General features: G+C 68.3%; 42 protein-coding genes, 1 tRNA gene and 3 pseudogenes. 20 read left to right on the top strand and 26 right to left on the bottom strand.

What is annotated here, in order from left to right:
• Positions 1-49 precede the first annotated feature (49 nt).
• From OWM54_RS28075 to OWM54_RS28090, 4 genes are all read right to left on the bottom strand, one after another.
• A complete protein-coding gene (locus OWM54_RS28075) occupies positions 50-868 on the bottom strand; it encodes a DUF1109 domain-containing protein (RefSeq protein WP_223747187.1) in 819 nt (272 codons plus the stop codon).
• Entirely contained in the window at positions 865-1,428 is a 564-nt protein-coding gene (locus OWM54_RS28080; protein ID WP_248542805.1) for an RNA polymerase sigma factor, read from the bottom strand. The genes OWM54_RS28075 and OWM54_RS28080 overlap by 4 nt, the downstream gene beginning before the upstream one ends.
• 129 nt (positions 1,429-1,557) lie before the next feature.
• Complete coding sequence (locus tag OWM54_RS28085) at positions 1,558-2,649, bottom strand: acyl-CoA desaturase (protein WP_267699502.1); 1,092 nt, start codon at positions 2,647-2,649, stop codon at positions 1,558-1,560.
• Between the two features lie 86 nt (positions 2,650-2,735).
• Entirely contained in the window at positions 2,736-4,172 is a 1,437-nt protein-coding gene (locus tag OWM54_RS28090) for a site-2 protease family protein (protein ID WP_267699503.1), read from the bottom strand.
• A gap of 94 nt (positions 4,173-4,266) precedes the next feature.
• On the opposite strand from OWM54_RS28090, the gene dusB reads away from it, so the two are divergent.
• Positions 4,267-5,289, top strand: a complete 1,023-nt coding sequence (gene dusB, locus OWM54_RS28095) for a tRNA dihydrouridine synthase DusB (RefSeq protein WP_267699504.1) — start codon at positions 4,267-4,269, stop codon at positions 5,287-5,289.
• Positions 5,290-5,305: 16 nt separating this feature from the next.
• On the opposite strand, the gene OWM54_RS28100 is transcribed toward dusB, so the two are convergent.
• Positions 5,306-6,592, bottom strand: a complete 1,287-nt coding sequence (locus OWM54_RS28100) for a glycoside hydrolase family 1 protein (protein WP_223782509.1) — start codon at positions 6,590-6,592, stop codon at positions 5,306-5,308.
• A gap of 363 nt (positions 6,593-6,955) precedes the next feature.
• Between OWM54_RS28100 and OWM54_RS28105 the strand changes: the two genes are divergently transcribed.
• The 4 genes from OWM54_RS28105 (at position 6,956) to pyk (ending at position 11,280) form a co-directional block, all read left to right on the top strand.
• Positions 6,956-7,174, top strand: coding sequence for a hypothetical protein (locus OWM54_RS28105; RefSeq protein WP_046716140.1), 219 nt, complete (start codon positions 6,956-6,958; stop codon positions 7,172-7,174).
• 98 nt (positions 7,175-7,272) lie between these two features.
• Positions 7,273-8,730 (top strand): NFACT family protein, encoded by a 1,458-nt coding sequence (locus OWM54_RS28110; protein ID WP_223747193.1) that lies wholly within the window; start codon positions 7,273-7,275, stop codon positions 8,728-8,730.
• A 154-nt stretch (positions 8,731-8,884) separates the two neighbouring features.
• Positions 8,885-9,751, top strand: coding sequence for a hypothetical protein (locus OWM54_RS28115; protein WP_223747251.1), 867 nt, complete (start codon positions 8,885-8,887; stop codon positions 9,749-9,751).
• A gap of 101 nt (positions 9,752-9,852) precedes the next feature.
• Complete coding sequence (gene pyk, locus OWM54_RS28120) at positions 9,853-11,280, top strand: pyruvate kinase (protein WP_267699505.1); 1,428 nt, start codon at positions 9,853-9,855, stop codon at positions 11,278-11,280.
• Positions 11,281-11,529: 249 nt separating this feature from the next.
• On the opposite strand, the gene OWM54_RS28125 is transcribed toward pyk, so the two are convergent.
• Complete coding sequence (locus OWM54_RS28125; protein ID WP_223782507.1) at positions 11,530-13,059, bottom strand: GAF and HD-GYP domain-containing protein; 1,530 nt, start codon at positions 13,057-13,059, stop codon at positions 11,530-11,532.
• Positions 13,060-13,231: 172 nt separating this feature from the next.
• On the opposite strand from OWM54_RS28125, the gene rpe reads away from it, so the two are divergent.
• Entirely contained in the window at positions 13,232-13,888 is a 657-nt protein-coding gene (gene rpe, locus OWM54_RS28130) for a ribulose-phosphate 3-epimerase (protein WP_267699506.1), read from the top strand.
• A gap of 9 nt (positions 13,889-13,897) precedes the next feature.
• On the opposite strand, the gene OWM54_RS28135 is transcribed toward rpe, so the two are convergent.
• The gene (locus OWM54_RS28135) at positions 13,898-14,278 is read right to left on the bottom strand and encodes a response regulator (RefSeq protein WP_046718495.1); all 381 of its coding nucleotides are present in this window, start codon (positions 14,276-14,278) and stop codon (positions 13,898-13,900) included.
• Positions 14,279-14,543: 265 nt separating this feature from the next.
• Between OWM54_RS28135 and OWM54_RS28140 the strand changes: the two genes are divergently transcribed.
• Positions 14,544-14,620 (top strand) — tRNA-Pro (locus tag OWM54_RS28140).
• Between the two features lie 273 nt (positions 14,621-14,893).
• Here the strand turns inward: OWM54_RS28140 and OWM54_RS43435 are convergent.
• Positions 14,894-15,439 (bottom strand): annotated as a pseudogene (locus OWM54_RS43435) (tyrosine-type recombinase/integrase); the annotation flags it as partial.
• Between OWM54_RS43435 and OWM54_RS28145 the strand changes: the two are divergent.
• Positions 15,387-15,536: a hypothetical protein gene (locus tag OWM54_RS28145; protein ID WP_267699507.1), complete on the top strand. Its 150-nt coding sequence runs from the start codon at positions 15,387-15,389 to the stop codon at positions 15,534-15,536. The pseudogene OWM54_RS43435 and the gene OWM54_RS28145 overlap by 53 nt on opposite strands.
• A gap of 419 nt (positions 15,537-15,955) precedes the next feature.
• Here the strand turns inward: OWM54_RS28145 and OWM54_RS43265 are convergent, their stop codons facing one another.
• From OWM54_RS43265 to OWM54_RS28160, 3 genes are all read right to left on the bottom strand, one after another.
• On the bottom strand, positions 15,956-16,498 hold the full coding sequence (locus OWM54_RS43265; RefSeq protein WP_324289152.1) for a helix-turn-helix domain-containing protein: 543 nt from the start codon (positions 16,496-16,498) through the stop codon (positions 15,956-15,958).
• Positions 16,499-16,628: 130 nt separating this feature from the next.
• Positions 16,629-18,235, bottom strand: a protein-coding gene (locus OWM54_RS28155) for an ISNCY family transposase (RefSeq protein ID WP_267699509.1) whose coding sequence is annotated in 2 segments (ribosomal slippage) — positions 16,629-17,263 and positions 17,263-18,235 — 1,608 coding nt in all. Because the reading frame shifts where the segments join, the coding sequence is not laid out codon by codon here.
• Positions 18,198-18,797: a helix-turn-helix domain-containing protein gene (locus OWM54_RS28160; protein WP_267699510.1), complete on the bottom strand. Its 600-nt coding sequence runs from the start codon at positions 18,795-18,797 to the stop codon at positions 18,198-18,200. Before OWM54_RS28160 ends, OWM54_RS28155 begins: the two co-directional genes overlap by 38 nt.
• A 536-nt stretch (positions 18,798-19,333) precedes the next feature.
• Between OWM54_RS28160 and OWM54_RS28170 the strand changes: the two genes are divergently transcribed.
• Both OWM54_RS28170 and OWM54_RS28175 read left to right on the top strand, forming a co-directional pair.
• Complete coding sequence (locus OWM54_RS28170; protein ID WP_267699511.1) at positions 19,334-24,259, top strand: DEAD/DEAH box helicase; 4,926 nt, start codon at positions 19,334-19,336, stop codon at positions 24,257-24,259.
• A 229-nt stretch (positions 24,260-24,488) separates the two neighbouring features.
• Entirely contained in the window at positions 24,489-25,598 is a 1,110-nt protein-coding gene (locus OWM54_RS28175) for a hypothetical protein (RefSeq protein ID WP_267699512.1), read from the top strand.
• A gap of 296 nt (positions 25,599-25,894) precedes the next feature.
• Here OWM54_RS28175 and OWM54_RS28180 read toward each other — a convergent pair.
• The 8 genes and pseudogenes from OWM54_RS28180 to OWM54_RS28215 all read right to left on the bottom strand — a co-directional run.
• Positions 25,895-26,137: pseudogene (locus OWM54_RS28180) on the bottom strand (transposase domain-containing protein); the annotation flags it as partial.
• Positions 26,138-26,147: 10 nt separating this feature from the next.
• Positions 26,148-28,250, bottom strand: a complete 2,103-nt coding sequence (locus tag OWM54_RS28185; RefSeq protein ID WP_267699513.1) for a recombinase family protein — start codon at positions 28,248-28,250, stop codon at positions 26,148-26,150.
• Positions 28,237-28,425, bottom strand: a complete 189-nt coding sequence (locus OWM54_RS28190) for a hypothetical protein (protein WP_267699514.1) — start codon at positions 28,423-28,425, stop codon at positions 28,237-28,239. The genes OWM54_RS28185 and OWM54_RS28190 overlap by 14 nt, the downstream gene beginning before the upstream one ends.
• Positions 28,426-28,601: 176 nt before the next feature.
• A pseudogene (gene tnpC / locus OWM54_RS28195) lies at positions 28,602-30,110 on the bottom strand (IS66 family transposase).
• Positions 30,052-30,417 (bottom strand): IS66 family insertion sequence element accessory protein TnpB, encoded by a 366-nt coding sequence (gene tnpB / locus OWM54_RS28200; RefSeq protein ID WP_267699515.1) that lies wholly within the window; start codon positions 30,415-30,417, stop codon positions 30,052-30,054. Before tnpB ends, tnpC begins: the two are co-directional and overlap by 59 nt.
• A 4-nt stretch (positions 30,418-30,421) precedes the next feature.
• Positions 30,422-30,736, bottom strand: a complete 315-nt coding sequence (gene tnpA, locus OWM54_RS28205; protein ID WP_267699516.1) for an IS66 family insertion sequence element accessory protein TnpA — start codon at positions 30,734-30,736, stop codon at positions 30,422-30,424.
• A gap of 176 nt (positions 30,737-30,912) precedes the next feature.
• The gene (locus OWM54_RS28210; protein ID WP_267699517.1) at positions 30,913-36,477 is read right to left on the bottom strand and encodes a serine/threonine-protein kinase; all 5,565 of its coding nucleotides are present in this window, start codon (positions 36,475-36,477) and stop codon (positions 30,913-30,915) included.
• Between the two features lie 285 nt (positions 36,478-36,762).
• Positions 36,763-37,941, bottom strand: a complete 1,179-nt coding sequence (locus tag OWM54_RS28215; RefSeq protein WP_267699518.1) for an IS256 family transposase — start codon at positions 37,939-37,941, stop codon at positions 36,763-36,765.
• A 185-nt stretch (positions 37,942-38,126) separates the two neighbouring features.
• Between OWM54_RS28215 and OWM54_RS28220 the strand changes: the two genes are divergently transcribed.
• Positions 38,127-38,393, top strand: coding sequence for a hypothetical protein (locus tag OWM54_RS28220; RefSeq protein WP_267699519.1), 267 nt, complete (start codon positions 38,127-38,129; stop codon positions 38,391-38,393).
• Between the two features lie 848 nt (positions 38,394-39,241).
• Here OWM54_RS28220 and OWM54_RS28225 read toward each other — a convergent pair.
• On the bottom strand, positions 39,242-39,745 hold the full coding sequence (locus OWM54_RS28225; protein ID WP_267699520.1) for a hypothetical protein: 504 nt from the start codon (positions 39,743-39,745) through the stop codon (positions 39,242-39,244).
• A gap of 192 nt (positions 39,746-39,937) precedes the next feature.
• Here OWM54_RS28225 and OWM54_RS28230 point away from each other — a divergent pair, with 192 nt between their 5' ends.
• From OWM54_RS28230 to OWM54_RS28250, 5 genes are all read left to right on the top strand, one after another.
• Positions 39,938-41,074: an alpha/beta hydrolase gene (locus OWM54_RS28230; protein WP_267699521.1), complete on the top strand. Its 1,137-nt coding sequence runs from the start codon at positions 39,938-39,940 to the stop codon at positions 41,072-41,074.
• 184 nt (positions 41,075-41,258) lie between these two features.
• Positions 41,259-41,930, top strand: coding sequence for an RICIN domain-containing protein (locus OWM54_RS28235; RefSeq protein ID WP_267699522.1), 672 nt, complete (start codon positions 41,259-41,261; stop codon positions 41,928-41,930).
• Between the two features lie 297 nt (positions 41,931-42,227).
• Positions 42,228-43,469, top strand: a complete 1,242-nt coding sequence (locus tag OWM54_RS28240) for an alpha/beta fold hydrolase (RefSeq protein WP_267699523.1) — start codon at positions 42,228-42,230, stop codon at positions 43,467-43,469.
• Between the two features lie 283 nt (positions 43,470-43,752).
• Positions 43,753-43,941 (top strand): hypothetical protein, encoded by a 189-nt coding sequence (locus tag OWM54_RS28245; protein ID WP_267699524.1) that lies wholly within the window; start codon positions 43,753-43,755, stop codon positions 43,939-43,941.
• An 83-nt stretch (positions 43,942-44,024) separates the two neighbouring features.
• A complete protein-coding gene (locus OWM54_RS28250; RefSeq protein ID WP_267699525.1) occupies positions 44,025-44,687 on the top strand; it encodes a hypothetical protein in 663 nt (220 codons plus the stop codon).
• 10 nt (positions 44,688-44,697) lie between these two features.
• On the opposite strand, the gene OWM54_RS28255 is transcribed toward OWM54_RS28250, so the two are convergent.
• Together OWM54_RS28255 and OWM54_RS28260 are read right to left on the bottom strand one after the other, a co-directional pair.
• The gene (locus tag OWM54_RS28255; protein WP_267699526.1) at positions 44,698-46,674 is read right to left on the bottom strand and encodes a DUF4157 domain-containing protein; all 1,977 of its coding nucleotides are present in this window, start codon (positions 46,672-46,674) and stop codon (positions 44,698-44,700) included.
• A gap of 169 nt (positions 46,675-46,843) precedes the next feature.
• Positions 46,844-47,386, bottom strand: a complete 543-nt coding sequence (locus tag OWM54_RS28260) for a DUF3060 domain-containing protein (protein ID WP_267699527.1) — start codon at positions 47,384-47,386, stop codon at positions 46,844-46,846.
• A gap of 174 nt (positions 47,387-47,560) precedes the next feature.
• On the opposite strand from OWM54_RS28260, the gene OWM54_RS28265 reads away from it, so the two are divergent.
• The gene (locus OWM54_RS28265) at positions 47,561-47,989 is read left to right on the top strand and encodes a hypothetical protein (protein ID WP_267699528.1); all 429 of its coding nucleotides are present in this window, start codon (positions 47,561-47,563) and stop codon (positions 47,987-47,989) included.
• 51 nt (positions 47,990-48,040) lie between these two features.
• Here the strand turns inward: OWM54_RS28265 and OWM54_RS28270 are convergent, their stop codons facing one another.
• Positions 48,041-48,862 carry a trypsin-like serine peptidase gene (locus OWM54_RS28270; RefSeq protein WP_267699529.1) on the bottom strand — a complete coding sequence of 274 codons (822 nt, stop codon included), beginning with the start codon at positions 48,860-48,862 and terminating at the stop codon, positions 48,041-48,043.
• Positions 48,863-49,076: 214 nt separating this feature from the next.
• Between OWM54_RS28270 and OWM54_RS28275 the strand changes: the two genes are divergently transcribed.
• Positions 49,077-51,056 carry an ankyrin repeat domain-containing protein gene (locus OWM54_RS28275; RefSeq protein ID WP_267699530.1) on the top strand — a complete coding sequence of 660 codons (1,980 nt, stop codon included), beginning with the start codon at positions 49,077-49,079 and terminating at the stop codon, positions 51,054-51,056.
• A 74-nt stretch (positions 51,057-51,130) separates the two neighbouring features.
• On the opposite strand, the gene OWM54_RS28280 is transcribed toward OWM54_RS28275, so the two are convergent.
• Together OWM54_RS28280 and OWM54_RS28285 are read right to left on the bottom strand one after the other, a co-directional pair.
• Positions 51,131-52,654: a PKD domain-containing protein gene (locus tag OWM54_RS28280; RefSeq protein ID WP_267699531.1), complete on the bottom strand. Its 1,524-nt coding sequence runs from the start codon at positions 52,652-52,654 to the stop codon at positions 51,131-51,133.
• A 138-nt stretch (positions 52,655-52,792) separates the two neighbouring features.
• Positions 52,793-54,889, bottom strand: a complete 2,097-nt coding sequence (locus OWM54_RS28285; RefSeq protein WP_267699532.1) for a PQQ-dependent sugar dehydrogenase — start codon at positions 54,887-54,889, stop codon at positions 52,793-52,795.
• A 346-nt stretch (positions 54,890-55,235) separates the two neighbouring features.
• On the opposite strand from OWM54_RS28285, the gene nrfH reads away from it, so the two are divergent.
• Both nrfH and OWM54_RS28295 read left to right on the top strand, forming a co-directional pair.
• Positions 55,236-55,778, top strand: a complete 543-nt coding sequence (gene nrfH, locus OWM54_RS28290; RefSeq protein ID WP_255652942.1) for a cytochrome c nitrite reductase small subunit — start codon at positions 55,236-55,238, stop codon at positions 55,776-55,778.
• Positions 55,775-57,259, top strand: coding sequence for an ammonia-forming cytochrome c nitrite reductase subunit c552 (locus OWM54_RS28295; RefSeq protein WP_223781483.1), 1,485 nt, complete (start codon positions 55,775-55,777; stop codon positions 57,257-57,259). The genes nrfH and OWM54_RS28295 overlap by 4 nt, the downstream gene beginning before the upstream one ends.
• Positions 57,260-57,322: 63 nt before the next feature.
• Here the strand turns inward: OWM54_RS28295 and OWM54_RS28300 are convergent, their stop codons facing one another.
• A complete protein-coding gene (locus OWM54_RS28300) occupies positions 57,323-57,607 on the bottom strand; it encodes a hypothetical protein (protein ID WP_223781484.1) in 285 nt (94 codons plus the stop codon).
• Positions 57,608-57,671 lie beyond the last annotated feature (64 nt).

The following is a 57,671-nucleotide window of genomic DNA, read 5'->3' on the forward strand; positions in this document are numbered from 1 at the left end:
GGCCTGTCGGAACCTGGGCACGGCTCCGAGCGAGGGAGGAGCAGGCGGCCTAGGGCGCGTGGCTGCGGGTGGGCAGCAGGGCGCGCAGCAACAGGGTGATGCCCCCGAGCGCCAGCCAGGGGACCACGTGCCCGGCGAGCAGGTGAGGCGTCGTCCCGTCGGCGCAGTGCAGGTGGAGCACCAGCAGGCTGACCCCTCCGGCCGACAGTCCGGCGGCGAGCGCGCGCACCGGGTGGTACGCGGAGCGACACAGCAGCACCAGCGTGAAGGCGAGCGGCACGGCGGTCACCGCCAGCTCGGTACCCGCGCAGCCGAGGATGCCCGCCATGAGCGGAGCCGTCCGCACCCCGGAGCCCGACAGCACCACGGTGGCGCCCACCGAGAGCATCACCGCGATGACGCCACCCCAGGGCACCGTCCTGCGATGAGGCGCCAGGGCGACATAGGCCCCGGAGGACAGGAGCGCGGTGAGCAGCAGCCCCACGCCCACGATGACGGGCACGTCGGCCCGGTTCGCCACCCAGGCCCCGTGGGCCAGCACGGCCAACGCCGTCATCGCGATGGCGCCGTGCACCCCCAGGAGCAGCAGCAGCTCGTGCCACCAGGGCCGGGCCCGGGGCCGCCGGGCCAGCGCCTCGTACGCGAAGCTGTGGGCCGCATCCAGGGACGCGCCCTCGCTCGCGAGCCGCTCGGTGGACGGCGCCAGCACCTCTCGCGCGAGGGGGTGGGAAAGCTTGCCAGGCGCCCCCATCAGGTCGAAGCCCCCCGTCATCGCCCGGCAGTCCGCGCAGGTCGCCACGTGGGACTCCAGCTCCGGGGGCAGCATCTCGCCCAGGCGGTCCATCACCCGAGAACACTCCGGCGTCATTCCATCGTCTCCGTGCGCAGGGCCGTGAGCAGCTCGCGCAGCCGCGCATAGCCCCGGTGGGCCCGCACCTTCACCGCGCTCTCGGTGAGGCCCAGGGTGTCGGCGATTTCGGCGAAGCCCATCCCCTCGAAGCGGTGCAGCAGGATGGGGATGCGCTGTCCTTCGGGGAGCTGGTCCAGCGCCTGCCGCACGGCTCGCTCCAGGCCCACGTCGCGCGGGCCGGTGCGCTCGTCGGCGACCACGGGCAGCTCGCCCTCGGGCGTCAGCTCCTCGGGCCGGCGTCCCCGGCGCTGGAAGTCCCGTGCGGCGTTGGTGGCGATGGCGTACAGCCACGGTTTGAAGCGCGAGCCTGGCTGGAAGCGCCCTCGCGAGCGCACCAGGGACATGAAGGTGTGCTGCACCAGGTCCTCGGCCGTGGCCTCGCTGCCCGTCAGTCGGGTGAGGTAGCCGCGCACCGGCCCCGCGTGGCGCTGGAAGAGCGCGTCGAACGCCGGGGGATGTCCCTCGCAGAACCGCGCCATCAGCACCTCGTCGGGGTCGGCGGCGACACAGGCGCGCACCGGGTCCTCTGCGGTACGCGCGGGCGCTGAGGCGGGTTTCATCGGCGGAGGCGGAGGCGGAGCCACGGACCGGCGCACTCTATCCCGTCACGGTGGACCCGGAAGCAAGGCGCGCCGCCGGGCTGCCGCTCACGGCTTGAGCAGCGGCTCGGGTGTGGGTGCGGAGGAGGGCAGGTGGTCCGCGGCGGCGGCCAGCGCCTCGCGCACCTTGCCCTCGGCGGCCATCTTCGCGGCGAGGAGCTGGGCCTCCGCCGCGGACCTCGCGGCGACCAGCTGCGCCTCCGCGGCGGACTTCGCGGCGACCAGCTGCGCGCGAGCCCCACCCGCGCCGAAGAAGCTCGTGGGCGCGGCCAGCTCGGCGCGCTCCTCGGCCGTGTACTTGAGGTACGAGTACTTCGTCGCCTCCGACGGCAGCCGCAGGCCCTCCACCACCTTGAACCAGGAGAGCACCTTCAGCGAGTAGTAGCTGAGGTCCACCTCCCACCAGAACCAGCCCTGGTTGGCCGTGTTCTGGTGGTAGTGGTGGTTGTTGTGCCAGCCCTCGCCCAGGGTGATGAGCGCGAGCAGCCAGTTGTTCCGGCTGGTGTCCGTCGTCTTGTACCGGCGCTTGCCGAAGATGTGGCTCAGGGAGTTGATGGTGAACGTCCCGTGCCACAAGAGGGTGGTGCTCACGAAGTAGCCCCACACCAGCATGGAGAACCCGCCGATGAAGTAGAGCGCCACGGCCAGCGCAATCGACGGCACCAGGTGGAAGCGGTTGAGCCACACCAGCTCCGGGAAGCGCGCGAAGTCCTTGATGCCCTCCATGCGCGTCTTGCCGTACTTGTCGCAGAGAATCCAACCCACGTGGCTGAACCAGAAGCCCTTCTGCACGGGCGAGTGGATGTCCTCCCCCTGGTCCGAGTACCGGTGGTGGTGGCGGTGGTTGGCCGCCCACCAGAGGACACCCTTCTGCGTGGACGTGCTGCCCACCAGCGCCAGGATGAACTGGAAGACGCGCCCCGTCTTGAAGGCCCGGTGGGAGAAGTAGCGGTGGTAGCCCGCCGTGATTCCCCACATGCGGACGATGTACAGCCCCACACACACCGCCAGGTCCACCGGCTTCGCCCCCACGACGAAGGCGAAGAGGCACATGACGTGGACGCCGAAGAACGGGATGGACGACAGCCAGTTCAGTCGCTCGTCGTCCGCTGGAGCCGCGGCAGGAGAGGATGTCTGCAAGGGAGCCTCGTGAGCGGAAGGAAGGCGGCGGACCCGAAGGTGCGCAGCCTCATCCCGCATCAACACCCCCTCCTGTCATGCCTCTGTCAGGAGGCGACGGATTGCTTCAGCTCCGTCAACCACTCCTCGAAAGCGGGCTGGCCGTGCAGCGCCGTCAGGTCCGAGTCGGACGCCGCATACGCCGCGTCCCGGAAGCCCAGCTCGCTGGCGCGCCGCAGCATGCGCATCGCGTCCGTGACGTTGCGCGCCCGGGCATGGGCACACGCGGCGTCGTACGCGATGCTCGCGCTCGGCGCGTGCTCCAGCGCCGCCTCGCCCACCGCCGCGGCCTCCGAGTACGCGCCCCGGATGAACAGCACGCGCTCGGCGCAGGAGTACGCCGCCGCGGGCTCCACGCCCGGCAGCTTGAGGGCCTCCGGCGCGCGGCCCAGGCGGATCAACGTCCCGGCGTACTCGTGCATCACCGTGCGGTCCGACGACGTCTGCCAGGCCTGCTTCCACCAATCCAGGGCGCGGGCGTCATCCCCCACCAGGGAGAAGGACGCCGCCACCGCGTGCGGCTCCACCTGAAGTCCCTGCACCTGGGAGAAGTGGTCCAGCGCCTGCCGCCCCTGGCCCTCCTTCAGCGCCACCCAGCCGAGCAGGTGGTGGGCATGGCTCGCCAGCTCCGCCGTCAGCCCGTCGCCGCCCTCCAGCACCTGCGCCCCCAGCCGCCGCGCGTCGTCCATCCGCCCCGCGTCCAGGGCGAACTTCCCCTCGCGCAGCTTCTGCGCGAGCGGGTTCTCCAGCGCGCCGCTGCTCAGCGTGCCCGAGGCGCTGGAGCCCAGCGCCTCGGTCAGCATCCGGAACGCCTGGTAGCCGTACATGGCGAAGAAGATGCCGGCGAAGAGCCAGCCGGTGCTCAGGCTGTAGCCCACCACCGCCACGCACACGAGCAGGGCCAGCCCCTGGGACACCACCATGCCCCGGCGCGGTCCGAAGATGCGCGTGGACAGGGTGTTCACCAGCCGCCCGCCGTCCAGCGGCAGCACGGGCAGCATGTTGAAGATGGCCCAGATGAAGTTGGCCCCCGCGAAGGTGCGCAGGAAGAAGTCCAGCGCGGGTGAGCCCCCGCTCAGGAACAGGTACCCCACCAGGCACACCACGCCGAGCATCAGCCCGAACAGCGGGCCCGCCACGGTGATGACCACGTCCCGCTTCCAAGGAAGGGGGCCGGGGGTGTCGGTGGGCAGGGTGTGGCCGCCCAACCAGACGAGCGCGATGCTCGGCCGATAGCCGAAGAGGCGGCTGGCCAGGGCGTGCCCCAGCTCGTGGACCAGCACGGACACGAAGACGATGAGCATCCAGGAAAGGACGAACACCCCCATCGCGCTGGCCTGCCCCAGCGCGGGAGCCCCCGCGACCTGGGCGAAGGGCCAGCCGTTCTGGGCCGCGCGCATCGACGTGTAGGCGATGATGGCGGAGACCAGCAGGTGGCTGGGGTGGACCTCGACGGGAATGCTCCCGAGACGAAAGCGGAACATGGAGACGGACCTTAACCGTTGAAGGGCGGTTGCGCAGTCCGGAGCGCACATCCCGCGACCGGTTCTTTCGATTCCGCTAGGTTCCTCAGGCCCCATGCTGCGACTCGGCCCCTTCACGCTCGCGAACCCCTACGTCCTCGCCCCCATGGCCGGCGTGTCCGAGATGCCCTACCGGGTGCTCGCCTTCCGCATGGGCGCCGCCCTGTGCCCCACCGAGCTCGTCAGCTCCCAGGGCCTGATGCGGGCCAACCAGCGGACCTTGATGTACCTGCGCTTCGACGCCCAGGTGGAGAGGCCCTACTCGCTCCAGCTCTATGGAGGAGACCCGGAGGCCATGGGGCTCGCCGCCAGCGTCGGCAGGTCCCACGGCGCCCAGCTGCTCGACATCAACATGGGCTGCCCCGTGAAGAAGGTGACCAGGAACGGCGCGGGCAGCGCGCTGCTCTCCGACCCGCCCCGCGCCGCCGCCATCGTCCGCGCCATGCGCGAGGCCTCGGGCCTGCCCGTCACCTGCAAGATTCGCTCGGGCTGGGACGCCCGCTCCCGCAACTACCTCCAGATGGCGGAGGCCCTCCAGGAGGCGGGCTGCGCGGGGCTGGCCATCCACCCTCGCACCCGCGAGCAGGGCTACTCGGGCAGCGCCGACTGGAGCGTCATCGCCGACGTGAAGCGCCACTTCCCCGAGCTGCCCCTGTTCGGCAACGGCGACGTGAAGAGCTGCGAGGACGCGCGCCGGATGCTGGAGACCACCGGGTGCGACTTCGTGATGATTGGCCGCGCGGCCCTGGGCAACCCTTGGATTTTTCGCGAGCTGAATGGAGGCGAGCCGCCCACCCCCGAGGAGCGCTGCGCGCTGGTGCTGGAGCACTTCCACGCGCACCTGGCCTTCGTGGGGGACCCGCTCGGCGCGGTGCGCTCGTTCCGCCGGCACCTGGGCTGGTACGCCCATGGCCTGGTGGGCGCGGCGGTCTTCCGGGCCCGGGTGAATACCCTGGACGCACCGGAGGCCGTCGCCGACGCGGTGCGCGCCTTCTTCGCCACCGCGGACCGCGCCTCGAACTCGGGCGCGACCTCCGAGGAGGAGCAGGACGTCGACTACCGGGCGGCGCTCGGCTGAGCGGGCCCGGAATTTCTTACAGCGGGGCCACGAGCTTCCGCCCGGTGGCCACCCGCCGGAAGTAGTCGCACGCGGGCGTGGGCCTGCGCTCCAGCGTGTCGAAGTCGACGTGGTAGAGGCCGAAGCGCGGGCCCCAGCCCTCCAGCCACTCGAAGTTGTCGAGCAGGCTCCAATAGAGGTAGCCCTGCACGTCCACGCCCTCGGCCCGCGCGGCGAGCACCTGTCCCAGGTGGGTGTGCAGGTACTGGGGCCTGCGCGTCCCGCTCCGGTCGTCGATGCCGTTCTCCGTAATCCACACCGGCTTGCCGTAGCGCTTCACGTCGCGCAGCGTCTGGAGGAAGCCCTCGGGCCAGTCCTCCCAGCCGATGTCCGTCAGGCCCCGCCCCTGGGTGTCGCGGTACTTGAACTCGATGAACGGCGGCCGGGGCACGAAGCGCAGGTGCGCGCGGCTGTAGTAGTTCACCCCCACGAACTCCGCCGAGTCGCGCGCCTCCGGGATGTCCACGCGGGTGGTGGCCACCCCCGGCATGTTCACCCGCAGCTTCCCGGTGGACAGCGCCTCATGGAAGGCGTGGTTGTAGGCCTGGCCCCCCAGCCGCACCAGCGCGCGGTCCAGCGGGTTCCACCAGCGGTCCGGCGCGAAGGCCAGCATGTTCTGGGAGATGCCCGTCTCCACCCGGCCCAGCCTCTCGCCCACTTCCCGCCGGGCCACCACGTGCGCGCGCACCAGGTTCTCCAGCGCCTTCATGGTGAGCGCCCCGTCGGCGATTCCCGGGGGGATGGCGCCCTGCAGGTAGCCGCCCAGCAGGAGCACCATGGGCTCGTTGAAGGTGATGACCCGCGCGTCCAGCCCCTCGAGCAGCGCCGCGCACCGGCGGGAATAACGGCGGAAGACCTCCACGCTCTCGGGCTGGTGCCACGGCGTCTCGCGGTGGAACCAGGTGGGGTGGGTGAAGTGGTGCAGCGTCACCACCGGCGTGAGGCCATGGGCCTTCATCTTGAGGAGCCGCTCCCGGTACCCCTCGAGCGCCGCCTCGTCGAAGCGCCCGCGCTCAGGCTCGATTCGCGCCCACTCCAGGGAGATGCGGAACGCGGTGGCCCCCACCGCCGTCGCCAGCCGGTAGTCCTCCTCGTAGCGGCTCCAGTGGTCCACCGCCCGCCCGCAGCGCGCGTGGGGCTCCTTCAATCTTCCAGCGCGCTCCCACTCGGCCCAGTCGTTCTCGATGCCGCCCTCCACCTGGTACGCCGACGTCGCGACGCCGAAGGTGAAGTCCGCGGGGAAGGTGCGCTCGGGGGTCCTCATCGTGGCCGCGCACCGTAGACGCCGACCTCCCTCGCGAAAAGCGCCGCGTGCCGCTCGGGCCTTTGCGCGGCAGCCGACAGTGCGTCCGCGCGAGCGCGGAAGCGAAGGCCTCCGTCGCGTCCGGAGCCGGAAAATCGGCCTCGCGCGCGATTCGGCGATGCGCCTCCGAAGTGTCCGCGAACCTCCGTTCGAGGCCCTCGGCACCGCTCGATGCCGAAAAATCGGCCTCGCCGCGCGATGCAATACATCACCATGCGTTGACACACTGGTGTGTCGCCCGTACCATTCACTTCAAGCACTCACTTTCATCAGGAAGAGTGCAGGGCCCCGGTTGACTGGGGCCAAATCACATGGAGGGTTCTGATGGCCGCCAAGAAGAAGACCGCGAAGAAGACCAGCGCGAAGGCTAAGAAGACGACCACCCGCAAGACGGCTGGCAAGACCGCGACCAAGAAGGCCGCGGCCAAGAAGGGCGGCGCCCGTAAGACGGCGGCTCGCGCCAAGAAGGCCCCCGCCCGTAAGAAGGCGGCCCGGGCGAAGAAGACCAGCGCGACGGCGGCCCCGGTTACGCCGGAGTCCTGAGCAGCAGGTCGTCATTCGCGGACGTCGGTTGACGTCCGGTGAACGGCTCGGCGAAACCCGCCGGGCCGTTTTTCTTTTGTCCGGACAGGAGGTTGCCCGTGTCGCTGCGTCCCGTGGAGCTCTCACAGGTGGTGGCGGAGGTGGGCAGTCAGCTGACGGGTGCGGTGGCCCAGAAGGCCTGGTGCCCCCTGCCGAGGCTGGCCTACCTGGAGCTGCGGGTCCCCGGACGCTCCATCCTCCTGTGCCTGTGCGCGGAGGGAGACCTGGCCCGCGTCTCCGCCGCCACCTCCCGCTTCCCCACGCCGGGCGAGCCCGCCCCCTTCCAGCGCTGGCTCCGCCACGAGCTGACCGGCGCGAAGCTCACCGGCGCCCGCTTCATGGAGGCCGAGCGCGTGGTGCGGCTCGACTTCGAGCGCGAGGAGGTGCGCCGTCACCTCGTGATGGAGCTGGGCTCTCCGGGGGGGCTCCTCCTCTCGAGCGAGCAGAACCGGGTGCTGATGCTCTCGGGCGAGGGCTTCGGACCCCGCCGCAATCTGTACCCAGGCGCTGCGTGGACACCGCCGGAGCCCATGCCCGCCGAGGCGCTGGAGAAGGCGCTCAAGGTCGCCTCCCGCCTGGTGCCAACAGAGGGAGAGGTGCTCCCTTATTCCCACGCGGCCGAGCGGCTGCTCGGCGCCCGCGACCAGCAGAGCCGCGCCGAGTCCATCCGCCGTCGCCTCGCGCAGCCGTACCGCGCCCGCCTCAAGCGCTCCTCGCGCACCCTGGAGAAGGTGAGGGCGGAGGCCGCGCGCGGGCCGGAGGCGGAGAAGCACCGCCGGCTGGGAGAGCTGCTCGCGCAGAACCTCTTCCGCCTCAAGCGCGGCGCCACCGAGGTGACGCTCACCGAGTACACGGAGGAAGGCGCCCAGGAGGTCCGGGTGCCGCTGGACCCGAAGCGCACGCCCAAGGAGGAGGCGGACTGGCACTTCCACCAGTACCGGCGCCTCCTGCGCGGCGTGGAGCAGGCGCGCCACCGCGAGGCGGAGCTGGCGCGCGAGGTCGCCCACGCCCAGGCCGCGCTGGAGCAGGTGGAGCGCATGGACGAGGCGATGTTGTTGGCCCAGGTGGAGGTGCTGCACGTCTCCGCGGGCGGCGAGGCGACGCCGGAGGGCCGGCCCTTCAAGGAGTACGTGGGCCACGCGGGCGCGCGCATCTGGGTGGGCCGGGGCTCGGAGGACAACGACACGCTCACCTTCAAGCTCGCGCGGCCCTGGCACCTGTGGCTGCACGCGCGCGGCGTGCCGGGCAGCCACGTGGTGCTGCCCCTGGAGAAGGGACAGGAGCCCGCGCAGGAGGCGCTCCTGGACGCGGCGCACCTGGCGCTGCACCACTCGGGGGCGAAGGGCGAGCCTCGGGGCGAGGTGAGCTACGTGCCGGTGAAGTTCGTGCGCAAGGTGAAGGGCGGCGCGCACGGGCAGGTGACGTACACGCGCGAGAAGACCTTCGTGGTGCGAATGGAGCCCGAGCGGCTGGAGCGACTGCTCAAGTCCCGTCACACCGAGGTGCCCGCTCCGTGACGGATGCCGCCCCCGGAGTGTGAATCACCCGGGGACTCGGGGCGGACGCGGTTGACGGGCTGACGGAGGGCAGGCGGGCAGGGGCCTGCGGCCTTGAGTCCGGAGCCTTGGCGGGTACGATGCGCGACGAGTGACCTCCGAGTTTTTCCGTCAGATGTCCCTGTTCCCACGCGGCCTCTCCGCGGCCAGTCGGGCCACGGCGGCGGCCGCGGAGCCGCGTGCCCCGGACGTCGTCGCGGAGCTCGAGGCGCAGCTGGCGCCCCCGGCACCCCGTCCTCCTCCGCCCCGCAACCGGGTGCCCGAGGAAGCGCCGCGCATGCTCAACGTCTCCTCCACGCGCGAGGACATGTGGAACCGCGCGGAGTCGCTCGCGTGGCGGCTGAGCGCGGAGCTGGGGATGCCGGTGAAGCTGGCGGTGACGGACAACCGCTCCACCATGGTGTCCTTCCGTCGGGGAGGCAACGCGCTGCAGCTGCGCCTGCACCACATGTTCCTGGACGCGCCGGAGACGGTGGTGCGCGCGGTGGCGGACTACGCGGGCCGGGGCCACCGCACCGCGGGCGTGCTGCTGGACGAGTACATCCGGGGACAGCAGCCGCGCATCCGTCAGGTGCGGCGCGAATCCGACGCGGACCTGAACCCGCTGGGGCGCTGTTTCGACCTGCAGGCGCTTTACAACGGGGTCAACGCGACATTTTTCGACAACGTCATCCAGGCGCGCATCGGCTGGGGGCGCATGCCGCCAAGGCGGCGTCGGAAGTCCATCCGCCTGGGCGTGTACGACCATCAGACGCGGGAGATTCGCATCCACCCCGCGCTGGACAGGCCCGAGGTGCCGGCCTTCTTCGTGGAGTTCATCGTCTACCACGAGATGCTCCATCAGCTCTTCCCGAGCACGGGGCGGGGCGGGCGCCGCGTCCACCATCCGCGCGCCTTCCGGGAGCGCGAGCGCACGTACCCGCACTACACGGCGGCGCTGCGCTGGGAGCGGGAGAACCTGGGCGTGTTGTTGCGCGGTTGATGGCTCTTCTGCTCGCTGGCTCATTTACCGGTTTACCGAGCGAAGCGACCCGTGGTGCGTGCTTGACGCCTCCATGAGGTCCACCCATCCTCCCGAGCCATATGCGACGAGCGAAGATTGTCTGCACCCTCGGGCCCGCGAGTCAGAGCCAGGAGATGTTGGAGGCGCTGCTGGAGAACGGCATGGACGTGGCGAGGTTGAACTTCTCCCACGGCAGCCACGAGCAGCACGCGGAGAACATCGCCAAGCTGCGCGCGGCCTCGCTGAAGGTGCGCAAGGCGGTGGGCATCCTGGGTGATTTGCAGGGCCCGAAGATTCGCACGGGCCGCTTCACCCAGGGCAGCACGGAGCTGAAGGAGGGGGGCACCTTCCACATCACCACGGACGAGACGGTGCCGGGCACGGACGACATCGTGTCGACGACGTACCCGTTCCTGGCGGCGGACGTGAATCCGGGGGACCGCATCCTGTTGGATGACGGCCTGCTGGAGCTGAAGGTGCTCCACACGGACAAGCAGAAGCTCATCAAGACGGAGGTCATCCACGGCGGCACGCTGAAGAACAACAAGGGCATCAACCTGCCCGGCGTGGCGGTGCGCGCGGAGGCGCTGACGCCGAAGGACCGTGAGGACCTGGTCTTCGGCATCAAGGCGGGCGTGGACTACATCGCGCTGTCGTTCGTGCGGCAGCCGTCCGATTTGGACACGGCCCGTCAGGCGATGGCCGAGGTGGGCCGCACGGTGCCCATCATCGCCAAGCTGGAGAAGCCGGAGGCGATTGCGCGGCTGGACGCCATCCTGGACAAGACGGACGGGGTGATGGTGGCGCGCGGCGACCTGGGCGTGGAGATTCCGCCCGAGGAGGTGCCGGCGGTGCAGAAGGACATCATCCGGCGTTCGAACCTGCGCGGCCTGCCGGTCATCGTGGCGACGCAGATGTTGAACTCGATGATCGACAACCCGCGTCCCACGCGCGCCGAGGCGAGCGACGTGGCGAACGCGGTGTTCGACGGCGCGGACGCGGTGATGCTGTCGGGCGAGACGGCGAGCGGCAAGTTCCCCATCGAGTCCGTGCAGATGATGGAGCGCATCATCCTGGCGGCGGAGTCCTCGTCGCGGGTGCAGGGGCTGTCGCCGCGCATCGACTCGCCGCTGGGGGTGCCCTCGCACTTCCCGGACGTCATCGCGCGCGTGGCGTGCGAGGCGGCGAGGGCGAGCAACGCTTCGCTGATTGCCGCCTTCACGCTGTCGGGTGTGACGGCGCGGCTGTTGTCGCACTACCGGCCGACCGTGCCGATTGTGGCCTTCAGCCCGAACCAGGAGGTCCGTCGGCGACTGGCGCTCCTGTGGGGCGTGGTGCCGCGGGTGCTCGAGCCCATCCAGGACACGGAGGCGATGGTGCGCCGCGTGGAGGAGGAGCTGCTCGCGCGCGGACTGGGTCGCAAGGGTGACCGCATCGTCATCGTCTACGGCGCGCCCGTGGGGCAGCCGGGGAAGATCAACAGCCTGCGGCTGCACACCATCGGCTGAAGCCTGACGCCGTGAGGACCTGGGGCTCGCTGCTTCGCGCGGCGGGCCCCATTTGTTTTCTGAGGTCAGTGAAGTGCCGTGCTTCGAGGGCCGAGTCCTGGACGAGGGCGGAGCCGGAGCGAACCGTCGCCCGCCAGGCCAGGCCAGGCCTGGACTCGGCGAGGGTGGAGCTCCTACGCCGTGCTTCGACGGCCGAGCCCTCGGCGAGGGCGGAGCTGGTGAATGAGCTGTGCCAGAGAAGCCGGTCCGCTACTTCGGCGCGTGCTTCAGGGCGCGGCGGGGAATCTCGGCCTCGACGAAGATCTTGAACAGCTCGGGGTCGAGCTGCCCGTTCTGCGTCTCCTTCTTGAGGATGTCGAGCGCGAGCGTGTGCGGCACGGCCTTCTTGTAGGGACGGTCGCTGGCGGTGAGGGCGTCGTAGATGTCGGAGATGGACATCATGCGCGACTGGACGGGGATGGTGCGCTCGGGGATGGCGCGGGGGTAGCCGGTGCCGTCGAGCTTCTCGTGGTGCGCGTACGCGATTTCGGGCACGCGGCGCAGGGCGCGCGTCCACGGAATCTGGGTGAGGAAGCGGTAGGTGTGCTCGACGTGGCTCTCGATTTCGCGGCGCTCGTCGGCGGAGAGGGTGCCGCGGGGGATGGAGAGCGACTGGATTTCGCGCGGCAGGAGCAGCGGCTGCGTCTGGCCCGCGTCGTCCTGGAAGTTCAGGTGGCCCAGCTCCGTGAGCCGCTCGAAGCCGCCCTGCGCCAGCACCGTGGGCCGGTTGCAGGTGAGGACGAACTCGAACACCTCGTGCAGGTGCTTGAGCTCCGTGTCGAGCCGCTCGGTCTCCTCGGCTTCAATCTCCGCGAGGGCCGAGTCCCCGCGCTTCTTCACCGCCTCGAACCGCCGCCGGTAGCTCTGCAGCTGCAAATCCTTGCGGGCGAGTTGGAAGCGGGCGCGCAGCACCTCGAGCTCATGCGGATAGAGCTTCTCCGCCTTGACGAGGACGTTCTCCCGCACGCCGACCTTGCCGAAGTCGTGCAGGAGCGACGCGTAGCGCAGCTCCTGGATCTCGGTGGCGGAGAAGCGCACCTGGGTATACGGGCCGGTGGACTGGTGCTCCAGCGCCTGGGCCAGGGACACGGTGAGGTCGGCGACGCGGCCCGAGTGACCCGCCGTGGTCGGGTCCCGCTGCTCGATGGCGACGACGGACGCGGAGACGAACCCCTCGAACAGGCGGTTGATCTCCTCGTGGAGCAGGGCGTTCTCGATGGCGCCCGCGGCCTGCGCGCCCAGGGCGAGCAGCAGCTCCTCGTCCTCGGCGTTGAAGGCCAGGTCACCGAGCTTGTTGAGGGCCTGGATGACGCCGGTGACGTCGCCATTCGCGTCGCGCATGGGGACGCAGAGGATGGTCTTCGTCTGGTAGCCGCTGGAGACGTCGAACGAGCGGTTGAAGCGGGTGTCCGCGTAGGCGTCGGGGATGTTGATGATGGTGCCGGTGTGGGCGACCTGTCCGGCGATGCCGCTGCCCACGGGGAGCCGGATTTCGTTCTTCGAGCCCTGGGCCACCTTGCTCCACAGCTCGTTGCGCTCGCGGTCCAGGATGAAGAGCGAGCACCTATCCGCCTCCACCACCTTGGTGGCCTCGTAGAGGATGAGCGGCAGCAGCAGGTCCAGGTCCCGTTCGGCGCTCATGGCCTTGGCCACGTCGAGGATGGACGTGAGCTTCGCCAGGCGGCGGGTGAGGTCGGGCTGCGGCGGAGTCGGCTGCTGCGCGAGGGCGGAAGAGGGCACCGGGTGGCTCCGGGCGAGGTGTGTCCTGCGGTTGTGCAGGATTCCAAGGTTGTAACACGCCCGGGCAGGTGGTCGCCCTGGGGCCCGACCTGCTTGGTTTTCTGCTTTAGAACGGACGTCGGGGAATTCCTTCGCTGTCGGGGTGGAAGGGAGCGGGGTATGTAGCGCCCCCATGAGCCGCCGCCCTGTCCGAATCTCGCCCTCGCTGTTGTCTTCAGACTTCGGTCGCCTGGCCGAGGAGGTCCGCGACATCGAAGCCGCGGGCGCCGATTGGATTCACGTCGACGTGATGGATGGGCGCTTCGTGCCGAACCTCACGATTGGCCCCGTGGTGGTGGAGGCCATCAAGCGTGCGGCGACGAAGCCGTTGGACGTGCACCTGATGATTGTGGAGCCGGAGAAGTACGTGGAGGCCTTCGCGAAGGCGGGGGCGGACGTGCTGACGGTGCACGTGGAGGCGAGCCCGCACCTGCACCGCACGCTGCAGCAGATTCGTCATGCGGGGGCGAAGCCGGCGGTGGTGTTGAACCCGAGCACGCCGTTGTCGGCCATCGAGGAGGTGCTGGGGGACGTGGAGATGGTGTTGTTGATGAGCGTGAACCCCGGGTTCGGGGGGCAGGGGTTCATCGAGTCCACGGTGGGCAAGGTGCGCCGGCTGCGCGCGATGTTGGACGCGCGGGGGCTGGACACGGACATCGAGGTGGACGGGGGCATCAACGCCGAGACGGCGAAGAAGGTGGTGGAGGCGGGGGCGACGGTGCTGGTGGCGGGCAGCTACGTCTTCGGGGCGAAGGACCGGGCGGCGGCCATCCGTTCGCTCCGGGGGTGACGGCGGGGTTCAGGCCCGGGTGCGAGCCACGGTGGTGGCGAGGCGGGCGACGCGGGTCATGAAGGTGGGGTCGAAGGGCTTCACCTCGTAGTCGTCGGCGCCGAGCTCGAAGCAGACGTGGCGGGTGAACTGGTCCTCGACGCCGCTGAGGATGATGACCTTGCACTCGCGGGTGGCGGGGTCCTGCTTGAGCTGGGCGAGCAAATCCCGCCCGTCCTGGTGCTGGTTGATGTCCAGGATGATGACGGCGGGTCGGTGGAGGCGGGCCAGCTCGAGGACGCGCTCCGACGTCGTGTCCGAGATGCACGTCAGGCCGGACCGCTTCGCCTCCCGGGCGAGGGCCGACACGATGAGCGGTTCATCATCGGAGATGAGGACGACGGGGGGCATGTTCGTTTGGAGCTGCACGGCCAGCTGCCTTCTCGGCCCAAGGGGGACTGGTGAATATATCCGGAACTACCGGAATGTCAGGACAATTGTAAGAGGGGAGGGAGGGCGAGGGGAGGGGCGAGGGTCTTTTCGGACCGCAGGAGGGAGGGGAGTGGGGGAGGGGAAAGAAAAGGTGATCCGAGGACGTTGACTCAGCCGTGTGGCTCGGGTACTACCGCCGCACTTTCGCCGGTCCCGAGGAGTACCCGCCGGCGGACGGACATATCGGGGAGTGGCTCAGCCTGGTAGAGCACTTGGTTCGGGACCAAGGGGTCGCAGGTTCAAATCCTGTCTCCCCGACCATTCAAAGGGCGCGGAATCCTTGGAGAAATCCTCGGTTCCGCGCCCTTCGTTTTTCCGCTCCTCGCCCGGTGGTAGCGGCCGGGTAGCGGAATCCGTGCGAAGCGGTGCGAAGCCGTGGGGCGCGGGAGTAACCCCGGGCCGGTGGACGGTGAACTCCGCGTCGATGACTGGGGCGCCCGGCAGGGTGTCCACGGCGGCGCGGAGGTCCTCCACCTCGAGGTGTCCGTAGGTGTCCGCAGTCAGCTTTACGTCCCGGTGCCGGAGGATGCGCTGGACGTGCTGGAGGGGGACGCCCGCGCGCAGCAGCAGCGTGGCCGTGGTGTGCCGCAGGTCGTGGAAGCGCATCGGCCGGGGGAGGGCCCGGGGCCAGAGCTTCATCCCGCAGGCCGAGCAGGTCCGTACGGTTACATCAGGGTGGCACTCGGCGTGGGGCTTGCCCTGTGCCTTGCACCGCCGGCAGACATGCTCGTAACCCTCGACCAGTCCCGCGCGGGCCAGGGCATGGCGCAGCACCTTCTGCGGGTCCGCCTCGGGCGAGCGCATCCGGCCCTGGGCATCGGGGAAGAGCAGCTCGCCCGGCGAGGCCGCCATTGCGGTGCGCAGGTAGGACACCAGCGGCTTGGCGATGGGGATGATGTCCGCGTGGCCGCCCTTCGTGGTCTCCTTGTCGTAGGAGCGGGCGATGGTGAGCGTGCCAGTGGCGAGGTCCACGTCACGCTTGCGCAGGCCGAACAGCTCGCCCTTGCGCATGCCGGTGTAGAGGGCCGTGGCGAAGAGCGCGCGCCACTCGTCGGGGACGTGGGGCAGCAGCAGGGGCACCTCCTCGGCCCGCAGCGTGGCGTGCACCTTCCGGGACTCCACGTCCTTCACCAAGTTCGGCCCCGTCCACACGTCGGCCTTTCTCGCCCGGGAGTAGACGGTGTGCAGCGTGCCGCGAAGGCCGTTGATGGTGGAGGGCTTCAGACCCGCCGCCGCCATCCGGCGGAACTGGTCCTCGATGTCCGCGGCCTTCACGTGCCGCAGGGGAATCGCGCCCAGCGGTGAGTCGAGCACGTGTCGCTGGAGGCGCTTGCGCTCGTTGTACTCGCGCTCCGGCGGGCAGCGGTTCTTCAGCCACCACTCACACAGCTCCGCGAGCGTCATCGTGGTGTCGGTGGGCAGCTCCTCAAGCCCGAGGCGTTGCCGGGTGGCCTTGCGCTCCAGCTCGTCGGCGTAGGCCCGGGCCTCGGACTTCGTCCGCGCGTCGGTGCGCACGAGCCGTCGATGGTCGGTGCCATCGGTGTAGCCCACGTACCAGCGGTCGTTCTTTTGGTAGACGGTCGCCATGGCGTTCTCCTAATCGGGGCGGGGCTTTTTCCCGCTCCTCTTGCGAAGAGGACGTGCTCGGTAGTCCCGGATACGGACTACCTGGCCTCCTCTTTCACCTCGAAGCCAGGCCCGAATGTCTTCGGGAATGAAGCGCACGGCGGCACCGAGGTGTACGCAGGGGATCGTCCGGGTTGCGACGCGCTGGTACACCCACGAGGTGGAAAGGTTGAGGTAGGCCGCGAGGCCGCGCACATCCCAGAGCGCCTCCCCGAGCGGCTGCTCGGAAGAGGGCTGGGGATGGCCAGCAGGATTGACCTGGGCGACGGCAGAAACCTTCTTTTCTTCGGACACGACGTCACGCGCGCTGGCACAAGCGCGTCCAACGACGAAGTGCCGGTCCGCCCATGCCGCGACGTTGCGTCGCGAGGACCGACGGTCTGCTCTCCGGAGGCATCCTGCAAGGAGGCGTGAGTCTCCCCCGGTCAATCTCAACTGCCATGTGCCGAGGTCAGCCGAAGCATCCCTCGCGCTGGTGAGTTCGTGGGTTCGGCCATGCCGCCGAAGAGCCACGGCCCGCCTTGGCGGCCCCTCGATATGGGAGCGGGCAGGCGATTCGCTCGGTCCGGCCCCATCCCCAATGAATTCATCCCGAGCCCGATTTCCGTCAAGGCCAACTGCGGCCCACCTCGACGCCAAAAAACTACACCGGCAAATATGGCCTGAGCTCCTCTTCGATGCCTCGGAGGTAGCCGTCCGGGTCGGCGCGGAAGCGCCGGCCCATGACGCGAGGGACGCGCCGCTGTTCCAGCTGAGCGCGCAGCGTCCGCCAGGCGTCGAGGTCTCCCGGTGCCAGGTGGGTGCCGTCGAGCGCCGGGAGCAGTTGGGCTGCAGCGATGGCGGGCAGCCGGACCCCACCGCGCACGACGAGGCCTGCGCTCCCGCGCACCCGGCCCGAGGCTCGCCGCTCGTGGAAGCGACAAGTGCCGAAGAGGTGTTCCAGGTCATTGTCGGTGCGCGGCAGCTCCGGCACGTCGTAGCAGTGGAAGAGGCCCTTCCAGTAGCGACGCGTTTCGAGCAGGAAGTGGGCGAGTGCCTGACGCAGGACGCCCTGATGACGTCGGCGTGTCCAGCGCACCATGGCGGCCAGCAGCGCGGCGAGCCGGCGTCGCACTCCTGCGGCGTCCAAGCCAGGCTCGTTCTTGAGGATGGCCGCAGTGCGTTCCACCCACCGGTAGGCCCGCGCAAGGGCGGGCCAACTCGCGGCAGTGGCCCTGAGTGCGTTGCGCAGCACCGCGTGCAGGCGGCTCAATTCTGGTGGGAAGGCCCCCCTTTTGACACCCGCTCCAGGCTCTTCTCAATGGCGCCCAGACGTCGGCGCAGTAGCAGTCCGGAAGGGCTGAGGGGTGGGCGGTGGTCGTCGGTGAGGGCGCTGCGGACGGCCGCCGCATAGGCTTGCGTGGCGCGAGCGCCCGCATCCTGACGGCCTTCCAAGGTCCGTTCGACCTTCCTCACCTTGCGCACCCGCTTCTTCAATTCCTTCTTCGCATGCCGGTCCGCCTCGTAGAGGGGACGCGCCGCTTCACGCAGGTAGTGGAAGTGGCAGAGTTGGTGCGGCACCTGGGGCAATGCGTGGGCCAAGGCGTTTCGAATGCTCCGCTGCCCATCGGACACCACGCCGACGATGGGCACCCGCCCCAGCGCGCGCTTCACTTCTTCGAGGAGCGGTACCAGTTCCTGCTCCCCGCCGGACAGCAGGGGCCGCGCCAGCAGCACCTGCCCCGACAGGCACTCGCGCACCACCCAAAGCACCTCGTGCCCCACGTCCGGAGCAAGCCCATCAATGGCAAGCACTGCCCGCCCCTGGCGTTTGAGCGCCGCTTGCAGCCGCCCGGAGTCGAGCAACGTGAGGCTGATGAGCTCGTCGTAGCGGTCGAGCAGGTTGGTGCAGGTGCGCTCGGAGACGGCGACGCCCTTGTGTCGTAACAGGGCGTGGATTTCCGGCACGCTGCGGTGCTCCCGGTAGCGCTGCGCCCCGATGAAGGCCAGCACGTCCAGGCCGAACTCGTGCTCGGGCAGCACCCAGCGCCCCTCCCCCTCGGCCCGCAACGACACGCCCTCCAGCAGGCACCCCTCTCGGTGGCACACCCGCACCTGCACTGACAATCCCACGCAGCCGGTGAGCGTCGTCACGCAGCGGAGGGAGCGCCAGTCCGCACGCGTCCGCGCGCCGCACGCCTCGCAGCGCCGACGCTCGCTGTCGACCCTCACCTCACGGGTGGCAACAGGGCGAGCAGTCGTTCGAGCCATGGTGGTATCCCCCTTCAGAAGGACAACACCTGGGGCTCAGGCCATATTTGCCGGTGCAGTTTTTTTCGCTCAACTCCTGGCGGGCCTGCTGCTGGCGAGCGGGGTCTGCTCGCAGGAAGCGGTAGGTGGGCCGGTAGAGCCGCACGCCGTGGCGGCGGCAGAAGTCGCCCATGGCCGTCTCGCGCACGCGGATGCCTGTCTGCTGGCAGAGGAAGTCAGCCAGGGCCACATGCGTCCAGTTGGCGCGCTTGAGGCCGCAGGCCCGGGGGCCCTGGCGTATCCAGCCCAGAATCGTAGGCGCCAGCTGCTCCGGGATGAGGGGCGTCTTGCCCGGCGCCCACTGAATCTTCAGCCCTTCCAGGCCGCCAACGCGGTAGCGGGCCAGGAAGCGCTGCACATTGCGCGTCGTGGTGCCCACGTCCTCGGCAATCTGCTGCTGAGGTCGGCCCCGGGCGGTCATCAGCACCGCCTGGCACCTGTCGCGCAATCGGCGGTCCTCCGTCGTGCGGAAGCACGCCTCCAGCTCGCTCCTCTGCTCTTCACTCAGCTCCAACCGGCTCACACACTTTCAACCGGCGGAGCGCGACGGATTCTTCCGAGCCGTGAATGAGGCCCTTCGCCTCCGCCGAGAACGCGCACGACTGGGTGACGCGCTTCGTGGACTGGTACAACATTGAGCACCGACACTCGGCCATCTGATTCGTCACACCCGACGATAGGCACTTCGGCCGCGAGACGGCGCTGCTGGCCCGACGCCACGGGGTGTACCAGCGTGCTCGAGCCCTTCACCCCGAGCGCTGGAGTCGAGGCACGCGCGATTGGTCACCGGTGGGGCCCGTCCGCCTCAACCCCGCGCCTAACCTCATCCTGCATCAGCAGGAAGTGAGGGACGCCGGCTGAAACCTCTCACGCGACAACTACCTTGACGCTCACCGGTCCTTGGTTCTTCTTGATGAGAGCGAGCACTCGGCCGAGCCGTCCTTCGGAGACCTTGGTTTCCCCCTGCGGTCAAGCTGGACAACCGTGGCCACTTAGGCCGATCCTCCGACCCCGGCGGCCAAGCGGCCTCGCTGACCAGCTTCAAATAGGACCCCGTTCGTGAGCGCTCTCCAGAAGATCCTCGACCAGTTCCGTGCCGTCGCCGTCACGCCCCGCGAGCGTGGCACCTACTTCGAAGAGCTGACCGTCGCGTACCTCAAGAACGAACCCGCGTACCGAGAGCTGTACCGTAGTGTCGAGACCTACGCTGCCTGGGCCGAGCGCCACAATCTCGACAAGCGCGACGTGGGGATCGACCTGGTGGCGGAGACCGTCACGGACGAGGTCCATGCCATCCAGTGCAAGCTGTACGCGCCCGACTACCGCATCCAGAAGGCCGACATCGACAGCTTCTTCACGGCAGCGGGCAAGAAGCCGTTTACGCACCGGATCATCATCAGCACGACGGTCCTGTGGAGCGAACACGCTGAGGAAGCACTCCGCAACCAGCACATCCCAGTAACGAAAATCGACCTGGCCACTCTCGAGAACAGTTCTATCGATTGGGCGCAGTTCGCCCCGCGAAAGAAGCTTGTCCTCAGGGCGAAGAAGCAACCCCTTCCGCACCAGAAGACAGCCCTCAAAGCGGTGCTCGCCGGGCTCAAAGAACACGACCGCGGCAAGCTCATCATGGCGTGCGGCACGGGAAAGACATTCACCAGCCTGAAGATCGCCGAGGAAGTTGCTGGCGAAGGCAAGCGCGTACTGTTCCTCGTCCCGAGTCTTGCGCTCCTGTCGCAGACCCTCACTGAATGGACGCAGGAGAGCCAAACGCGCCTCCAGAGCTTCGCCGTCTGCTCCGATTCGGACGTGGGAAAGAAGCGCAGCAAGGACGACGACGTCGTCCAGACGCTTGTTCACGAACTCCAGTATCCGGCGACCACGAGCGCCTCGCGGCTCGCGACGGAAATGAAGAAGCGCCATGACGCCAAACACATGAGCGTCGTGTTCTCGACCTACCACTCCATTGATGTGCTGCACGAGGCTCAGAAGGAGCACGGACTTCCCAAGTTCGACCTCATCATTTGCGACGAGGCGCACCGCACGACTGGTGCCAAGTTCGAGGATGAGCAGGAGAGCCACTTCATCAAGGTTCACGACGATAAATACATCCGCGGGAACAAGCGCCTGTATATGACGGCGACCCCGCGGATTTATGGCGACACAGCTAAGGCCACTGCCGAGCGGGACAACGTCGCCCTCTGCTCGATGGACGACGAGAGGCTGTACGGACCGGATCTTCACGTCCTCACGTTTTCTGAGGCGGTGAAACGAGGACTGCTCGTTGATTATAAGGTCATCGTACTTGCCATCGAGGAGTCGCACGTCAGCCGTCGGATACAGAATCTCTTGAAGGACTCGAATAACGAGCTACGAGTCGACGACGCCGCGAAAATCGTAGGCTGCTGGAAGGCGCTCTCAAAGCAGGGACTACTCGAAGAGATCACCGACGACACCGGCCCGATGAAGCGGGCGGTTGCGTTTTGCCAAGTCATCGAGCGCCAGAAGGGAGCCAAGGTCCACAAGGTCGGATCGAAAAACATCGCCGAGATGTTTCAGGCGGTGGTCGAAGCCTACCAGGAGGGTGGAACGGCACCCAGCGATGATGCTGCGTCGACGCATCTGCGGTGCGAGGCGCAGCACGTCGACGGCAGCATGAACGCCTCCGAGAAGGAGGCGAAGATCAGCTGGCTCAAGGCAGAGACGCCCGACGACACGTGCCGCATCTTGAGCAACGTGCGCTGCTTGTCCGAGGGCGTCGACGTGCCAGCCCTCGACGCCGTTCTCTTCCTCACGCCCCGCAACTCGCAGGTGGACGTCGTGCAGTCGGTCGGGCGCGTGATGCGGAAACCTGCGGACAGCAGCAAGAAGCGCGGGTACATCGTTCTCCCCGTCGTCATCCCCGCGGGGGTCGAGCCTCATGACGCCCTGAACGATAGCCAGACGTACAAGGTCGTGTGGCAGGTCCTTCAAGCCCTGCGGTCTCACGACGACCGCTTCGACGCGATGATCAACAAGCTTGAGCTCGAAGCAAAGGACCTTACAAAGATGGAGGTCATCGCGATTACCGACAAGATCGCGAAGCGCTCAAGTTCAAAGAAAGACGACGCGAAGAAGGAGGCCGCAAAGCGGGCGGCGAAGGGCGGGCACACCATCGGGGTAGCAGAGAACCCGATTAGGTACCCCGTACAGGATGAACTCGAGTTCGAGATTGGCGAGATCGAGCACGCCATCTACGCAAAGCTCGTCCAGAAGGTGGGTAACCGTCAACACTGGGAGGAGTGGGCAAAGGACATCGCGAAGATTGCCCGCACGCACATCGACCGCATCACCGGAATCCTTGAGAACGAAGGCAACACGCGAGAGCGCGATGCGTTCGCACGTTTCGCAGAGGAACTGCGCGATGACCTGAACGACAGCATCACGGACGGCGAGATTGTCGAGATGCTCGCCCAGCACCTCGTCACCAAGCCGGTATTTGATGCCCTCTTTTCGGGCTACAGCTTCGCGACCGAGAACCCGATATCACGCGCGATGCAGGGGGTACTCGATGTGCTCCAGGATCATCGTCTCGGCAAGGAGTCGAGCACGCTTGAGGCATTCTACGAATCAGTGAAAATGCGCGCCGAGGGAATCGAGAGCGCCCAGGGCAAGCAGAAGATTATCGTCGAGCTGTACGACAAGTTCTTCCGCAACGCATTCCCGAAAATGTCGGAGCGGCTCGGTATCGTCTACACGCCGGTCGAAATTGTCGACTTCATCCTGAAGAGTGTCGATCACCTCCTCCGCACCGAGTTCGGACAGACGCTCGGCAGAGAGGGCGTACACATTCTTGACCCGTTCACCGGCACTGGCACCTTCATCACGCGGTTGATCCAGAGTGGGCTCATCTCGAAGGAGGAGCTGTCGCAGAAATACGCGAAGGAGATCCACGCGAACGAGATCGTGTTGCTCGCCTACTACATCGCCGCAATCAACATCGAGGCCGCGTACCACGGGATCTTCGGCGGAAAGTACACGCCCTTCGAGGGAATCTGTCTCACCGACACCTTCCAGCTCTACGAGAGGGACGACCTCGTTTCACGCGTGCTGAAGGACAACAGCAAGCGACGCACGCGGCAGAAGAAGCTCGACATTCGGGTGATTGTTGCGAATCCGCCGTACTCGGTGGGGCAGAAGGATGACAACGACGATGCTGCCAATATCCGTTACCCGCGTTTGGATGCTCGCCTCCAAGCGACCTACGTGAGTCGATCAACTGGCAATCCCAGGAGTCTTTACGACAGCTATGTCAGGGCCATCCGCTGGGCCAGCGACCGCGTAGGGACCAGCGGTGTCATCGGCTTCGTGACGAATGCGGGATTCATAGACGGCAAAGCTGCTGACGGCTTGCGCAAGTGCCTCGCTGAGGAGTTCAGCAGCATCCATGTCGTTCACCTTCGGGGCAACCAGCGCACATCCGGCGAGCTCTCGAAGAAGGAGGGCGGCAAGATTTTCGGGAGCGGCAGCCGAGCGCCAATCGCCATTTCACTGTTTGTAAAAAAACCGGCATCCAATGGGAATGGGAAGATATACTTCCATGACATTGGCGACTATCTCAGCCGAGACGAAAAGTTGGGAAAGATCAGTTCCTTCGGGAGCATCGCCGGTATCGCTGAGCAAGTTGGTTGGAAGACCATCACCCCTGATGTTCATGGAGACTGGCTCGCTCAGCGCGAGGCCGGCTTCGAGAAATTCATCTCGATGGGCGACAAGTCAACCCAGGCCGCCGCAGTGCTCTTTGCCGACTATTCAAGTGGAGTTAAGACCAACCGGGATGCGTGGGCATACAATGCGTCGAGAAAGACAATGCTCCACGCCATGGCTCGCATGATCGCCTTCTACAACGACGTTGTAGATGAAAAGATCACGAGCAACATCAACGACAGCTCCAAGATTGGCTGGTCGTGGGTGCTTCGCCGGAGACTCGAGAAGGGCCTGCGTGGCAGCTTCTCTGACGCGAAAGCAATCATTTCCCTATACAGGCCCTTCGAAAAGCGTTGGCTGTATTACGACGGCTTCTTTAATGAGAACCGCTATCGAATGACGCGTCTGTTTCCTGAAGGGAGAGAAGACAACCGCCTGATCGTCGTAAAGCAGCGCTGGAGCGGCCTCGGACAATTGGCCTTGATGGCAGATCGAGTCGTGGACGTGCAGTCGGATGGGGGAACCCAATGTTTCCCTCTCTACCTCTATGACGGCCGCGAGGACGCGGACGAGGGCGACAAGTCGCAGAGCCAGCTCTTCGCCGCTGCCAAGAGGGCGCCTACTACTGGCCTCTCGCGACGGGACGGGATCACCGACGTGGGCTTGGCCCACTTCCTGGCTGCCTATCCCGGCGAGACCATCACGAAGGAAGACATCTTCTACTACGTCTACGGCATTCTCCACTCGGCCGACTACCGCGAGAGATACGCTGACAACCTTGGCAAGGAACTCCCCCGTATTCCCCGCGTGAAGAAGGCCGGTGACTTCTGGGCGTTCAGTCGCGCCGGCCGCACGCTCGGCGAACTCCACGTTGGGTTCGAGCAGGTCAGCGAGTACCCAGCTCGTATCGAAGGCCCCGCCAAACCCACCGGAGCGAGCTACCGAGTCGAGAAGATGAAATTCGGCAAGGGTAAGGACAAGAGCGTCATCCACTACAACGACTTCATCACTGTTCGCGACATCCCGCTGGACGCTTACGAGTACGTCGTGAATGGCAAGTCGGCGATTGAATGGGTGATGGAGCGGCAAGGCGTTACCACCGACAAGGCGAGCGGCATTGTGAAGGACGCGAACGCCTGGGCGAACGAGACTGTCAGAGACCCGCGTTATCCGCTATCCCTGCTGCTGCGCGTCATCACTGTGAGCCTTGAGACGATGAAGATCGTCAATTCTCTCCCTGAGCTGGAGATTCTTGACGAGAGCGCTTCGTCAATCGGACCGAGCGCCTCGGTTGCCTGAAACAACCTAGCGCTTTGGCGGCGTTCGGAGCTCGGGGCCTAGTCCTAATGAACGGCCAGGAGCTCGCCTGCGTCCTCCATGGCGTCAACCATATCTGCGAGATGCTCCGGCGGAAAATCCGCCGGGCAGCAGAGACTGGGGGCGTCTTCTTCCGTCCTTACATCGACGGGTGAGGCAAAGCTTGCTGCGCCCGCGGAACCGGATCAGAATTAAGCGAGAGGTCCCCTCCATGCCCGTCGACTTCGCCGCGAAGGTATTGGCCGTCCTTTCCGAGCACGGAGCCGTGACGCGGATTCAGCGGATCGAGAACGCGCCAGAGTCCGGTTACCACGTCTACGCGGTCTTCAACGGTCCCGACGTGCTCCAGATCGGGCACGGCAAGGATGGGCGGATGCGGAGCTGCATGCGCGGTGCGCTGGCGAAGCGCCACAACAAGGCATTTATTTGCGCTCTCGGAGAGAAGGTGCTCGGGAGGCGGAACGAGTACGCGTTCATCGAGGTCGATTCGAAGGAACAGGCGGAGCGGATCGAAGAGCACGTGCACGCGCAGTTCGGGATCCGCACCAACGACGATGCGGCCTGCTTGATTTCCGGCCTGACAGATGTGGGGCCGGTCTCCGTCGAGCGCGTGAACCGCTGGCTCTGGCAGGAGGTGGTGGGCCTCTCGGCCTATCGCAACTTGTCGCCCGGCCGAAAGGTGATGGCTGAGGAGCTGATGGACCTCGTGACCTGGTGCACGGTTCGAGAACGTGGGCCGGGGAGGAATCGGCTGACCGCTCAGGGGGACCTGCTCGAAGGGCACACCCTTGCGAAGCTCGACAAGGCGCATCTCATCCACATCTTCCAGGAACTCACGGACGACTACCTGCGGTACGGCAGCCACAAGCTCACGGACGAGGCATTCCGGGCCCGTGAGCAGGGCTACCAGTACGCTCCCAGGGGTGCGAGGTTCGAGATCGTGCTCGAGGGTGCGGTGGGTCGGCGCGTCGTCATGCCAGTGGCACCTGTCAGGCCGGCGGCACCTGCCACGCCGGGGGCACCTGTCGCGGCGCGGGTCAACGGAGCGCGGGTCCTCTCCCAGAAGTCCCGGCTCGAGTTCAGGCTCACCGAGCTCGACGGGCTCGCGCCGGACAGATGGATCGAGTTCAGGATCTTCAATTCAGGGACCAACAGCGATCCCCGCCGCATCGACGTCGTGTTCTGTTGCCAAGTGCGGGACGTCTACAGCTTCTTCGACGTCGACCAGGACGTGGACTGGAACGAGAACGGGAAGCACAGTTGGTCGAGGTTTCCCCAGTGGGCCATGAGATACGTCGTTCCTGGCGGGATCGTCGGTTAGGCTCCGAGTACCGAGAGACGTCGAAGGATTTGAGCTTCAACGCATCGGCGCTCGTCGAGCTACTGCGGATCACTGTCAAGATCCCCATCGGTCAAGCTCCCCATCGCGCCGACCGACTCGATGTGCGGCTCGCGAGTCCGGGAACTCGCAGCCCGGAAGATTCGCCCAGCCCTGCACCCCGCCCGGCGAGAAAGGCGGCCCGGAGACGGCAGGTATCCGTCCGTTCAGTGACGTGGCGTAAGCCGTTGAAGACGGACGAGGTCCGTGCCCGACAGAGGCCGGGGCCGGAGGTGTGTTCAGGAAGCGGGTTGGGGGTGTGACTCGGGCGGGCCGGTGGTCTGCCGACGCTTCCACTCGTGAGGCAGCAGCTCCGCGATGCGCGAGTTGGGATGCGTCTGGACGCGGAGCAGGACGTCAGCCAGGTATGCCTCAGGGTTGACGCCGTTGGCCTCGCAGGTGGCCACCAGGGTATAGAGGCCCGCGAGGTTCTCACCCGCAGCTTCGTGCCCGACGAAGAGAAAGTTCTTCCTGCCGAGGGCAATGAGAGTTTCATTGTGCGTCACCTCTTCGGGGCGTTGTCGACCGCTTCACGCGACGGCGGGGCTTGCTCGCGCCGCGAGGGCTCCTACGTCGCTTGTGGACGGCCTCAAGCACGTGTGTCGCTCGCAGGTCCTCCGCTCGAATCTGCCACGGAGCATCCGGCATCACCTGCTTGGCGGGGAGAAGCCCACACTGGATGAGTTTTCGAATGGCTTGGTTCGGCACGCCGAGGGCTGCGGCAGCATCCCGCATGGTGAGCCAGCCGCTGTCCTGCCGGCCAGAGGCGTAGGCTGGAATTCGGGCCGTCCGTCGGTACGCAGCGACGCGCCTATGGGTCCACGCAAGGCCGTGGCCAGTTCGGTGGCCCGCCTGGTTGAGACGTACCGCCATGGCCGCGTCCGACTGCTCGCCAGCCATCGCACGAATCATCGCATCGGCGTTGGCGGAGGCACGCTTGCGGTGCTCTCCCGTGGCGGGCTTGCGTGCTCGCACCTCTGAGTGCTGCCCACCCCGCCAGTGAATGATGAGCACCAGCTCTCGGCGAGCATCGTCGATGTCGACGACTACCTCCTCAATCAGGGTACGCACCAGTCGCTGCTTCAAGGCGGCATCCGCCCCTGAGGCGTCCCATGCTGTGCGCAGGTCGCCTGCCAAACGTAACAGCGCTTCGCGGTCCGGGACGGAGGCAGACGAAGGCTCCCGCTCACTGACGCGCTGCTCGCATGCACGCAGTTGCGTGAGTGCCGCATTCCATCGCGCTTCCAACTCGGCGGCGACGAGTCGATTGTCCGGGTCAACGGCTTCGTAGCGACGCTGTGCGAGACGCACCTCGTAGTTCGCCTGCTCCTTCTCGAGTTCGAGGGCGCGCCGCCGCTCGGCGTGTTGCTGCTGGGCAAGGTCCATGGCGGCTATTGCTGCTTCCACGGCGACGGGAGCGACGGCTCGCAGCACCTCGGCCGCAACGAGGTCGTCCGGCCGAGAGGAGCCGAAGGAGATGCAGGGCGCGGTGCCGTGGGCCTCCCGGCCCCGGTGACAGAGGTAGCGCGCGCGGCGCGGCGGACGCCCGGTGTACGCCACGAGGAGCATGCGCCCACAGCGGCGGCAACGCAGCAGGCCCGAGAGCAGGGCTCCTCCGCCTCTTGCCGACTTCGCGCTGCCAGCAGGGCGGCGGTGCGCGTTGCGCCGCAGGCGTTCCTGGTTGCGCTCGAACTCTTCCCAGCAAATGTAGCCTGCATGATGGTCTCTCAGCAGCACCGTCCATAGGTGCATGGGACGGGGGTGCCCGTAGCTCTTCGTAAGGCGCCCCTCGACAAGCTGGGTGCGCTGGGTCGACTTCCCATACGCATACACGCCTGCGTAGACAGGATTCTGTAACACGCTGATGATGTTGCGGTAGGTCGGTGGCGTCCAGCACCTGGGTGCCCCCCACCGCTTGCCATCGCTCGGCCGTGGGAACAGGTGGCGCTCACGGCACATGGACAGATGCACCTGCCGTGCGCTCTCCAGGCGCGCGAAGAGTCGGAATACCGTACGGATGGCTTCCTGCACGCGCCGGTCCGGGTCTATTTCCAAGGCAGGCCCCTGGGCCCACAGGTAACCGACCGGCACGGGAATATGGAGTTCCCCGCGCCGTGCCTTGGCCTGCGCTCCGTCGATGAGCCGGCGGCGCATCAGGGTCAGCTCGAATTCACTGATGGTCCCCTTCAGTCCGAGGAGTAGCCGGTCATTCGGCACGCTCGGGTCATAGGCACCGTCGCCGTCGACCACGCGAGCATCCACAAGGCCACACAACTCCAGGAGGTGGTGCCACTCACGACCGTTGCGCGCCAGCCGGGAAGCCTCCAGGCAGAAGCCGGCTCCGACGCGGCCCTGGCAAAGTTGTGCTACCAGCGCCTCGAAGCCCGGACGGGCGATCGTCCCGCTGGCCGAGCGGCCAAGGTCTTCATCGATGGTGACGACGTCACGGAATCCGTAGGCGCGCGCCAGGTCAGCGAGCGCATACTGGCGGCGCTGACTCTCCACGTTGTCCTGAACCTGCGCGACGGTGGATTGACGGACGTAGACGATGGCGCGCCGCTGCAGGACCGTCTCCGGCAACTCAGTACGGTTCATCGCCGGCCTCCGTCGCGGCGCCGGCGCCGCGGCTTGGCGGAGGCACCGTGCGCAGCAGGAGCTGCGCGAGCAGCAGTACCACTTGGTGGTGCTGCTCTTCGGTGACCCGGGGACTCGGCGCCCTTCCGAGCGGGAGCGAGAGCTGTTTCGGCTTCCTTTCCTGGTGGTTGGCCATGCGCGACCTCCACCCTCAAGCCTGAGGTGGTTGCCGACGCGTGCTCGGATGCCTGCGCGTCGAGCAACCGGCGCAAATCGCGAAGTGCCTCCAACGAAACCCGCGGAATGCCGAAAGTCAGCGTCGCGCAAGCCGCCCGCTCCAGCATCCAGGCGGGGACAACCGCTCGCGAGCCATCAAGCAGTTCGCAAATAGCGACTTGCTCTCCTTTGCGATGTTCTCGGTACAGGACTGGAACCTGCTGGCCCACCAAGGGGTGCCATTGGTATTGGACCTGGGCAACTTCCGCGATGCTTACGGCAGAATGAACGGGGCGTTGCCGCTTTTCTCAGAGCCGCCTCGGAGCGGCTGTTGTCCAAAGGCAGTCGCGCGTCGTCGAGGAAGCGCGTCAGCGCGTCCCATTGCTTCGTCGCGTAGGAGAGGGCCTGCCCCATGGGACTCTTCGGCGGGTGGAGCGGCGTCTGGACTGCGAGCCACGTCGACAGACGCGCGAGAATGCGAGTGCTGGACTCCTGGCGCAGCGCGCGGTGCGCGGCGGTACCCACGAGGTCCGCGTCCCGCGCCTGCGCTTCCACGCGGTAGAGCTCGAGGATGAGGTCCATCGCCTCCCGGGCTTCAGGCGCGGTGGACAGCGCCTCGAAGAAGCGACGACGCAGGTGGGCCTAGCAGCCGACGCGCGTGCGGCCCTCCGGCAGCGTCACCGCGTTGTAGCCAGTGTACCCGTCCACCACGAGCGCGCCCGTGGTGCCTCCCAGCACGTCCTTGGGCGTCTTGCCCGCGCGCCCCAGGCTGAAGCGGTAGCCGATGAGCCACTCTCCCTGGGGCGTCTGGGTGAGGAATGTCCACAGGTAGCCCCGGCGCGTCTTCTTCACGTCCAGCACGCGCAGTGGCGTCTCGTCGGCCCACACCACCTCCGCAGAGGCGATGCACTGCAGCAGGTGCGAGGACAACGGTAGCAGCACCTCGGCGGACTGGTGGAAGAGGTCCGTCAGCGTGCTGCGGCTCATGGGGACCCCGCCGCGCTCCATCCGCTGAGCCAGCCGGTGCAGGGGCATGGCGTCCGCGCACTTGGAGACGACGACGTGGGCCAGGAGACCCGGCCCGTACTCGCCCTTGTCCACCACCTTGGGCGGCGCGGGCGCGGTGACGACACCTCGGCCGCAGGCGCACGCCAGGACCTCTTGCTCGTGCACCTGCTTCTCGAAGAAGGCCGGCACGTACTCGTACACCACCGTCCGGCGCCCCTCTCCCAGGGGCTTGAGGGCCTCGCTGCCGCACGCTGGGCAGCGCCGCTCCTCGGCGGGCACCTCGTGCGGGACTTCGCGCTCCACGGCCCCGGCGGCCTTACGGGCCGCGCGCTCGCGTCGCGTCTGCAGTGCGCTCGCGGCCCGGGCCGCCTCGTCCTCCGGGCTGGTGGACGACGGCTTCAGTTCCTTTGCCACCGGAGGCAGCTTTTCCGTCTTGCGGCCGAAGACGCGCCGCTCCAGCGCCGCCATCTTCGCCTCCAGCGACGTCATCCGTTCGCGAAGCTCTTCGGCTTCCTCGCGCCAGGGACAGAAGTGGTCTTGGGGCAGCTCGCGGGGCACCTGGTACCAACACCTCGCGGCGCCACGGCCTGTCCTCGCGCTACGAGGACGTGCGCCCGGGTGGCGTCCAGACGGGCGAGCGTTTGACGTCGGTGACATCCATGCCGCCCAGCAGCATCGCCAACTGCGTCGCGTCCAGGTGCACCGCGCTCGCGTCCGCGTCCACCTTCGGCAGCCGGAAGCGGCCCGTCTCCAGTCGCTTGTACAGCAGCACGAAGCCTCCCCGACTCCACGTCAGCACCTTGATGCGGTCGCCCCGCCTCGAGACGAAGGCGAAGAGGTGGCCGGAGTAGACGTCCTCGCCCCAGGCGGACTTCACCAGCGCCATGAGGCCGTCAATCGACTTGCGCATGTCCACCGCCTCGGTGGCCAGCACCACGCGCACGGACGCCGGAAGCGTGAACACGCGCTCACCCGCCCAGCGCGGTGACGAGCCGGGCGACGTAATCGACGTCGGCGCCCGCGGGGAACCGCAACCTGGCTCCGCTGGCCAGCGCCACCTCGAGCAGCACAGGACTCACCTGCGCGACGGCCGATACCTCCACCGGCAGCAGGCGCACCTCCTGCGCCTTCCGGGGGCGCTGACGTCGGCGCCGGTATACCCACGACTGCAGCGTGCTCAGCCTCAACCCTCGCTGTGCGGAGAACTCCTTCTGCGTCAGGCCGCTCGCCTCGAAGGCCTCGGCGACCTGGAACCACTCCTGCTTCTCAGCCGGCTTCGACATTCCGGCCAGGGTCCACCACGACTGATACCCCGGCAATGCCTCCCGCCACGTCGCTCGCCGGACGGTTACGCCGCGCCTGCGCGTCCTCGCCCTTCAGTCGGGCATTCTCGAGGGCGAGGGCTTCGAGACGCTGGCCCCCTGTGTCAGGGAGTTTGACGGGCACTCCGGTCATGGCCTCAACCGTGGAAGTCGAAGATGTCGACGGCTTCCTTGAGGACGTTGAGCGCGGCATCTCGCTGCGATGACGTGGTCTCGGCGGGCAGGACGATGTTCATTCGCAAGGGAATGCCCTCCGCCGTGAAGGAGCCATCGAGCACCAGGGGAATGATGTTCCCCGGGTCCTGGCTACCCTGTGGCAGGTGCCTGGCGATGTTGTCCAGCCGCAGCAGAGTGGGGCGTGAAGCCTTTGCATTCCGGTCCTTGGTGACGCGCTCCAGCCGGTAGACGAAGGGGAACAGGTTCCGGATGCGGCTGTCGAACTCCTCCAGTTTCGACATGACGAGGTGCCCCCGCTCGTCCACGCCCACCTTCATCGGCTCCTGCTTCTTCGCCTCAGGCAGCGTCTGGAGCTTGCCCGTCTTCCTGCGCGCCTCCGTGAGGGCCTTGAGTTCCTCGTCGTAGTCTGCGCGCGGTTGTTGCCCCAGCCGGCGGACGCGCTGAAGCCACAGTTCCGCGGTGAGCGGCTGCTGGAGCCGGACCCGAGCATGCCGGGCACAGCGCACCCCGAAGTCCTCCAGCAACACCACGTCGAGGTGGTTCTCCGAATAGTAGCGGGCTAGGGCCTCGAAGGTCGCAGTGGCGGCATCCGCCTCGCGGAACAGGTCCTCCCGGGCCACCTCTCGCAGCAACGGCACCAGCGCGGGACTCGCCGGCGGCTGGGCCAGGGCCGAGGCCAACTGGCGAATCAGGCGAGCCCCCTCCTGGGGGAACTTCACCCGGTACTCCTTCAAGACGGCCGGAATCTGCTGCGCCCCCTTGCCCAGCTCCGGCGTCGTCCTCATGAGGACGACCCACTTGTCCAACCACTGGGTGTCCCAGGGAACTGGCTGATTGGCCTGCGCCAGGGCATCCGCAGCATCCCCCAGCAGCGTCACGTAGTCCGCGCCCTTGCGCTCCCCGGCCGGGATGGACGACAGGGTCTGCCCGAAGAGGCGAATCGCGTCATCCTCCCGGTTGTCTAGGAAGGCGTCTCCCGCCTTCTCCCGAAGCTCCTTCCAGGTGTGCGGCTCAAGCACCGTTTCCAAGCTGCCCCTTACCTCCGAGGCGGATGGACGCTGCTCAGGGTCGCGAGAGAGCATCAGCAGAAGCAGGCTGGCTAGCCGAGTGGGCATGCGTGCTTCTTCCAGCAGGCGCTCCAGCCGCTCCGGTGTGCTGAACGCCTCACGCGGCTCGCACCCCGTCAGCACCCGGAGGAACAACGCCCCCAGCGAGTAGATGTCCGCGGGAGGGGTACGCCGGCCGCCCAGCGCCTTTTCCGGCGCGATGTAGCCGGGTGTGCCGAGGGCAGTCGTGCCGTCCTGGACGGGCTGCGTGTCGAACCCGGCGATGCCGAAGTCGATGAGGGTGGGTTCCCAGACCCCCATCTGCTGCGCCACCATGATGTTCCTGGGAGACAGGTCCTTGTGGACGATGTTCTCGGCGTGGCAGGCGCCAACGGCGTCGACAATCTTTTTCAGCAGGTGGACCTGGGCGACCACGTCGCCGCCAGGAAGAATCGTCTGCGCCGACGCGGGCTTCGTTCCCAGGACGGACTCCAGCGTCTCGCCATTGATGTAGTTGAGGACCACGACTCCACCGTGGCGATCGTCGATGCTGGCCCCCAGGAAGCCGACGACGTTCGGGTGGCGGATGCGGGACAGCACCTTCTTCTCCCGCTCGATGCGCTCGTGCAGCCCCACCGTGCCCTCAGGGTAGATGCGAAGCACGACGTCGTGCCCGCCTTCCTGCACGTTCTCCGCGAGCCAGATTTCCGCCTCTCCGCCCTTGTCCAGGAACTTGCGCTTCCGGTACCGCCCCAGCACCAAGTCCGGGTCCGGGCGAGAGGTGACGGGCTGGAGCTTCACCTTCTCCGGATCCAGCGCGGCGAGCTGCCGGCACAGCCACTCCCCACGAAGGTAGTGGCGCCCCCCTTCACGGGTCTGGATGAGGCCCATCTGGGCCAGCTCATCCAACTGGCGCTGAGGCTCTCCCGGCTCGAACTCCACGCTGTTGCGCTGGAGCCACGCATCCACGTCCGTGATGCGGACGTAGCCATCGAAGTCGCCCCGCTCATTCAGGGTCGAGGCCACCGCGCGCAGCACGGTGAGCTGGCGCAGCGTCGCTGCACCATCGTCCTCGTCCTCGTGGAGCATGTACTTGACGAACTCGGCGAGCCGCCCCGTCTGGGCATCGTCGTCCAGCAGGAGCGCGTCCGCATCCGCCACCGTGCACCAGCTCCGCTGCTGGTGCCGCAACATCTCCACCAGGAGGCCGCCCAGTCGATTCAGCACATAAGGATTGCCGCCGCTCAGGCTGATGAGCCGCCGGCGCGTGCGCCCGTCCAACTCCAGGGGAACCCGCTCGCGCAGGTAGCGGTCCGCCTCCTCGTTGGTCAGTTCCTTGACCTCGAAGGACTCCACGGCATTCGCCAAGTCGGTGGACTCCTGGACGAGCCCCTTGAGGCTCTGCAGGCCGCTCAGGACGAAGGCGACCTCTAGCTTGCCGCTGCGCTCATTGAAGTGCCGCAAGGCCGCCAGCAGCGCTAGGCGCTCCTGCTTGGAGCCCAGACCGGCAATCCACTTCTGGAACTCGTCGAGCAGCAGCAGGACCCGCGTCTTCTCCTTGAGCGACTCCGAGAGCCGGTCGAACCAGTGCAGGAAGCGCTGGGACATCTCGTCCGCCCGGCTCAGGTCCGTCACGTTCATCGCGGCCGCGTCCACCCCGCTGCGGGCCAGCGCCTCCACCAGCAGCTCGGACAGCGTCGAGAACGCGGTGGCGGCCGTGGTCATCCGTGGTCCGTTCCACACGTGGCGGCGAACGGAGAACAGCTTCTGTATCTCCCGGTCTCCCTCCAGCGAGGCGCAGATGGAGCTCTTTCCGCGCCGCCGCCGGCCGAAGATGACCGCGCGCACGGCCCGGCCCTGGCGCAGCCGCCCCCGCAATTTCTTGAAGCACGTCTGCACGGACGAGGACGACAGCCGGAAGGTCTTCTCGTCGTTGAGGTCGACGGGCTCGCCGTTGAAGCCCGTGATTTCCGCCTCCGCGAGCGCCCGCTCCTCGAACCGCAGCGGCAGCACGTAGCTCTCATCCTGCCCGCCGCCGAACCACGAGGAGCGAAGGGACAGCCGCAGCTCGCTGAACTGCTCCGCCTTGTCCGGGTCCAGCTCGAGCCGGCAGGCGATGACCACCGAGGACGTGTCCTCCAGGTTCTGGTCGCTCAGCCACGAGACGTGGAGCTCGGTAGGGGCGGAGCTGATGGGCGAGTCGCCCTTGGCGGGCCGACTCACCAGGATGCTGATGCCCCCCACGGCGGCGTCGCCGCCATTGCGCACGCGGATGGGGACTTCCACGAACCTAGCGCCGGGAGTGAGGGACAGGCCCTTCTCCGCGGCCTTGGGCAGCGCGATACCGGGCTTGGGGGCTGCATTGCTCCCGCGGCCCCGCTCCCAGAGCCTGCTGCCCATCGCCGCGACGAAGTCCGTGACGAGCGGCTGGAGGGACTTCAGCTTGGGCACGTCCGGCCGGGCCCCGCGCCGGGACTGCCGCTCTGCGTCGTCGAGGAAGTCCTCAATCGTTTCGGAGTCTTGGGGCTCGGCCCCGAGCGCCTGGAGGACGGCGTTGCGGCACTCAAGGCTCTTGTCGCGGCCGACGAGCGCCGCAGCGATGCCAATGCCGTCCAGCAGCCGGCGGGCCACGGCGGCCGAGGTCCGCGCTAGGGCGCCCACCGCCTGCGCCAGGGGCAGGTGAAGCCCTGGCGCCACCAGTTCCGCGCAGGCGCGCGCCAGGGCAGGGGACTTGCTCGCGGCCTCCGCGCACTCCAGCAGCCCTCGCTCCAGCTCTGCGGGAGTTCTGGAGGAGAGAACTCCCGCCAGCCGCCTGCGGCCCCGGCCGTCCAGCCGGTCCAGGGCCGCGCAATGAAGAGCCATGGCCGCCACGGCGACGTCGAAGTGCGGGGCCATGGGGTCCTTGCGAACCACCTCCTGGAGCTTCGCCGCCTCTCCCAGGAACTCGAGACATTGCGCCAGGGGCCGTATGGGCGTGTCCGCCCTGGCCACCGAGCCCCACAGGACCAGCAGGTTGCGGGCCGCGGCATTCACGGCGGCGGCGTCGGAGGCCGACGCGGGCACCTGGACGAGCACCGGCTCGTTGGCCCGGCCATCGACGGGCAGGAACGAGGGGACCTCTCCCGTCACTTCGTGGCGTGCTTCCTCGCGCAGACGCCCCAGCAGGCCCGCCGACATGAGCGCCGGGACAGCTCCTGTCACCCGGAAGCGCAGCTCGATGTCGCGCTCCTTGCTCCTAGGCGCGGGCGCCTCCTCGCGCACTCCCGGGGCCTCCACCCTGGAGCCGTTCGCGCGTGCCTTGAGCGTGGTGGCCACGTTCCGGTCGAACTGCTGGATCCTTTCGAGCAGGCCTTGCGCCCCCGCCGACGCGTCAGGCGGGGGGAGCAGCTCGATGGAGCCATCCAGGGAGGCCTCACCGAGCCGCTGGAACAGCGCCTCGACCTGCTTTTCGCACCGGGCGACCTCGGCCTCCAGCGCGGCTGGCAGCTTCGCCAGCCCCATGAGGGTGCAATCGAACGGAGCCACCGTCCCGAGCGACTTGCCCACCGCACTGGCGAGCTGATGGGCTTCCTGCTCCACGGAGGCGGACGCATCCGAGAGGTGCTGGATGCTCTCGGCAATCCGGCTGCCTAGGGTCTGCAACTGCCTGCCCAGGTCCAGCGCGGACCCGAAGGACTCGAGGGAGATGGATGCCAGGGAGCCGGTAGCGTCTTGCAGCCGCGTATTGGCCAGAGCGAGCCGCTCTCTCGTCGGCAGTTTCTCAATGGACGCCCTCAACCCCGCGCAGAGCGCCTGGACACAGGCGCGGTATTCGGCCAGCCGCGCACGGTGGCTCTCCTCGCTGGCGGGCGGAGGGGCCGCGGGGGCCGGGGCCTCTTCCGGCGGCTTGTGCCGCGTGCCAGAAGCGCCCACCGGGCGGCTGGGAGGCTGGAGCGGCCCCGACGGGAGTGCCAGGGGCGACTCCAGGGCGTGGAGGATGCGCTGGATGTCTCCCGAGAGGAACGCGATGAGGACGTTGATGAGGTCCAGCAACTCGTGCGGCGTCTCGTCGCGAATCTTCCTCAGGCTCTCGGCGGAGCGCTTGAGCTGCTCCCATTCGCCGGTTTCGAAGGCTTGGCGCACCCGGCTGAATGCGTTGTGGGCGCGATGGTCCAGGGTCGGGTCCTGCGAGGCGGTCAGGGCGATGCGCTGCAGGGTGCGCACGGCACTAGCCTGTCGCCCCCGGTCGTCGAGCGCCTCCGCCAAGAGTTTCGTGAGTTGGTCCGCGTCCGCGACGAGCCGCTTAAGGGTGGCGCCGTCGGCGCGCTTGGCCTCTTTCCCCAGCAGCCCCGCCTCCTTCGCGACCTGCCGCAGCAGGCTAATACCCAACTGGGCATTCACCTTGCGGAGCACGTCCTTGAGCGTCGTGCGCTCCTGCGCGGACAGGCTCTTGAGCGCGGTGGCGGACTGCATGCTGACCTCCAGGGTACTGGCGGGCACGGAGACCTCTTTACGGGCAGGAGCCGGTGCCGGCTTCGCGGGCAGGGGAGTGGAGTACGCACGCACGGCCCATTCCGGTCCCCGCTCCCTATGTTGGGCGTGGATGAGAGGATAGCGTGCCGCGAACCCGTAAACCCAGCTAGCGCCAGAGGATGCTGTGGGTTGGATTAGACTCACGGCGGTTCCGCCTGTCCTCCTGATGTCCAGGCAGACTGCCGGGTCAAGTCCCGAATCGTGTGTAGTTGTTCGGAGGGGGGTTCGGGGGAGGAATGCTCTTTGGCGGTGTCAAGCAGCGGCAGTGTCTGGGGTTGAGTTGAGCAGGGTCATGTCGAGGTAGCGGCGGTCGTCCCAGATACCAGTCACTTCGAGGGCGACGGCGGTGATGAGACGCAGCGCGCTGGCACGGTCCGGGAAGGCGCCCACGGAGCGGATGCGGCGCTTCACTTCGCCGTGCAGACGCTCCAGGCCGTTGGTGCTGCGCAGGCGCTTCCAGTGGGCCTTGGGGAAGGAGAAGAAGCAGGTGGCGGCGGCGAAGCCCTCGCGCAGGCACTCCATGGCCTCGGGGACCTGGCGGCCCAGTCCGGACTGGAGCGCCTCCAGACGCTTCCTGGCGTCCAGGAGAGAGGGGGCCTCGAAGACGGCCGAGGTCTCCTTGCCGAGGCGTCCTCGCAGGCGCCAGGGAGTTTTGGCGAGGACGTTCCGGGTGAGGTGCACCGTGCAGCGCTGGAGCTGGGCCTCGGGCAGTGCCTGCCGGGCCGCGGCGGCCAGTCCCGCGTGCCCGTCGGCGATGACCAGGCGCACGCCCCTCAACCCTCGCTCGAGCAGTTGGCGCAGCAACTCCAGCCAGGAGTCCTGCGACTCGCTGCCCCCCAGAGTCACGGCCAACAGGTGCCGGTGCCCATCCTCTCCCACGCCGTAGGCCACCAGGGCCGAGACGTTCTGCACCGTGCGCGCCCACCGGGCGTCCAGGAAGGTGGCATCCAGGTACAGGTAGGGGAAGGCCTGGGTGAGAGGCTGGGTGCGAAGGCCCTCCACCTTCTCTTCGAGGGACTTCGTCACTCGGCTCACCGTCGAACGCGAAACCTCCTCCCCCATGAGCGCTCGCGTCACCCGGCCCATCTTCCGCGTGGAGACGCCCTGCACGTATGCGCTGGTAATCGCCTCGTCGAGCTCTTCGCTGCGCCGCTTGTAGCGACCCAGGACGGCCTCCGCCGAGCCGCTGGCCCGCGTCCGGGGCACGGCCACCTCCAGGTGCCCCATGGACGTCAGCAGGCCTCGCAGGTAGCTGCCGTTGCGCTGGTCCTTCCGCCCTGCCACCTGCTGCCAGCGCCCGGCCCCCACCAGCCCTCGAATCTCCTCCTCCAGCAGCATCTCCAGCGTCATGCGGATGGCTCCCAGGAACAGGCCTCGCACGTCGGTGCGCACCTCCTCGTGCGAGGGCGCGGCAAACTCGGTATCGTCCACTTCAGGGAACTCCTCGGCTCCCCTGCCAGGGGGAGACCGTCTCGGTTGGTTTCACCGAGGAGCTTCCCTCTTTCCCGCTCGTCCCTGCTCGCCGACTACACACTTATAGGGACACGACCCTCAGGTTCCTGGACGGGGTCTATCTGGATCCGGTTGATATCTCGGAGCCCCCATCCAACTCCTCGTTGCCGGGCATCATCGAGAACGATGGCATCTATGTGCTGGCGGCCAATGACTACATCGACCAGCGGGCATACACCATGAAGCGCGTGAGAATCGCCACCAAGCCCGACGCGACTTGGAACTGCGAAATCCATGCGGACAACCCAGAGACGCTCTGGGGCCATCGAGGCCGTTTCAACATCGTGAAGACGGACCGGGTTCACTTCGCCGCGCAGGTGATTGGGCTGGTTCGTGGTGCGGCCCCGGAACCCGAGCCTTCGGTACATTGAACTTCGGCTCCATGCCCACGCGACGGGTACAATCCCCCGGGTTTGCTGCTTGTCGTAGAGGCCGGATTGGGAGTACGCGGTGCCGCATTGGCGGGAGTTGCTTCCTGATAGACGAGGCAGCCTCCCCCTGGGTGGAGACCTCGTACGCACGGACGCGTCGGGCCCGGCGGACGCCGCGGTTGCCATTCTTGGCGTGTACCCTGCCGCGACGAAGCTCTCCAGGTGGGAACATGATGGGCTGGTGTGCAACCTTCCGACTCAGGTCGAGCGGACCTCTTTCGAGCCTGTCTCTCGCTCCGGAAGGGACCTGGATGCGCGCTACCTCGCGCCGCTCGGTCTCAATCGGAGCTCCGTCCTCATCACGGACCTCTGGCCCTATTACCTGTCCACCACGGTGTCCGGGAAGCGCGGCCGCTCGATGGCGGACAACGTCGCGCGCTACGAGGCAGAGACAGGGAGGCGGACTGCCGTGGAGCCACGGCCTGCGCCAGATGAGCTCCTGGCGCGCTCCCGGGAGCTGCCGGGTAATCTCGACCGACTCGCAGAGGTTCTCGGGAATCCAGCGCTGAGGCTCTTGCTGACGCTCGGCACCGAGGCAGCCGCGTTCGTTCGAGGACTGACGTCGATACGAGGTGCTCAGAAGCATCTCTATGGGGCGGCCGTTGAGCTGGAGCCATGGGGGCGGCCGCTCTCGATCGTGCATCTGACGCACCCAGGGAATCTGATGCGCAAGCTCTCGGGATGGCAGCGGCGCCACGAAGACTGGTGCTCCGCTCTCGGGCACACGCTTGTCGCTCAGGCGTGTCGACGTTGAACTTGCGCTGGATATTGCCCCGCCAGGTCGGAACTCACGAGGGCATCCAGCCTGAGTGCCTGGCGGGGTGGAGACGGTCCAGTTCCGCGTGCCAGTGGGTGACCTGGTCCGAAGACACATCGAGGCGCGCGAGCCATGCCTGGAAGTAGCGCTCCAATTCGACGGACCGGGGATGTACTCCCCGGTGATGTCGAAGGAAGTCCTTGTAGTTCTGGACCTTGTCGGCGCGGAGCATGTCGTTGACCTCGGGCTCCGTGCTGAGCGCGATGTCTTCGGGCCCCATCAAGTCCGGTCGATGGGACAGGGCCGCGTTGGCCGTTTCCCGGTAGCCCAGCGCGAGCGCGAGGACTCGCGGGTCATCACTCACGCCATCGACCGGCGGCAAGGAGAGGTCCGCTCCCGTGGCGAGCGCTCGGGCCCAGGCTGCTGCGCGTTCGTCATCGTCCTGCACCAGGGGATGCAGGCAGTACGCGCGTTGAGCCCGGTCGCTCGCGCCCAGGGCGCGTAGCACCCACAGCCCTTCGTCGATGTGGTGCATGTACGGTACGCCGGAGCGTCGAGCGCGACGCTGTCCGTAGAACGTCTGAATCGCGAGATACTCGCGGGCACTCGCGTCCATCCCGTGAAGATGTCAGTCGGCGGCGATGGGCGCCATCTTCAAGCGCCACGGTGTCGTGGGGCATGGCGCGACCGGTGCCGGACGCGTACCGTCCAGGGCACTCCGAACTCCATGCCGACCGTCCTGGCGCTACTTCACATCCTGGGCTGCGTGCTGCTCGCCGCCGTCTTCTTCGCTCCCGCCGGAGTGCCCACGCTCGTCCATCTGCTCAAGGGCATCCTGCGCGAGTACAGCCTGGTGATGCTGGTCCCCGCGCTCCTCACCGCGCTGGTGGCCGTCTGGTGCGCTCACGTGGACGTGTGGAAGTGGCTGCGCTGGGCGACCCCCACGTCCGCGCTGCTCGTCGGAGTCCTCGCGGCATGGCCCGCTGTCTCCGCCTGGCGGATGGCCCGTGCGAACGACCTCCCGCTCGACCTCCGCGCGTATCTCCGTCCTCTCGTCGGTGCGCGCCCCCTCCCGAGTCAGACGGTTCGCTTCGCCGAAGCCGCGGGGCGCGAACTGCACGCCGACATCTTCCTTCCCCCAGGCGCTCCATCCACTCCACGCCCGGCGGTGCTCTACTTCCACGGTGGCGGTTGGCGCGGCGGCGAGCGCGCGTATGCCCGCGCCTGGGCCGACTTCTTCACCGCGAAGGGCTACGTCCTCATCGCCCTCGACTACCGGCTCTTCCCTCCCGCCACCGGCATGACCGCTCCGGGAGACGTCAAGTGCGGCATCCGCTGGGTCAAGGACCACGCGGCGTCCTACGGCATCGACCCGTCCCGGCTCGTCCTGTTCGGTGAGTCCGCGGGTGGGCACCTCGCGATGCTGGCGGCGTACTCCGCAGGCGATTCCCGCCTCCCGTCCTCCTGTGGCGCCACTGGAGACACGTCCGTCGCGGCCGTCATCAGCTTCTATGCGCCGGGCGACCTGGTGTTCCACGCCGCGCACAACGCCGACACGCTCGTGGGCTTCACCGGTGCTCCACTGGACGGTCACCGAGAGCTGTACGAGCTGCTCTCTCCCATCCACCACATCGGTCCACGCGCTCCTCCCACGCTCCTGCTCCACGGTGGTGCCGACAGCGTCGTGCCGCCCGAGGCCTCCCAGGCGATGGCCGCCCGGCTCGCGCAGTACGCAGTACCCCACGCCCTCTTCACGCTCCCGTACGCGGAGCACGGCTTCGACATCTGGGACGGCGGCTTCGGCCGACAGCTCGCCCGGGGAGGGGTGGGACATTTCCTCCAGCAGTACGTGCCCGTCGAGTGACGCGGGCCGGGCGTGAATGAAATCCCCGGCCCCCCGTCATGAAGAGCACACGGTGAGCGGGACAGCGAGAGCGGCCCCGCCGCGGTGATTCCAGACAAGGAGAGGTCCCATGTTGGCGGTTCGCGGTGGCTCCGAGGGTATTCGTGCGCGTGAAAACCGGTCGTCCGCGAAGGGCAGGGGATGGATGGCGCTCGCGCTGCTGCTCCTGCCCATGACGGCGGCGGCGGGTCCCGGGCCGGATTACCGCTGGGACGAGTCTCGCAACCGCCCCGGTCCCAACCGCTGCCACAGCTCCTCGGAGTGCGACGGCGCGCGCACCTGCAGCCCCGCCGGTTGGTGCCAGGGCGAGGCCCGCCCGACTCCTCCGCCCCCGCCGCCGGGCCGGGGCCATGGTCACGACCGCGATGAGCCGCGCCACCAGCGCACCACCTTCATCCGCAGCAAGCTCGCGGGGCTCGTGCTCGACATCGAGGGCAACAACCGCTCGCTCGGCGCCGGACTCATCGCCCACCCCGCGAAGTCCCACCGCGAGGGTAACGACAACCAGCAGTGGGAGCTGGTGCCGACCCGCGGCGGCTACCTCATCCGCAGCAAGCTCAACGGACTCGTGCTCGACATCGATGGCGCGAACAAGGCGCCGGGAACCCGGGTCATCATGTGGGAAGCCCACGGCAGCCCCAACCAGGTGTGGAAGCTCGTGCCCGGTCGCGCCCGCGGCACCTACTACATCCAGAGCGCCCTCAATGGCTTCGTGCTGGATATCGAGGGCGCCAGGAAGGATGGCGCGGGTCGGCTCATCGTCTACCCGATGCATCGCAAGGCGGCCGACAACCAGCTGTGGCGCGTGGACCTCTGAGTCACCCACCTGAATCCGTGGGACCGTGGCGGCACTGCTCGAACAGGGTGCCGCCTTCGCCGTTGCTGGAGCCGCCTCGATGCACGTGGCCCGCGAGGGCAGGCGCGTGTCGGCTGGTTCACGACGGCGGCTCGCGACTCGCAGTGCTCCCGCCCGAGGCCCCGTGTCGGGCTTGTGAGCCGTTGGCTCGCTCTTCGAGACTGGACGCCCACGCCGACACCTTCGTCCAACTCCCGCGCGCGCGGCACTCTCCTGGGAGTCGTCATGCCTGTCTCGCGCAGGTGCGCTGTGTCCCTCGTGTCCCTGGCCGTCCTCGTCTTCGCGTGCTCTCGCGGGTCGCCCCAGCCGCAGCAGGACGAGCTCCCTCCGTTCTACCGCACGCCTGACTCGCTCCCGACCTCCTCTCAGGGCGATGTCCTCCGGCACGAGCCGCTCACGGGCTTCGCCGCGTTGGAGCAGGCGGGGAGCAACGTGCGCGTGCTGTACCGCTCGGATGCGGTGAAGGGGGACCGGCCCATCGCCGTGTCCGGAATCATCGCGCTCCCAAAGGGAGAACCGCCGGAAGGTGGCTGGCCGGTGATTGCCTGGGCACACGGGACGGTGGGCGTGGCCGACAAGTGCGCGCCATCGCGCGATGTGCTGGGCTCGAGCGCCCATTGGTACAATCAGGCGCCGCAGCGGTTGCTGAACTACTTCCTGGGCGAGATGAAGTGGGCCGTGGTGATGACCGACTACGAGGGGCTCGGCACGGAGGGGCGGCACCCGTACCTGCTGGGACGCTCGCAGGCACGAGGCGTGCTCGACAGCGTGGTGGCGGCGCACAAGCTGTACCCGGGCAAGCTGTCGAAGAAGTACGCCATCGTGGGCCATTCCCAGGGAGGACAGGCCGCGCTGTTCTCCGCGGCCGAGGCCCCGGAGCGGCTGCGAGGCAAGGACCTGGAGCTGGTGGGCGCGTTGGCCTATGCGCCAGGGTCCGCGATGCACCTGACGTTCCCGCTCGCGGTGCAGGTCGCGGAGGCCTCGCCGGACGCCGCGTTCATTCCACTCTTCCTCACCGGGGCCGCGGAGGGAGACCCCGACGGAGTGAAGCTGGAGCAACTGCTCAAGCCGCAGGCCCTGAAGCTGTACGCGGAGGTCGACACGAAGTGCCGCACCGAGCTGAGCCTGACGGACTCGTGGGGGAGCTTCATCCCCAAGGGCAATGTGATGAGCGAGACCGCGAACTGGCCGCCGTTGCTCGCGCAGCTGCGCGCGATGCACCCGGGATATCTGAGCATCGGAGTCCCGGTGCGGCTGGTGCAGGGGCGCCTGGATGCGCGCGTGAATCCGGCGCAGACGTGGGTCGTCCGCAACGAGCTCATCGCGCGTCAGGCCTCGGTGGAGTACGTGGGGTGCCCGGTGGCGGACCACTTCGGCGTGTTGGGCGATGACATCCCTGGCACCGTGGCCTGGCTGACCCAGCGTTTCGGAGGAAGCGCTCCTCCCGATGTCCTGAGCTCGTGCCAGGTCCTCACCGAGCTGTCATCCGTGACGCCCTAGCAGGAACCCACGCGCACACACCACGCCCTCAAGACCCTCCTCGGGACTCACCCCACGTCGGCTGAATCCAGAGCGCTTCGCGTGGAGGTCGGGGCGTGACCTGCCGCGGACAGACGCGCCTCGTGGGCTCCAGAGGAGGTGCCTCTGTGGGGATGCGCCTCGCCGCAGGGTGGATTTTTCTGACGGCGGTGGTCGCATCCTGTGTGTGTTTGACTTGGAGCGGCTGAAAGGAAGACGCTGGTTGGACTCATGGCTGTTCATGAGCCCACGAGGAGAGGTGACCATGCGAGGCTTCATTGCTTTGGCTGCGTTCCTGACCCTGTCTGGCTGGACCGGGCGCACGGAGGCGCCGGCGGCATCCCCCGAGGAGTCGCCCTCCGCGGAAATCATCTGTGCGAACATCACAAGCGAGTCCCTCTGCCGCATCAAGGGATGCGTCTGGGATTCGGAGTTCGGCACCTGCGGCGATTGAGCCGAGCCCCTCGGTCCAGGCCCTCGGGCAGGTGAGTCAACCGGGCCATTGACATGCGGCCCGGTCTTCCCTGCACTGTCGTCATGGCAGCGCCTCGCGAGGTCCCCATCATCCTCGGCGTCTTCGTCGCCCTGGCCGCGATGATGGCTCACGTCATCGCGACCCGGCTGGATGTGTCCTCGCCTCGACCCGAGGGCCCACGTATCGCCCCGCTCGCCCCGGAGGCTCGGGCCCCATCGGCCTGGGACTGGGGCGTCATCGTGGGCGTCGGCGTCCTGGGGCTCGTGGCGCTCGGCGCGCAGGTCCACTCCCGACGCTCGCGGTTGCTCCAGGAGGCCGCGATGCCCCCGCCCTCGGCGGAGGAGGCGATGTCTCCCGGGCCGTCCGTCGCGCAGGCGCGGGCCTTCCTGGCGTGGCGCGGAGCGCGAAGGGTGCTGGCGCGACGCACGGGCCTCGTCCTGGCGGAGTGGAGCGCGTTCACTGCGCTGTCGCTGTGGCTCATGCTCCGCGCGCCTTCCGGGGACTGGCTGTCGTTCGCCCTGCCGTGCCTCCTGCTGGTGTTCCCCGCGCGCGTGTACGTGCGCTATCGGGAGGGGGAATCCCTCTGGGTGCCATGGATGCTGGGCCTGTCGGTGGTGGTGCTCGCCGCGACGCGCGAGCCTCGGTGCACGTGGGGGCTGCTGCTCATCGCCGGCGTGTGCCAGGTCTGCGTGTGGCGGCAGGAGCGGGGCACGTCGTCCGGGTGACGCCCTCGGCTCAGGCTCCGGAAATCACGGCGATGGCGGTCTCGGGTGTCATGCCCTGGGCCACCAGGGAGAGCAGCAGCGACTGTCTGAACTCCTGGGTGCGCAGAATCCAGCCGGGGATGATGTCCGGGAGCGAGGCGCTGACCATGCTCGCCGGTCCCAGGAGCGTGCGTCCCCATCGCTCGATGATGGTGCGGGCGAAGGCATCACTCTCGGGCGTGCGTCGCGCGGTGCTCCCCGTCCTGGGACGACGGGCTGGCGTGGACGTGGCCTCGGGCTCGGGCGCCAGCAGGCCGGTGAACACCCGCATCAGCGTGGAGGTGACCACGCCCACGCCGCCGCCGAACGCGGACAGGCCGCCCTGCAGGAGCGTGCCACCGATGATGCGGGCCATGCCGCCCTCGACGAAGCGCAGGCCGGCGTTGCCCGCCATGTGCTCGAGCAGGGTGATGGGGAGCAGCCGCGCCGCGGCCCCACCTGAGGGCAGGAGCCTCGCGAGCGTCTGCGCCGGGAGCCCCGTGGCCTCCAGGATCGCGCCCTGCATGATGCCGCAACTCGTGGGCGTGCCGCGCAGCCAGCGAAGGATGGCATTGCCTCCACGCTGGGCGACGGCGACCGCCTGCTCGATGGTGACGGCGGCCTCCGCGGCCTCGATGACCACGTAGGCGTTGGCTCTCCGCGCGACGCTCTCCGCCAGCTGGGGCGTCAGGGCCTGGGGCACCTCCTGGAAGAGCACGCGCAGCGGACCGCCGTGGAGCTTCATGATCTGCCCCGCGGCGTTGCGGGCGTAGATGACGGCGTGATTCAGCCCGCCTTCCGTCACCGCGACCATGGCGCCGCGTCCCAGGGCTCGCTCCAGCTCGGTGGCCGCGGCCGCCCGCGTGGCGAAGACCGCGCCGCCCTCGCGACCGAAGGCCGCCGCTGTCTCGCGCGCCATCGCCTCCGTGAGGATTTCGCCGCCCTCGCGAACGACCAGCTCGCCCGCGGCGCGCCGGGCCACGGCGGTGCGGTAGACGGAGACGGGGACGCGGATGAGCGCCCGGCCCGCGACGCCCGCGGCGCCCAGCGTGGCGAAGTCGACCATCAGGAAGCCGGTGCCCAGGGCGCGCTGGAAGAACGACTCCGCCTCCCGAATCTGCTGGACCGAGCCGTAGACGGGCACGAGCGCCCAGAGGCTCCTGGAGGGGTCCGGGGCGCCCTCCGCGTGGCGCCGCTGGTTCTCCTCGGTGCTGTCGGAGGTGGCCCACGTGACGACGCCCGCCACCAATCCGATGCCCGCCAGCACGAGCCACGGCGCGATGCGGTGCAGGTCCTCTCCGGCGCCCTCGGTCAGCTCGTAGGGTGACTGGATGAGGGCCGCGCGGGTGGCGCGCTCGGCCTCGCGCTCGGAGGGCCAGGAGGGCTCGCTGATGCGGCCCCGGCCACCCCCGAGCCGCGCCTGGACGGTGTGCGCCAGCTCGTGCCCCAGGATGTGTCGCCCCGCGCCGCTCGCGACGTCGACGTCGCCTCCCAGGACGATGTGGTCGCCCAGCGTGAAGGCCGCGGCGCCCACGGACCTGGCCGCTTGTCTCGCGCCGGGGCCGGTGTGCAGGCGGACCGGTGACAGGTCGTAGCCGTAGGACTGCTCGAACGGCGCCCGGAGCCAGGCGGGGACAGGGTTGCCACCCGCGAGTCGGGACAGGGAGGGGGAGGCGTCACCCACGGGCGCGCGGGGCGTCAGCGCGGCGCGGAGCAGGTTCGTTCCGAACGTGCCCACCGTGGCCGCGACGGAGGTCGGGATGGCGCCCAGCGCCGGCCCCGGGCTGACGGGAGCGCTGGGGGCCTGCACCCTCCCCAGCGGCCGGGTCGTCGCGCCGCCGGGCATGGGACGCAAGGCGCGGGCGGGCGGGTACAGCGCGACGGTGCCGATGTCGAAGCGAGGAGCCCTGTCGGCGGACTCACCCGGGGAGACGTCCGAGGTGGGCGCGGCGGAGGGCTGTGCGGCCACCGCCCGGGTCACACGTGGAGGCGTGGCCTTCGGCGCCGGTGCGGGCGTGGCTGCGCGAGTCGCGGAGTGCAACGAGCCCATGGACGTCCCCCTCGTCGGACCTGCGGGGACATTGTACCCGAAAGGGGGGCGGAGGGCTGTCCGCCCCACCTCGGCGCGACGTCCCGGCTCAGCGCGCCTGGGAGATGCGGTTGTTGGTGCCGGTGTTGCTGATGCGCGGCCTCTTGCCCTTCTGCGGGCCCTGCTTCCAGACGACGTTGTTGTCGCTGCCCGTCGTCTCGATGCGGCGCACGGTGTGGGCGCTGACCTTGTTCTCGCTGCCCGTCACCTCGATGTACTCGCAGGTCCCGGTCAGGATGACCTGGTTGCTGGAGCCGACGATCTCCACCTTGCCGCCTTCGCCGCAGTCGTGCTTCACGGTGCGGTCGGAGTCGACCAGCTCGAGCGAGCCCTCGCTCTGGGACGTCGTCTCCGCCGCGTCGTCGTCATCACGCGCCGCGGCGCCGTTGGCCTGGATGTCGACGCCCCCGCCGCGAACCCGGGCCGAGCCGTCGCGAGCCTCGATGGTGGTGCCTGGCGCCTTCACCCGGACGTTGCCGTCCTTGCCGACCTTGACCGACGCGGCCTCGTCCTCGTCCTGGGCGCTGGCGGACATCGACCCGAGCACACATGCGATGACGACGAAGGCCTTCGACTTGAATGGGTTGCGCATTGCGGTGGACCTCTTGTGTGGATTCACGCGCAATGTACGCACCGGCGGCGCGGAGATTCAAAATCCGCGCGATGCCTCGGGCGCCAGCCCCTGGATTGCAGTGGCCCTTCATCTGGGCACCCGCAGCGGCAGGGGCATGGCGGCGGTGTCCGAATCGTGCTTTCACGGGCGCCCATGACGGATGCGGACACCCCAGGTCGGTGGCTCGTCGAGCAGGCGGTCCGGCGACTCGTGGCGGAGTGGTCGTCCCGTGACGAGCAGCGTCGTCCTCGGGGGGCCTGGGTGGTGCTATGGGGGTCCATCGCGCGCGACGAGGACCTCGAAGGGGCCACGGTGACGGTGCCGTTGCTCGCGGCCTGGTTCCTGACCGACGCCGGCTTCGTGCGGCGGGACGTGTGGAGCTACCTGCGCCACCGCGCGCTGCGGTGCTCATCCGTGTTCTCTCCGCTGGCGACCGAGGTGGGCGTGCTCGAGGTCGCGCTGTACCGCGGTGGGACCCAGGTGTACGCGGCGAGCCACCTGGGGCCCAGGGACGCCTGCGGCGTGCGCCTGGAGCGGGGGCCGGACGGGCGGTTGATGGAGCAGCGCGTCTGGGTCTCGTGACGGTGCGCCGGGGGCCGATGTTGGACGTCAAAGGGACCGGGGAGAATCGGCTCAGTGCGTGCCGGGACTCTCCTCCGCGGACTTCAGGAACGTGTCCCACGCGGTGAAGAAGCTCGCATTGAAGAGCCTTGCTCTGCCATCCGAGACATGCACGCCGACGAGGTAGTGCTTGCCTTCGCGTGTCACCCAGACAGGGCCTCCGCTGTTCCCGGTGGCCGTTTCGATGTCGTACGTCATGAGGTTGTTGTCGATGCCGACGACGACGCCGCTGCCCAGGTGGAGCGTGTGCGCATCGGAGATGTCGCCGCCGGGATACCCTCCGAGGAAGAGCGCTTCGCCGACGCGGGGCACGACCTGCGGGTCCACCAGGAACGGGTCATCACTCACGACGCTCGTCCCCAGGTCGATGAACGCGAAGTCGAACTCGAACTTCCGCTCCGAGCCATGCAGGCGCCATGCGTAGCCTGGCGCGGAGACCCGCTGTTGGATGTGTTCCCGATTCAAGCTCGCGATGACCGTCTGCGCCGTGGCCGTCTTCTGGTTGCAGCTGACGTCCACGTGGTCGAGCCATCCCAGGGGATAGTCGTAGACGTTGTGCGCCGCCGTGATGAGGTAGCGACCCTGGGCCAGCGCGGCGCTCCCATTCGAGTAGACGTCGCCGATCCACAGCTTCTTGATGTTCCGCCGCCGGGTCGTCAGATGACACACGGCTTCCAGGGGTCTGGAGAGCTGTGTCACCGGCGACTGCTGCTGCCTGGCGGAGGAGGGCGTGGTTGGATGCGATTCATCCGGATACGGGTACGCGCCGAGGATGGAACAGCCAGCGGTCGATGCGGCGAGCACTGCCCAGAGCGCGGGATGTTTGCGGAGCATTGTTCCTGGAAGGGGCTGTGGGAGGGGAGCGGCGTGCGACAACGGCGTGGCCTGGGGTGTGTGGGGCGTTACACCCGCAGCGTACCTGCCTCGACGCCCCTGGCTCGAGCCTTCCATCGCATCTCGGACCGAGAGAATTCTCGGATGGCGATGCTGTCCAGTCCTGGTGCGATTTCCGCGCGGGCCATTCGGGGCCGTGGCAGTTTTCGGGGCCATGTCGCGTGCCCGGGAATCGAAGAAGGTGGATGTCGCTGCGCTGATGAAGAAGGCGGATGCGCTGCTGGACGAGATGCCGCCGCAGCTCGACCAGGCGGTGGTCCTGCTGCGTCAGGTGGTGGCGGAGGACCCCGAGCATCTGCTGGCGCTCCACTCCTTGAGCTGGTCGCTGGACGCGACCCGGCGCATGGAGCCCCATCGCTGGGCGCTCGAGGTGAAGGCCGAGCACTGGGCACTGCGTGACCGCATCCTCGCGCTGACCCGGGGCACGAAGCCCGGTGGCAAGCTGACGCTCGCGCAGAAGGCCCGCGCGTTGGCCCTGAGCCAGTGGGCCGAGGACGTGGTGCGAGGCACTCCGACTGTCGCCCAGCTCGACGAGGTGGAGGCCGCGCTCGACGAGTCCGAGCGCCTGCGGCCCCTGCCGGACCAGCAGCGCGGACGCCGCGGGCTCCAGGCCTGGCGCGCGCTCACCCAGGGCAAGAAGGAGCAGGGCTACCGCGAGCTGCTCTCCCTGCTGGAGGAGAACCCCGGCATGTCCGCCCAGGGCGTGACGGACGACGACGACCCGCTCAACTTCCAGGGCCTGGAGGGCGCCTTCTCCGACGAGGGCTTCCACACGTGGCTGCGCAAGCAGAAGCCCGCGAAGAAGAAGGGCAAGGCGCTCGACAAGGGACTGCTGCTCGCGGCGGGGCTCGATGCCCAGCCGTTCTTCGGCCCGGGCTTCGTGGGCAACAGTCGCACGGGCCGGGTGCTGGCGCTGCTCGCATTGGGCGCGGACCTGGAGGCGAAGGACTCCCGCAAGCAGGGCGTGCTGCACCTCGCCGCGATGGTGGATGACGCCGGGCTGGTGAAGGAGCTGCTGCGCCTGGGGGCCTCCACGGATGCTGTCGATGGAGACAAGTCCACGCCCCTCCATGCCGCCGCGGAGCACGGCAGCGTGGCCTGCATCGGCCCGCTCGCGAAGGGAGGCGTGCCCGTGGATGCGCTCGACGGCTCGGGGCGCACCGCGCTCTTCGAGGCCCGGACGGCGCAGGTGGCGAAGGCGCTCATCGACGCCGGGGCCAATCCCAACGCGGGCAAGGGCTGGACGCCGCTGCACCAGCACGCGCGCTTCAAGGAGCGTGGGCCCGTCATCGAGGTCCTGCTCGCGGCCGGCGCGGACGTCACGCTGAAGAACTCCAGCGGACAGACGCCGGTGCAGGAGGCGCTGGAGCACAAGCACGCGGCCCTCGCACAATTGCTGGGCGCCAAGGCGCCCAAGGGCAAGAAGGGCGCCCTGGATGTGCGCCCCCTGCTGGAGGCGCTGGAGCGTCGGCGCAAGGCGGTGCTCACGTCCTGGTACTACGAGGGCGAGGACGTGGACGCCATCGAGCAGGTCCTGAAGGGGCTGGAGCTGCAGGGTGCCACGTCGTGGGACGAGCTCGCGGCCGCGCTCCGGGGCGAGTTCCCCTGGACGGTCATGGCCCTGGTGGAGCTCGCGCGGGACGTGCTCCCCGCCGAGGAGAAGACGCCTGTCTTCACCCAGGCGCCGCGCTTCGTCCGGGGGAACCTGGTGGTGAAGGGCGACGTGCACCTGGACGCGCCCCTGCTGGTGACGGGGGACCTGACGGTGAACGGGGTGCTGCGCAACGCGGGCCTGGAGGGACTGCTCGCGGTGGGAGGCACGCTGCGCGTCAGCGGGTTGGACACGGACGGCGAGGTCATCGTCGGCAAGGACGTGGAGGCCCAGGTCGTCTGGGGCCACGGCAACGACGCCTCGCTGCGGGTCGGCGGCGTGGTGAAGGCCGAGGTGGTCATCGCGGATGACCACGACGTGCAGGCGAAGGTGAAGGCGGAGCACCACTACGCGAATGGTGGGTTCGACGCCTCGGACGCGGCGCTCAAGAAGGTGTTCGTCCCGAAGGCCTTCAAGGGCAGGACGCTGGACCGGGAGAAGCTGTTCGACCTGCTGAGCAAGACCGGTGTCGTCCGGCTGTAGTCGGGCGCGCCTGCGCAGCGCGGTTCCAGCCGTGACGGGCCCGTGGGTCCATGTGGACGCACGGGCCCGGGCCGTCAGCGCACCTGGCTCACCAGCCACGTCTGGGCATCCGGGCGGCTCCAGAACTCATCCCAGCCGCTGTGGGTGGTGCCCGGCGTCACCGTGACCTGAATCTCCCCGGTGTAGTTGGGGCACTGGCGCAGCTGCGTCAGCACGCCGTCGGTGGGGTTGGTCCACTTCCACGCGTTGAACGTCCCGTCGCCCGAGTTGCCCGCGGCCCACAGCGGGAAGTCCGCGATGCTGCACAGCGGGTTGGCCACGGGCGACGTGTACGCCAGCGGCATCCCGCCCGCATAGGTGCTCCGGTACTTGAGCAGCTGGTCATTCACCCCCGCGCCGCCGAAGGACAGGCCCGTCATCGTCACGCGGTCCGGGTCGATGTTGAAGCGGGTGATGGCCTCGAGCACCAACGCGTGCGTGAGGTCCACGTTCCAGTACGTGTCATACGGCGGCGTCGCGCCGATGCGCGGCGCGTGCGGCGCGATGACCACCGCCGGGTACGTGGTGACAATCGCCTTGCCCGGGATGAGCTGCCGGATGAACCCCTCCGGATTCGAGAGCACCGTCGTGTGGTCCGAGCTGAGCGTCGTGCCGCCCCGGCCATGCAGCGACAGGACCAGCGGGTACTTCTTCAGCGGGTCCGCGCCGTACTCGATGGGCAGGAACACCGCCGTGTCATACGTCCCGCCGCGCGACCACACGTGAATCTTCCCCGCGCGCGCGTCCGCGGCCTGCGTGCCCGCGTGCACCTTGACGCTCACCGTGTCCGACACCGCGGCCCCGCCGTTGTCCGTGGCGGTGAACCGGAAGATGTACGAGCCCGGCGTCAGGTTGCTCGCCGTCACCGTCCGCGTCGTCGCCCCCGTCAGCGTGGCCGGCGTCGGGCCGAAGGCCTGCTGCCACTGGTAGGTGGCGATGGTGCCGTCCGTGTCGCTCGCCGTGCCCTGGAGTTGGACCGAGCTGGCCGGCTGCACGATGGCCGTGTCGTTCCCCGCGAAGGCCGTGGGGGGCTGGTTGGCCAGTCGCGCGCCGCGCAGCTCCAGCTCCCGCACCCGGCACAGGCCGTCGCTCGACGCGCGCTTGCACGACAGGCGCACGTAGCGCGTCTCCAGCGGCTGCGCCAAGGCGAGCGTCCACGTGGGCTGCGTGTTGTTGATGACCGCGCCACCGGGCACGGGCTCGAAGCCGGCCGTGGTCGCCAGCCGGTGGTGGAAGTCGAAGTCGAGCATCTGCTGGCCCACGGTGTTGTCGCGGCCCGAGTACAGCGTGATGCCCTCGATGCGGTGGACGGCCTGCAGGTCCACCTCAATCCACTCGGGCGTCGTCGCCGAGGGCACCGAGGCTCCGGCCCACCGGTCCTCCGTGTTCAGGATGCCGTTGAAGGCCTTCGCGTTCGCGAACTGCGTCGGATACCCGTTGGGGTGGATGGAGGACGCCGTCGAGGGCTTGTTGAGCGCGACGTTCGTCGTCTGCGCCCAGGCGGGGAGGGCGACCAGCGAGAGGACCGCGGCGAGGAGGCTCGGGGGATGCCAGCGCATGAGGGGGACCTTTCAGCAGGGGAGGTGGCGAATCGTCACCGTGTTGCAAACGCACCGGCGCGGCGGAAGTCGCAAAGGTCGGGTGTCCTCCCGCCCTGTCCCCGGCACGGTGGATGCCGGGGACAGGGGGAGACGCGCCTACTGTCCCAGCACGACGCGGAAGATGCGCTCGTTGCTGTTGTTCGGGATGCTGTCCTTGTCACCCTGGTTGGTGGTGGTCAGCCAGAGGTTTCCGTCCAGCGTGGGCTCCACGGTGCGCAGCCGGCCGTAGGTGCCGACGAAGAACTGCTGCACGTTCGTCAGCTCCGTGCCGCTGATGACCTCTCGGTAGAGGCGGGTGCCCCGGGCGCAGGCCACGTAGAGGACGTCGCGCACCACGGCGATGCCCGAGCACGAGCCCGCCGCGGTGGTGTAGGTCTGCTTCGGCGCGATGTAGCCGGGCGTCGCGCAGCCCGAGCCCCCCTGGGACACGGTGCCCTCGCAGTTGGGCCAGCCGTAGTTGCCGCCGCGCTGGATGAGGTTCGTCTCGTCCATCACCGAGTTGCCGAACTCCTGCTCCCACAGCCGCCCCTGCGAGTCGAACGCCAGCCCCTGGGGGTTGCGGTGGCCGTAGCTCCACACGTAGTTGCCGAAGGGGTTGTCGGACGGGACGGTGCCGTCCGCGTTGAGCCGCAGCACCTTGCCCGCCAGGTTGTTGAGGTCCTGCGCGTAGGCCGCGTTCTGCGCGTCACCCGTGGCCGCGTAGAGCTTGCCGTCCGGTCCGAAGCGCAGCCGCCCGCCGTTGTGGAACTTGTTGCGGCCGATGCCCTGCAGCAGCACCTGGAGCGACGCCGTGTTCAGCGCCCCGTTCTCGTACCGCAGCCGGACGATGCGGTTGTCCGTGGGCGAGGTGTGCATGACGTACAGCCAGCGGTCCGTGGCGAAGGTGGGCGAGAGCACGATGCCCATCAGCCCGCCCTCACCGTCGGTGCTCTGCACGTTGGGCACCGTCCCCACCGACGTCTTCTGTCCCGTCACCGGGTCCAGCCGGATGATGTCCTGCGCGTCCCGGCGTCCGTAGAGCACCGCGCCGTCCGGCAGGCTGACCAGGCCCCACGGGATGTCCGTGTCCGTGGCCACCTGGGTGACGGAGCAGACGGGGTTGGTGCAGGCCTGGCCCGTCGTCACGCTCGCCGTGGTGCTCTGTGCGGACGCGTTGCCCTGCGCGTCCCGGGCGAGCACGCTGTAGACATAGGCGGTGTTCGCGGACAGGCCGCTGTCGACGAAGGTCGTCGCGGGCGGGGCGCCGGGCACCGTGGCCACCTGCACGCCGCCCCGGAACACGACATACGCGCTCACGCCCACGTTGTCCGTGGACGCCGTCCAGTTGAGCGTGACGCTGGTGCCCGTGGCGGTGGCGGTGAGGCCCGTGGGGATGCTCGGGGCCTGGGTGTCCACCTGGCACGGCGGCGGGGTGATGCTCAGCGTGGCGCTGCCCTGCGACACGTTGCCCGCGGCGTCGCGCGCATTCACATACAGGCCCCACGTGGCGCCGGGGACCACCGTCAGCCCGGTGGAGAGGACGGCGCCGGAGACGGACTTCATGAGCTGACCGTCGTGGTAGACGTCGTAGAAGGCGACGCCCTGGTTGTCCGTGGACTCGGCCCACGACAGCGTGGCCGTGTTGCACGTCAGGTTCGTCACCACCAGCCCCGTGGGCACGGTGGGCGGCTGGGTGTCCGCCGGCAGGTTCCACTGCTGGTTCGTCTGACCGTTGCAATCCCAGACGATGACCGGCGAGCTGTTCGCGGTGGCCCCGCCGGACACGTCCAGGCACAGCGAGGACGCGGTGTGGACCACCGTGCCGTTGGCGTTGCGCACCCAGCGCTGGGCGGCCGCGCCCGTGCAGGCGCTGATGACCGCGCGCGCTCCGGCGGTGGCGGTGGCTGGCTGCACGCACCAGGCGCCGTCGAACACGCGCAGCTCGCCCTCGGGCGTGAAGAGGAACCGCTGGTTCCCCTGCCCGTGGCAGTCGTAGATGTTGAGGCCCTGGCCCGACGTCTGGCTGTTCTGCGACACGTCCAGGCAGCGGCCGGACTGCGCGCTGATGAGCCGCGTGCCCGCCGTCACCGCGGCGGACTGAGACCCGAGCTCCTCGCCGCCTGGCTCTGGCGTGGCTTCACAGGCGGCGAGGGTGGTGAGACATGCGGCGAGGATGATGCGGCTTGCTGCGACGGGCGGCGGACGACGAGTCATTGCCACGCTCCTTGTTTTCCGCCTTTTCACGGTATCCAGGTGCGGGCTCAAGCAATCTTCGGGTGTGGTGCGCCGCGGATGTTGAACTCCAGGCACGAGCGGCGCGCCCCTGTCGCACCTCGACGGGGGTTTTCGCAATCCGATGACATCTTTGCGGCGGGAGCGGAAGCTCGCGCGAGGGCTCGGCGCTGAACCCAGACGGGCCCGAGGGCCTCGTCGCACCGTCTTCGCCGCGCAGGATTTGCGCGCCTTTTCGGTGAGCGCGCATTCCTTTCGCCTCGGGTGTGGCCGTCAGCCGGGCCGGGGTTTTTGTCCAAGTCTTGTTCAAGTTCTACTTCCGCATCGCATGGGCATTGCTAGGTTGCGCGGCGTGCTCTGCGCGCCCCGCACTGTCCTGGCCGTGAGTCTCGGCATCGCGCTCGGCGTCGCGGTGGGGCTGGGAGGCTTCACCTTCGTCTACGCGAAGGGCGCGTCGTATCTGCGGGACGACCCGGCCGCGTGCGCCAACTGCCACATCATGAATGAGCAGTACGACGGCTGGCGCAAGAGCAGCCACCACGCGGTGGCCACCTGCAACGACTGTCACACGCCGGCGGGCTTGATTCCCAAGTACTACACGAAGGCGAGCAACGGCTTCTGGCACTCGTACTACTTCACCACCGGCACCTTCCCGGACCCCATCCGGCTGCGTCCGGGCAACCGGGTGGTGACGGAGAGCGCGTGCCGCAAGTGCCACGCCTCGATTGTCGAGGCCATCGAGACGCCCCCCGCGGGCCACGCGCAGGTGGCCCCTGGTGAGCAGCTCCAGTGCCTCACCTGTCACAACTCGGTGGGCCACCCCGAAGGCTCGGGCAACCCCGAGCTCATCCGTCAGGAGATTGCACGATGACCGAGCCCCAGAAGGCTCCTGGGAAGCGGCGCTGGTTGAGCGGCGTCCGGCTGGTGGTGGCGGTGGCCGTGGCGGCCGCGCTGGCCTCGGCGGGCGTCACCGCGCTCCTGGTCAACATCATGGAGCGCAAGCAGGAGGCGCGAAATCCGTTCTACCGGGTGGTGGAGCTGGACGACACCATCACCGACCCCGCCGTGTGGGGGAAGAACTTCCCGCTCCAGTACGACAGCTACAAGCGCACCGTGGACCAGCAGCGCACCCGCTACGGCGGCAGCGAGGCGGTGGCGCGCACGCCCACGAAGGCGGACCCGCGCTCGGTGGTGGCGCAGAGCCGGCTGGAGGAGGACCCGCGCCTCGTCACGATGTGGAGCGGTTACGCCTTCGCCACCGACTTCCGCGAGGAGCGAGGACACGCGCACATGCTCGAGGACCAGGTCTTCACCGAGCGGCAGCACGTGACGGCGCAGCCGGGCACCTGCATCCACTGCCACGGCAGCGTGTACGTGCCCTACAAGAAGCTGGGCGACGGGGACCTCATCAAGGGCTTCGAGAAGATGAACCAGCTGCCCTTCGCCGAGGCCCGGAAGCTCGTGGACCACCCGGTGTCCTGCATCGACTGCCATGACCCCACGACGATGCAGCTGCGCGTCACGCGCCCCGGCTTCATCGAGGGCATCGCCGCGCTCAAGGCCAGCCAGGGCGTGCCCGACTTCAAGGTGAACGAGCACGCCACCCGCCAGGAGATGCGCACGTACGTCTGCGGGCAGTGCCACGTCGAGTACTACTTCAAGGGCAAGCAGAAGCGCCTGACGTACCCGTGGGCCAAGGGCATCCACATCGAGCAGATCATGGCCTACTACGACGAGGACGGGCACACCGACTGGACGCACAAGCTCACGGGCGCGAAGGTCCTCAAGGCGCAGCACCCCGAGTTCGAGATGTACAACCAGGGCATCCACGCCAGGAGCGGCGTGGCCTGCGCGGACTGCCACATGCCCTATCAGCGCGAGGGCGCCATGAAGGTCAGCGACCACCACGTGCGCAGCCCGCTGCTCAACATCAACCGGGCCTGCCAGACGTGTCACAAGTGGAGCGAGGCGGAGTTGCTCAGCCGCGCGGAGGCCATCCAGACGCGCACCTTCGAGACGCGAAACATCGCCATGGACGCGCTGGTGGACCTCATCCACGACCTGCAGAACGCCCAGAAGGCGGGCGTGTCCGACGAGGCGCTGGCCAAGGCGCGGGACTACCAGAAGCGCGCCCAGTTCTACCTGGACTTCGTGGAGGCGGAGAACTCGATGGGCTTCCACGCGGACCAGGAGGCGGTGCGCATCCTGGGCAACTCCATCAACTTCTCGCGCCTGGGACAGAACGCGCTGCGCCCCGAGGGCGGGGCCTCCACCTCGCCGGACACGCGGCCCCAGGGTGCGCCGAAGCCGGTGCCCGCGGCCGCGGAAGGGACGCAGCAGGGCTCGCGGTGACGCGTCGGTGAGACACGGGGCGGAGGGGCTTCCCGCCCCGTGCTTCACGTCACGCGAGACGACTCAGGGACAGAAGCAGGCGCCCCGGCAGTCGAAGTCGCGATAACAGATGTTGGTGCCACACGCGGCGGTGCAGGTCTCCAGCGTGCCGTAGTAGTTGCTCGTGGAGTTGCACGTCCACTTCTGCGGGCAGATGGCCATCGCCGAGACTTCACCCTCGGAAGAAGGCGCCTCGCTGGAGATGGCCTCGGGCGCCTGCTCGGGCTCGCTCGGCGCGCCACCACCACAGCCGGTGATGGAGAGCGTCAGGGCGGCGACGGCCGCGATGAGCGACGAGGTGATTCGCATGGGAGACTCCTGGAGTGCTCTGTGGGGGCCAGCGGGGGATTGCTGGCTTTTGCAGGCTATTCCA

The sequence above is a fragment of the Myxococcus sp. MISCRS1 genome (assembly GCF_026626605.1).
GTDB classification, from domain to species: Bacteria; Myxococcota; Myxococcia; order Myxococcales; family Myxococcaceae; genus Myxococcus; species Myxococcus fulvus.

Excerpts from the sequence above, each read along its gene's own strand:
- dusB (WP_267699504.1), top strand. The coding sequence starts at position 4,267 with ATGCTGCGACTCGGCCCCTTCACGCTCGCGAACCCCTACGTCCTCGCC.
- OWM54_RS28250 (WP_267699525.1), top strand. The coding sequence starts at position 44,025 with ATGGCAGCGCCTCGCGAGGTCCCCATCATCCTCGGCGTCTTCGTCGCC.
- OWM54_RS28245 (WP_267699524.1), top strand. The coding sequence starts at position 43,753 with ATGCGAGGCTTCATTGCTTTGGCTGCGTTCCTGACCCTGTCTGGCTGG.
- OWM54_RS28135 (WP_046718495.1), bottom strand. The coding sequence starts at position 14,278 with ATGCCCCCCGTCGTCCTCATCTCCGATGATGAACCGCTCATCGTGTCG.
- tnpA (WP_267699516.1), bottom strand. The coding sequence starts at position 30,736 with ATGTCGAAGCCGGCTGAGAAGCAGGAGTGGTTCCAGGTCGCCGAGGCC.
- OWM54_RS28225 (WP_267699520.1), bottom strand. The coding sequence starts at position 39,745 with ATGCACCACATCGACGAAGGGCTGTGGGTGCTACGCGCCCTGGGCGCG.
- OWM54_RS28235 (WP_267699522.1), top strand. The coding sequence starts at position 41,259 with ATGGCGCTCGCGCTGCTGCTCCTGCCCATGACGGCGGCGGCGGGTCCC.
- OWM54_RS28285 (WP_267699532.1), bottom strand. The coding sequence starts at position 54,889 with ATGACTCGTCGTCCGCCGCCCGTCGCAGCAAGCCGCATCATCCTCGCC.
- rpe (WP_267699506.1), top strand. The coding sequence starts at position 13,232 with ATGAGCCGCCGCCCTGTCCGAATCTCGCCCTCGCTGTTGTCTTCAGAC.
- pyk (WP_267699505.1), top strand. The coding sequence starts at position 9,853 with ATGCGACGAGCGAAGATTGTCTGCACCCTCGGGCCCGCGAGTCAGAGC.
- OWM54_RS28115 (WP_223747251.1), top strand. The coding sequence starts at position 8,885 with ATGTCCCTGTTCCCACGCGGCCTCTCCGCGGCCAGTCGGGCCACGGCG.
- OWM54_RS28280 (WP_267699531.1), bottom strand. The coding sequence starts at position 52,654 with ATGCGCTGGCATCCCCCGAGCCTCCTCGCCGCGGTCCTCTCGCTGGTC.
- OWM54_RS28295 (WP_223781483.1), top strand. The coding sequence starts at position 55,775 with ATGACCGAGCCCCAGAAGGCTCCTGGGAAGCGGCGCTGGTTGAGCGGC.
- OWM54_RS28075 (WP_223747187.1), bottom strand. The coding sequence starts at position 868 with ATGACGCCGGAGTGTTCTCGGGTGATGGACCGCCTGGGCGAGATGCTG.
- OWM54_RS28300 (WP_223781484.1), bottom strand. The coding sequence starts at position 57,607 with ATGCGAATCACCTCGTCGCTCATCGCGGCCGTCGCCGCCCTGACGCTC.
- OWM54_RS28175 (WP_267699512.1), top strand. The coding sequence starts at position 24,489 with ATGCCCGTCGACTTCGCCGCGAAGGTATTGGCCGTCCTTTCCGAGCAC.
- OWM54_RS28230 (WP_267699521.1), top strand. The coding sequence starts at position 39,938 with ATGCCGACCGTCCTGGCGCTACTTCACATCCTGGGCTGCGTGCTGCTC.
- OWM54_RS28275 (WP_267699530.1), top strand. The coding sequence starts at position 49,077 with ATGTCGCGTGCCCGGGAATCGAAGAAGGTGGATGTCGCTGCGCTGATG.
- OWM54_RS28270 (WP_267699529.1), bottom strand. The coding sequence starts at position 48,862 with ATGCTCCGCAAACATCCCGCGCTCTGGGCAGTGCTCGCCGCATCGACC.
- OWM54_RS28100 (WP_223782509.1), bottom strand. The coding sequence starts at position 6,592 with ATGAGGACCCCCGAGCGCACCTTCCCCGCGGACTTCACCTTCGGCGTC.
- OWM54_RS28260 (WP_267699527.1), bottom strand. The coding sequence starts at position 47,386 with ATGCGCAACCCATTCAAGTCGAAGGCCTTCGTCGTCATCGCATGTGTG.
- nrfH (WP_255652942.1), top strand. The coding sequence starts at position 55,236 with ATGGGCATTGCTAGGTTGCGCGGCGTGCTCTGCGCGCCCCGCACTGTC.
- OWM54_RS28265 (WP_267699528.1), top strand. The coding sequence starts at position 47,561 with ATGACGGATGCGGACACCCCAGGTCGGTGGCTCGTCGAGCAGGCGGTC.
- OWM54_RS28090 (WP_267699503.1), bottom strand. The coding sequence starts at position 4,172 with ATGTTCCGCTTTCGTCTCGGGAGCATTCCCGTCGAGGTCCACCCCAGC.
- OWM54_RS28185 (WP_267699513.1), bottom strand. The coding sequence starts at position 28,250 with ATGAACCGTACTGAGTTGCCGGAGACGGTCCTGCAGCGGCGCGCCATC.
- OWM54_RS28190 (WP_267699514.1), bottom strand. The coding sequence starts at position 28,425 with ATGGCCAACCACCAGGAAAGGAAGCCGAAACAGCTCTCGCTCCCGCTC.
- OWM54_RS28105 (WP_046716140.1), top strand. The coding sequence starts at position 6,956 with ATGGCCGCCAAGAAGAAGACCGCGAAGAAGACCAGCGCGAAGGCTAAG.